This is a genomic window from Alphaproteobacteria bacterium, from assembly GCA_019695395.1.
In the GTDB taxonomy this organism is placed as follows: domain Bacteria; phylum Pseudomonadota; class Alphaproteobacteria; order JAEUKQ01; family JAIBAD01; genus JAIBAD01.
In genome coordinates this window covers 20,001-77,671 of the sequence record JAIBAD010000001.1, presented here as the reverse complement: position 1 = coordinate 77,671, position 57,671 = coordinate 20,001, and the positions used below count along the sequence as shown (strand labels likewise).

The window sequence follows — 57,671 nt, the reverse complement described above, 5'->3', positions numbered from 1 at the left end:
AGCCTTGGCATAATCTTAATCAATCGAAACAACCCTTTAAAGTTTTTACACCATTTTGGAATCGATTAAGAAATAATTTAAATATATCTTATACATATTGGTACCCAAAACATCTACCTTGTCCAGACAAATTTCCAGAAAGCGATAATTTGAAAGAATGGAAGCTTGATCCCTTTTGGTCAAAAAAATTTAAATCTTATTGGCAACCTGGCGAAGATCATGCAGAAAAGCAATTGGATGATTTTATACAAAAAAAGATATTCAACTATTCAAAAAAACGGGATTATCCCTATGATGCATGTACATCAAGAATGTCCCCTTATTTACATTGGGGTGAAATATCACCAGCGAGAATTTGGTCAAAAACTATACAGCAATCGTTTTATAAGGATGCATCAACAGAACAAATAGAAAGTTTTTTAAGGCAACTTGGATGGAGAGAATTTTGTCATAGTTTGTTATTTTATTGGCCAACCTTTCCGGCTCAAGCGTGGCAAGATAAATTTAATAATTTTCCTTGGAATGATAAGGAGGAACATTTTAATGCATGGTGTTGTGGTCGAACAGGTTATCCCTTTATTGATGCAGCCATGCAAGAATTATGGCAAACGGGATGGATGCATAATCGTGCGCGTATGGTTGTTGCTAGTTTCTTGATAAAAGATTTATTAATTCCCTGGCAAAAAGGGGAAGCATGGTTCTGGGATACACTTGTTGATGCGGATCTTGCCCAAAATTCATCTAATTGGCAGTGGGTTGCAGGGTCTGGCGCAGATGCATCCCCATATTTTCGAATTTTTAACCCAATTCTACAAAGTAAGAAATTTGATCCACAAGGCAATTATATACGGCAATGGTTACCCATACTTAAAAATTTATCTGATAATGATATCCATACACCCTGGAAATTATCTAAAGAAAAATTAAAAGATTGTGGTCTAGTATTAGGAAAAAATTATCCTTATCCTATTGTTGATCATGAAGTCGCTAGAAAAAAAGCTTTAAATGCTTATAAAGCCTTAGTTTAAGATAGGTTTTTTCAATTAGTTTAAAAAATACATATAGAAGCAATAAGAATAGGCTTGACATTATGATAGGAATATGATAATAATAGTCCTATTATTGCTAAGGCTATTTATGGACTTTGAAAAAGAGGGAAGAATATCATGTCGATTCCATATGACTATGAAATTGGAAAACAAATCTGTGTTAAGATAGCGATGGGGTATAGGTTAGATAAATTAGAAGAAGATGACTTTCCACCCTTATTCCAAATCATGATCTGGCTATTGGAAGAAGAGGGATTTTACACGCTTTATGAAAAAGCCTTAAGGATCTATAGTGATATAATTACCGGTCGTGTGGCGGAACTTGTCAAGAAAAGTGAGAAGATCTTAGAAGAAGATAAAAGCTTAACATCATCCCAACGTCTATCCTATAACCGGATGGTGATAGGAAGTAGTAAATGGTTGGTTAAATGTTTGAACCTGAAAAAATCTGTGCATCGATCTCAAACCCTATTCAAAACTCAAGAAAGACGTGTTGATAGAATCCAACATATGGTTCAAAACCATAGTGGCTTTTCGGATTCAGCTAATCAGATACCTACCTACATTCCATAATAATTATGGATATATTCTGCATAATTATTATCCATGCCTTCAACAAAAAAATATGTAAAACCTTATAATTTATTAAATGTTAGCTATACAAAAATTTGTGATATATTGATTATGAGTAAAACTATTTATGTAAAAATATATACAATGTTGTAATTGTTATTTATTTTTATGAAAATTATATTTTATTCTTTAGGTTTTTATTTAAATAAATAAAAATTAATACGATTATCATCATAATGTCATGAAATGGTCATTAAACTTTCATAAATAAATGGTATTTAAATGCACATTTAAATTTTGAAGAGTTCACAAAGGGCAAAATAAATGACAATAAAAAATAAATATACAGCTAGAATTATCGAAAATTCTGATGATATAGGTTCAAATGATACAAATAATAAACCTATGGTTGAAATTGCTGATATATTTTTAAGTAGAAGAAATTTAATCAAAACAACATCAATTGTTGGGGCTGCGGCTTTTTTATCTTCTTCTATAGCTCGCTTTGCATTTGCAGATAATTTAGAAACTTTACCTTATATAACTTTTGAAGGTATATCCCATGGTATTGATGAAACACATCATATTGCCAAGGGTTATAACGCAGATATATTACTTCGGTGGGGTGATCCCATCATACATAATGCATCTTCCTTTGATCTTTATAATCAAACTGCCAGTGCACAAAAAAAGCAATTTGGGTATAATTGCGACTTTATAGGGTATTTCCCATTACCAGCCGGATCCCAAAATTCAAACCATGGTTTATTGTGTGTAAATCATGAATATACAAATGCTGAATTGATGTTTTCAGGGTTGAATCAAAAAAATAAAAAAGATCTTCTTACCAAACAGCAAATCGATGTTGAAATGATGGCATTAGGCCATAGTATTGTTGAAATAAAAAAAACCGGAATGTCTTGGGCTGTTGTTTCTGATTCATCTTATAATAGAAGAATAACGCTGGCTGATACCAAAATGCTTATTACAGGGCCAGCAGCAAAAAATGTACATATGCAGACAAGCCAAGATCCAAAAGGGGTAGAAGTAATAGGAACGCTTAATAATTGCGCGGGTGGTGTTACGCCATGGGGGACTGTCTTAATAGCAGAAGAAAATTTTAATAATTTTTTTGGTGGTACTTTTAAAGATCAGACTCAAACCAAATCGTATGAACGATACGGATTAAAAGAAGAAGCAGAATATCCTTATATGAAATTTTATGATCGATTTGATTTAAGCAAACATCCAAATGAAGTAAATCGTTTTGGTTGGATGGTAGAAATTGATCCTTATGATCCAAATTTTGTTCCACGAAAACGTACGGCCTTAGGTCGTTTTAAACATGAAGGAGCAGGGGTTGTCCTTAATAAAGATGGGCATATTGTTGTCTATATGGGGGATGATGAGCGGTTTGAATATATTTATAAATTTGTCAGTAAGAATAAATTCATACCTACTAATCGTCATGGCAATATAGATATACTGGATGATGGTATACTTTATGTAGCAAAATTTTCTGAAAATGGGAAAATGGTTTGGCTGCCCCTGCTTTTTAACCATGGACCATTAACCCCTGAAAATGGTTTTGAAAATCAAGGAGATGTTGTTATTCATGCAAGAAAAGCTGCCGATTTGATGGGGGCTACCCCTATGGATCGACCCGAAGATGTGGAAGCTAATCCTGTGAATGGCCGTGTTTATGCAATTTTAACGAACAATACTAAGCGTACAAATGAAAAGATAGATGCTGTTAATCCTAGGGCTAATAATCAAGCTGGACATATTATTGAAATGATCCCTCCTGGTGGTATAGGTAAGAATGCCGACCATACGGCCTTGGAATATCAGTGGGATATTTTTATATTGGCAGGTGATCCATCAAAAAATGATGCAAAATATGGTGCCACTTCAGATGTAAAAGATTGGTTTTTATGTCCTGATAATTGTACTTTTGATCAAAAAGGTCGGTTGTGGATTGCAACAGATCAAGGAAGCGATCAAGCGCAATTTGGTATTGGTGATGGATTGTATGTTATGGAAACAGAAGGATCAGGTAAAGCAATTCCGCAGCTATTTTATCGTGTACCCAAAGATGCAGAGATGTGTGGTCCTTGTTTCACACCTGATAACAAAACGATGTTTGTTGCTGTGCAACATCCAGGCGAAGGGTCAACCTTTGATAATCCCAGCACCCGTTGGCCAGATTTTAATGATAAAATGGTCCCCAGACCCTCGGTTGTTGTTCTTACTAAACAAGATAAAGGGATTATAGGTAGTTAAAAATTAATAATATACTCGTGATATTAATCTGGCTTCTTTTCTTGCCAATTACCTTGGTTATCTTGATAGAAATAAATAAGCGAGTGACCTAGTTTCTTGTATTCAAGCCAGCGTTGCCGGGCTAATTTAATATTTTCATCATTTTGATTATCAAAGATATCAATATATTGATCGAAATGATAAGTATGATTAGTGATTAAATGACCAATAATAAAAAGTATATTTGCCTTATTAGGATTTTCTTCTTTATCTGTGAGCCAAATTGGTTGGTGTTCTGCATACCCATCAAGATTATTACCGTGCGGTAAAAAACTTCTTTCATCGTGTGTCCATAGCCAATTGGTTAAAGATTCAATTTTTTCATCCTGGTCCATCCAAATAACAGCCCTTTGTTGGCGTTTTAATATACGGTCAAGCATGGTTTTTAAACCATGCTCAACACTTGTCTTATTAAGATGATAAAAACGAATTTCACCCATGGATTTCATATTGATCGTGAATAAAACGATTAAGCAATCTAACCCCAAAACCTGTTGCTCCTTTGGGGACGGTATCCAGATCTTTTGTAGTCCATGCTACACCTGCGATGTCAAGATGTGCCCAAGCTGTGCCTTTTTTAATAAAACGTTGTAAAAATTGTGCAGCGGTAATACTCCCACCTTCACGCCCACTACTATTACGCATATCTGCAATATCACAGTTAATAATTTTGTCATAATAATCAGCTAACGGCATATGCCATAAAGGTTCATTTTCCTTTTTTCCAGCTTTTATAAGATCTGCAGCTAGTTGATCATCGTTACTGAATAATCCACCGTAATGATGGCCAAGAGAAATTATAATTGCACCTGTTAATGTAGCAAGATCAATAATACATTGGGGATTAAATTGCTTTTGGCAATACCATAAAGCATCTGCAAGAACTAATCTACCTTCTGCATCTGTATTGATAACCTCAATGGTTTGGCCTGACATAGATGTCACAACATCGCCAGGTCTTTGTGCAGTACCAGATGGCATATTTTCAACTAAACCAGCAATCCCAACGACGTTTACTTTGGCTTTGCGCTCTGCTAATGCTCTAATTGTACCTAAAACTGTAGCAGCACCTGCCATATCCCATTTCATATCTTCCATATTGGCAGCTGGCTTAATAGAAATTCCCCCACTGTCAAAGGTGACACCTTTTCCTACAAGGGCCACGGGTTGTTTTTGGCTAGGTGCTCCTTTCCATTCAAACACAACTAATTGACTTTCGCGGTTACTACCTTGACCAACTGCAAGTAGGGCATTCATGCCAAGTTTGCTCATTTCTTTTTCACCAAGAACTTGAACTTTAACACCTAATTTTGTTAATTTTCGTGCTTCATCAGCAAAAGTTTTTGGATATATTACATTTGATGGTTCTGTGGCAAGATCGCGTGTAAAGAAAACAGATAAAGCAATTTTTTCTAATGGGCTGAATAGTTTACTAGCCTGAACGGTATTATGGAGCATAACATTAATAGCTTTAACATTGAAAGGTAATCTTTCGCGTGTTGCTTTACGATATTTATCAAAATGATAACTACGTAATAAACTTCCATAAGCAATATGTGCAGCCATAGATTCGGGTTTTACATTTACTTTATTAACAGGATCAACAAGAACATTTGCTGTTTCACTTTTTATATGACTTAAATATTTTAAAATTGTCCCACCAATTTTCTCACACGTTAAAATATTACAATCCAAAACATTTCCCATACCTATGAAAAGAAAATGGTCAAAATTTTTATTATGATTGAAAGTAAAGTGTAAAGTTTCACCTACTTTACCTTTAAAGTCGTTGTTTTTAACAAAATTTTTAAGCGCACCATTTAATTTTTTATCAAGCTCTGTAGATAAAGGGCCCCAAAGATTTCCTTCAAAAATACCTAGGACAGTGAGTTTTTTTTCTGATAAATTTGGTTTTGTAAATGTAATTTTCATTATTTTTTCCTAAAAGACGATAGTCAATGAATTATATTTGCGTTTAGATTAAAATAAATTTTTGCTATAATTACCAGAAAAAAATAGTTTTTTGTAATTATTTTCTTATGAAGGTTAAAATATGTTCAAAAAGTATTTTTATAAGATAAATTTATGTTTAGGTATTTTATTTATCTTCGGCATATCTTTTTCAGTTAATGCCCAAACTGATCTTGGTATTATTGCTGTTGTTAATGATGGCGCTATTACTGCCTTTGATTTAGAACAACGTGCTCGTGTTGTTATGCTGTCATCTAAGCTGCAAGATATGCCGGAAGTAAGAAAAAAAATTATGCCACAAATTTTGCGTGGATTAATAGATGAACAGCTAAAATTTCAAGAAGCAAAAAAGAATGGTATTAATGTGAGCGAAGAAGAAGTGCAAAGAACATTCGCTATAAACGCACAAAATAACAAAATTTCTTTAGATGAATTTAAACAAAAACTGCAGACAAGTGGTATAGATTTAAATGCATTTAGTAACCAAATTCGAAACGAAATTGCATGGAATAAATTACGTGCTAGTAAACTAAGATCTAAAATTAACATTAGCCCTGATGAAGTAGAAGAAAGATTGCAAATTCTTAAATCAAATATTGGTAAACCTGAATATAAGATTTCTGAAATCTTTCTGCCAACTGATAATCCAGATCAGATTAATGAAGTAAAGCAAACAGCTGATCGGCTATTAGAACAAATCCATGAAGGCGCAGATTTTTCAAATATCGCACGTGATTTTTCCTATTCAGCCAGTTCAGCACGCGGTGGGGATTTGGGGTGGGTTCATGCAACCCAATTAGATTCACAATTAGAACTTGCATTAAGAGATTTAAAACCAGGTCAATTAACAGAACCAATTCGTATTACAGGAGGTTATACAATCTTATTGTTACAAGATCGCCGAATGGTTAGTGATTTTGGATCTAGTAAAACTATGATATCTATTAAACAATTTCCTTTACCCATAACTTCAATGTCCTCTGCGGCAGAAATAGAAGGTATGAAAAAAAGATTGAAAACTCTTATTTCTGAAGCACAGAATTGTGATCAATTTGGCAGACTTGCTGAAGAAAATAGTCCGAATGCACGTGTGGATCTTGCTAAAACATTTATTGATGAATTGCCTGAAGAACTTAGAAATATTGTGAAAGATTTACCGGTTCAGGTGGCAAGTGCACCTGTTCAATTACCAGGTGCAATAGTTTCTTTTATGGTATGCGAAAAAGAGGAAGCTGACCCCCAAACTATTGCACGTAATAAAATTGCCCAACAATTAGAACTAGAACAGCTGGATTCTTTGGAAAAAGCATATTTAAGGGATTTGCGCCGGGTGGCTTTTATACAATTGCGGCAAGGATAATTTTGATTTTACCAAGTTTGCGTCAGCTGATAGACCAATATGATTTAATGCCCAAATCATCTTTGGGTCAACATTTTTTATTTGATCCTAACCTAATGGACCGTATTGTTAAGTCAGCTGGCAATTTAAATAACTCTACAATTATTGAAATTGGCCCAGGTCCGGGTGGGCTTACGCGTGCCCTTTTGGAAAGCCCGGCACATTCAATTATTGCTATTGAACAAGATCTAAGATTTAAACCTGTCTTAGAGTTACTTAAACAAAAATACCCCAATAAGTTTGATTTTATTTTAGATGATGCATTAAAAATTAATCTTCAAACATTAGGCCAAGAACCAAGATTAATAATAGCTAATTTACCTTATAATATTGCAACTATATTATTAATAAATTGGCTTGACTATATCCGATCATTTTCTCAATTAATTTTAATGTTTCAAAAAGAAGTCGCAGATAGGTTGGTTGCAAAACCGGGAAGTAAAGCTTATGGCAGACTTAGCATTTTAGTACAATGGTTAGCTGATGTTGATGATATATTTGATATTGCACCAGGATCCTTTTTCCCACCACCTAAAGTTTATTCAACAGTTGTTCGATTAACGCCATTATCCGAACCAAGATTTAAAGCTAACCCATATACCTTACAAAACTTAACTAAAACGGTTTTTGGCCAACGTCGTAAAATGATCCGTCATAGTTTACGTGGATTAACAAATGATGCACAATCGATTTTGCATCAAGCAAATATTGCAGAAACTTTACGTCCAGAAGATTTAACATTAGAACAATTTTGTACTTTAGCCAATTTACTTGATAAAGAGAAAAATTAAGACGCTGTAGGGTAAATCAAAAAAGATTGATCTTCTAATAACTTCTCATTAACTAAAACTTTATTATTGATAACAGTTAATTTATTTTTTGCTAACCATTGTAGGGCAATGGGATAAATTTTATGTTCTAATTCAAGAACACGTGTGGCTAATGTTTCCGATGTATCTTTGGATAATACAGGTGTTATGGCTTGAATAATAATAGGTCCTGTATCAATATTTGCATCAACAAAATGTACCGTACATCCTGTAAATTTTACCCCTGATTCTAGAACGCGTTGGTGTGTATTCAATCCTGGAAAAGCTGGAAGAAGGGAAGGATGAATATTAATAATTTTTTTATCCCATTTTTCAATAAACTGTTTACTTAAAATTTTCATGAAACCAGCAAGACATATGAAATTAATTTTATAATTTTGTAATGTTTCCAATAGACTGCTTTCAAAAGAGAAACGATCAGGAAAAAGATGATGATCAATAATTTTAGTTGGTATATTTTTTTGTTCTGCCTTAAATAATCCGGGTGCTTTGGGATTATTACTAATTACTAGGCTTATTTTTGTTTTTGAAGAAAGAGTGTCACAGGATTTTATTAAGGCTTCTAAATTACTTCCGCGACCTGAAATGAAAACAGCTGTATTTAAATAGCCCATGATTCTTTAAAATCATTAAAAACAACTGGGGCATTTGACGAATTGCGTTGGCCAATTTTACCAATTATGAAAGTTTCTTGGTGATGCTTTGCAAAAATTTCTTTTAAAATAGGGTAATCAGTTTGATTAGCAAGACAAATCATACCTATTCCACAATTAAAAACTTGAACCATTTCCATAGGATCAATATTACCTATTTTTTTAAGCCATTTAAAAACAGAAGGAATAGTCCAGCTTTGCGTATCAATATAGGCGGTTAAATTTGAAGGTAAAATTCTAGGAATATTATCAAGCAATCCGCCACCTGTAATATGTGCTAACCCTTTTATTAAATTTGTTTTAAATGCTTCAAGACAGCTTTTAACATAGATATGGGTCGGTGTCAGTAAAACATCACCTAAACTTCGAGAAGGAAAAAAAGGTGCTGGATTGTGATAACTAATATCATGGTGATGCACTAAATGCCTTACAAGTGAAAAGCCATTAGAATGAACACCCGAAGAAGGTAGTGCAATAATAATATCACCTTCACAAATAGTATTTTTGGGTAAAAGTTTTGACCTTTCTACCACGCCGACAGCAAATCCGGCTAAATCATAATCAGATTGATGATAGATACCTGGCATTTCTGCTGTTTCTCCCCCTATAAGGCTACAGCCTGATTCTTGGCAAGCCTGGGTAATGCCTTTGATCACTTCAGTTGCTAAAGGTAAGGAAAGTTTGCTTGTGGCAAAATAATCTAAAAAAAATAAAGGTTCGGCACCTTGAACAATAAGATCATTAACACACATAGCTACTAAATCTTGTCCAATAGTGTGGTGTTGGTTAAGTTCTATGGCAATTTTTAACTTAGTGCCCACCCCATCTGTTGTAGCTACTAGGACAGGATCTTGATAATTTAAAGCTCCCATATCAAACAGTCCGCCAAAACCACCAAGATTACCCATAGTTCCCAATCTTTTGGTTTGTGCAACTAAGGGTTTTATCATGTCGACAAAATTATTGCCTTGATCAATGTTAACACCAGAAGATTGATAAGAATGTATTGGAATTAATTTTCTCCTTCGTCTAAATTGATTTAACTAGCTACAATATAGTATTGTATGAGGTTGACAATAATGATTTTTATTTTTCTTGGTATTTTGCTTTTATTTTTGGGATTTCTTTATAAAAATAAATATAAAGTAATTCCTTATTTTTTCTTTTTGTTTTTTAGTCTATCTTTTTATGCACTAGCCCAACAAAATAATTTTTATATTATTGATAATGTTGATGTTGATGTAACAGCAAAAAGCGCAGCTGAAGCACGGGACCTTGCTTTAATCCAAGGGCAACGTATCGGGTTTCAAAGATTGTTGCAACAATTAGTCTCACCCCAAGATGTAGCAAGATTTTCACAGATATCAGATGCAGATATTACGAAATTAGTTGAAGATTTTGAAATACAATCAGAAAAAGCTTCTGCGGTAAGATATATTGGTAAACTTACTTTTCATTTCCAAACAGAAGCAATTCAAAGTCTTTTACAAGAAAATAATATAGCTTTTAATAAAACTGTAGATCGTCCTCCCTTAGTTCTACCCATTTTAACGATGGATACAGGAAGTCTTTTGTTTGAAGACAATAATCTTTGGTTTAATGCATGGCAACTTGGTCAAGCACGTAATCAACTTTTACCTGTGATTGTCCCTTCTAAAGATACACAAGATATGGCTTTGTTAGATGGAGCAGAGGCTTTATTGGGTAATCAATCTGCGCTTGCTCGTATTATGGAGCGATATAGAACTAATGATGTAATAGTGATTGAATTACGTCCAACAATAAATACGAAAAATGAAACCGTAGCAGAAATTATGTTTCAACGTTATTCTCCAACCGGTAAACAAGATCAATTTTCACAAACCATACCTTTGCCAAATAACGCAGATTTTAACAAAGTTGAAACTTTTCAACCTCTTGTAGATCAAGTAGTTAATAATTTTCAAACTATTTGGAACCGTCCTCAAATTGCTTCTTTGCCTGTAGGACCAGAAAGTAGTTTGCTTGTACGTATTATGCCTGTTGATTTAAAAGAATGGTCTTTTATTTATGAAAAATTAAAAAATTTACCTGGTATTAAATCCGTACAACCTTTATCTTTAAGAAAGTCTAATTTTTTAGTTAGTATAATTTTTGTTGGTGATGAAAGCCAATTAATTAATAATTTACAGACACAATCATTACGTTTGTCTATGGATACTAATGGTAATAAATTAATAACTCTATCACCCTGAATGTCAAAAAATTATATATGTTAGCAATTAAATTATTTTATTAATTCAAATAAATATATGACAAAACAAGGTTATTTTTGGCTGCTTTTATTAATAGCTTGCATTATAGTTCTTTATTTTTTAAGTGGCATGTTATTGCCTTTTGTTTTAGGGATCGCTGTTGCTTATTTTTTAAATCCACTTTGCAACTATCTTGAAAAAATTGGATTGGCACGCGGGATTAGTGCTGCTTTAACCCTTATAGGTTTTATATTAATATTTCTTTTGGCAGGTTTATTACTTTTTCCAATGGTTTCGCATCAAACACTTGAATTATTGGAACGTGGTCCATCCTATATTAATAGTTTGATTATTAAATTACAGCCTATTTTAGATTTAATTCAGCAAAAAATTAGATTACAAGAATCTTTACAACTTAGAGAAATATTAGCAGGGCAAATGAGTTCTATGTTAAATTTCTTTGGGAATACTTTGGCTGGAATTCTTAGCCGTGGTGCAGCGTTTGTAAATGTAATTTCATTGCTTTTAATTACACCTGTTGTGGCTTTTTATATACTTAAAGACTGGAATTTATTGACTAAATATGTTGATCATTTATTGCCTCGCTTATTTGCGAAAACAATAAGAAGACAAATTAAAGATATAGATAAAACATTAGCGGGATTTGTGCGTGGCCAAGCTATAGTCTGCTTATTATTGGGATTTTATTATAGCATTTCGTTATCCTTATTAGGATTAGATTTTGGATTAAGTTTGGGTGCTTTAATAGGTTTTTTATCATTTATTCCTTATGTGGGAAGTATCACTGGGTTTATTATTTCTGTTAGTTTAACATTAGCCCAATTTGCAGAATGGACGCCATTTTTCATTGTGATTGGTATTTTTATTATAGGGCAAATTTTGGAAGGTTATGTATTGACCCCTAAATTAGTAGGATCAAGAATTGGGTTGCATCCTGTTTGGATTATTTTTGCTCTATTAGCGGGTGGAACGCTTTTTGGATTTCTTGGTATTTTGATTAGTATACCTATTGCTGCTTCTCTAGGGGTATTATTAAGATTTGTTCTTGATAAATACTTTCATAGTCAGTTTTATTTAGGTAAAGATTTATCTAAAAAATAACACCTTTAATAATTTATATGTCTATCAAACAATTTTCTTTAAAATTCCAACACAAAAATTCTTATTTAGAAGAAGATTTTTTTGTGAGTGATTCTAATCGTATAGCGAAAAATTTAATTGATTTATGGCCAATTTGGCCCCAGCCAATTGTAGCTATTTATGGCCCTGAAGGCAGTGGTAAAACACATCTGGCCCAAATATGGGGCCAAAAATCGCAGTCTTATTTTTTTACGTACAGTAAAACTAATTTAGAGCAATGGCTTCAACTTTCAAAATCGTTTAAAACATTTGTTTTTGATGATCAAGAAGAAGTAAGAAAAAATGATAAACAAAACTTTGAAAAGTTTTTTTTTCATTTACTTAATTTAATTAAAAAAAAAAAAAAAAATTTATTAATATGCAGTCAAATGCCCCCGTCACGTTGGTCAGTGGATTTACCAGATTTACAATCTAGACTAGAAACAATACAAGCAGTTCCTATTTATCCACCAGATGATTTCTTAATTACAGCGTTACTCGTTAAAAAATTTTCAGATTACCAATTGACTATTAACAAACGTATTATTGATTACATACTTACCCACACAGAAAGATCATTTGTTGCTATCCATCATATAGTACAACAAATTGATGAGTATAATTTAGCATCAAAAAAACCTTTAAATCTTTCTTTAGTACGCCAAATAATTAAAAATTTAAATTCTCATAAAAAAGATTTGTAGTTTATTGAAGTTTATGGGGATCAATAATATTAATCAAAAGCCCTAAATTAAATATTATATTTTCCCATTTTGTAATATGAAATTTTAATATTCCTAATCCTGCTGTTGGCATTGTGTGAAAAGTTGAAAGAATAGACCAATTTTGGTCTTCTTTTTTGGTCAATGAAAAAAGAAATTGAGTTAAAGTAGGATTATGCCCAATAAGCAAAAGATTATCATAATTATTTTCTGTTTTTTTTATTTCTTCTAGATATTCTTGTTGCGAAGCATGGTAGAAAGAATCATGATAAACTGTTTCATAGTTTTGTGGAGAAAATTTGGATTCAATAATATGACATGTTTCTTTCGTACGTTTGGCTGATGAACATAAAATTTTTATAGGTAAGGGAACATTTTCTTCTATAAATTTAGCTGTTTTTTCCACCTCTTCTTTTCCTTGGAATGTAAGAGTACGATCAAAATCTTTTAGATCAGTAAAAGGTATTTTGACTATAGCTTGTCCATGTCTTAAAAGATAAAGAGTTTTCATAAAGATAAGTTTGTTTTATAAAAGTGAATTCTGTCAATATAATATTAATATAATCAATATACTTAGAATAATATAAATTAGTCCTATGGTTTTTTCTTATAAAAAATTACATCATTGTTTTGAAAATAGCTGTGATGTTAATCCCGATCAAATTGCCCTTGAATATGAAACACAAAAATTCAGTTACAAGATATTAGATAACAAAGCCAATCAGTTGGCCCATTATTTAATTGAAAAAGGAATTAAACCTGGATCACGTGTTGGTATTTTTTTAGAAAGATCTTTTTATACCTATCAATCTATTCTTGCGATTTTAAAGGCTGGTGCGGTTTTTGTCCCGCTGGACCCTTCTTTTCCCCCAGAACGTGTTACCTATATTGTTCAAGATGCTAAATTAGATGCCATAATTACACTAGAAAAGTTAATTGAAAATTTTTCTGAAAAGAAAATTAATTTTTTTCTTTTAAATAAGTTAGATGATATTTTAAAAAACTATTCTGTTGATCGCCCTATAATTAATTATATTCAAAATGCAGATTATGATTTAAGTCATATTTTTTATACCTCCGGTTCTACAGGTCAACCTAAAGGTGTGATGATTGATCATAAAAATATACTTAATTTTGTTATTGAAGCCAGTAAGATCTATCAATTAAAAAAAACGGATAGAGTATACCAAGGATTAATTATTGCTTTTGATTTTTCAATGGAAGAGATTTGGCCCACTTGGTATTCTGGCGCAACTTTAATAGCAGGTCCTATTGATAATACAAGACTTGGACCTGAATTAGGAAATTTTTTGCGTAAAAATGATGTTACTGTTCTTCATATTGTGCCAACCCTGTTATCAACGATTGACCAAGATGTCTCATCTTTAAGATTAATTAGTGTGGGTGGCGAGCAATGCCCGCCTGATTTAATTGGCCAATGGTACCATCCAAATAGAAGAATCCTTAATACATATGGACCAACAGAAGCAACTTGTAGTGCCACATGGGCCGAACTTCATCCCGGGCAAGCTGTGACAATTGGTAAGCCGTTTGTAGGTTATCAGATTTATATATTAAATGATAATATGGAAAATATTTCTCCTGGTGAGGTTGGTGAAATTTGCATCGGTGGTGTTGGTGTTGCAATTGGTTATTTAAATCAAGAAGCGTTAACGCAAGAAAAATTTATACCTAATCCTTTTTCCGGCTCGCATAATTCTTTTGATCGCCTTTATAAAACTGGTGATTTGGGGCGTTATAATCAGGAGGGTAATATAGAATATCTTGGCCGTAAAGATAGTCAGGTAAAAATTAGGGGATACCGTATAGAATTAGCTGAAATTGAAAATGTGGTTAAAGAATTATCCTATATTCAAAATGTTGTGGTTAGCACTAAAGAATTGATCACAGGTATTAAAGAGTTAATAGTTTTTTTTAAACTACAAGAAAATCAAAAACACACTAATATTATAAAAGATATGCAAAATTATCTTAGTAAAAAATTGCCATCTTATATGGTGCCAAAATATTTTTATAATATAGATCAATGGCCATTATTGCCTAATGGTAAAATTGATCGCATAAAACTTTTAAACTTGGATATTTCTAATTTAGGAACAACTGACAAAGATAATTATATTGCACCTGAAGGTATTTTTGAAGAAAAAATAGAACACATTTGGGCAGATATATTTAAGCAAAATAAAATTTCTGTTGAAGATGATTTTTTTCTTGATTTGGGAGGGCATTCCCTTTTTGCAGCTATGACTATTTCAAAATTACGTCGTGAACCTTTAATGCAAAATCTTAGTATTACGGATCTTTATGCAAATCCGACAATAAGAAAGCTGGCTGCAAGAGCAAAAATTATCAACAATAGCCAAATGACTTTAATGCAACCCAAACAGATGAAATCTGTTTTGCGTGTTTCTAATACAAAATATTTTTTATGTGGGTTGGCTCAAATTTTATCAATTTTTTGTCTGCTGGGATTTGGATCAATTTCTTTTATTATTTTTTGGAATTTTTTAATTCAAAATCCTTCATATAATTTAAAATACTATTTGTTTGTTGGTGTTCCTGGATTTTTTTTAATATATTTTCTTCAATCAATTATATTTTCGATTATAGCTAAATGGCTTATTATTGGACGTTTTAGAAGTGGATCTTATCCTTTATGGGGGAAATATTATTTTCGTTGTTGGCTTGTCCAAAGAATACAAGCGGCTGTTCCTTTAGCTTTATTATCGGGTACACCATTCATAAATATTTATTATCGGTTGATGGGTGCAAAAATTGGAAAAAATTGTTATATCGCTACATCTTTTTTTGGGTTTTTTGATTTAATCGATATTGGTGATAATGTTGATATAGGATATGGTACACATATTAAATGTTCAAATTTTGATAGGGGATATTTACATATTGGATCTATTAAAATTTCTGATCAGTGCTTTGTTGGAAATAATTCTATTATTTTGCCTAATTCTACTTTGGAAAAAAATTCTTCTTTGGATGATCAATCTCTATTAGGTGGCAATGGTGTGATTGTTCCAGAGGGGGAAGGCTGGAAGGGATCACCTGCAAGTTTAGATAAGAAATTTACTAATTTTATCACTCAAGCAAAAATTGATAACCCCAAAAAAAATACATCTTTAAACAAAAAAATATTATTATCTTTGACATTTATTCTAGCAATATTTTTTATTTTTCTTGTTCCTATCTTAGCTTCATTGCCAAGTTTATATATTACATATTTGCTTATTAATTCTTCGCATTGGTTATGGTACATTTTTGGTAGTTTTGGGGCAGGGCTTTCTTTTGTTCTCTCTTTATGGATTATTGTTATTTTATTTAAAAAAATATTAATGCCCAAAGTTAAAGCTGGCATTTATTCCACGGAAAGTTTCTTTTTTATAAGAAAATGGATTGCGGATCAAATGATGGATTTAACTTTAACATTGACTTACTCGCTTTATGCAACTTTATATCTTATACCCTTCATGAGATTATTAGGAGCTAAAATTGGTAAAGGTGTTGAGTTATCAACGGCATCACATATTACACCAAACCTTTTAGAAATTAGTGAAGGCAGTTTTGTCGCTGATCAAGCGTGTATAGGACCTGCCAGAGTGTGTGCGGGTAAAGTTTATTTAGGTCTTACAAAATTGGGATATCGTGCTTTTATAGGAAATGGTAGTTATGTTCCCGGCCATTATACGGTACAAAATGAATGTTTAATTGGTGTTTTATCTGTCCCACCAATTGATGAGGCTAAACCTGCTACATCATGGTTGGGGTCACCTGCTATTTATTTACCGCGTCGTCAAGAAAGTCAGTTTTTTGTCGAACAAAAAACATATAAACCAACATTCTTTTTATATCTTCAAAGATTAATTTATGAATTCTTCCGAATTATAATACCACCAACTTTGTATTATGTTTCAGGATTTATTTCTCTTTATATAGTTATTAATTTAGTCATCAATCATCATAGTGAATGGTTAATTTTATTAAGTCCTGCAATTGTTATTGGATCAGGTATCGCTATGACGATTTTTGTTGTTTTAGCAAAACTACTGTTGATTGGTATATATAAACCACGGGTGGAGCCTTTATGGTCATCTTTTGTGCGTAGAACAGAATTGATCACAGGTCTATATGAATCATGTGTTGTGCCAACTTTATTAGGAATTTTTATAGAAACACCATTGGCACCAATGATTTTAAGATTGTTTGGTGTAAAGATTGGTAAAAGAACATGTATGGCAACAAGCTATATCACAGAATTTGATTTGGTAAGAATAGGTAATGATGTAGCTATTGATATAATGGTTGCATTGCAAACACATCTTTTTGAAGACCGGGTAATGAAAATGTCTTATGTAACCATACATCATGATGCATCAATTGATACACGTGCTGTTGTACTTTATGATTCTGTTATGGAAGCTGAATCGCATCTTGATGCGCTAAGTTTATTGATGAAAAATGAAACATTACCTAAAACAACATCATGGCAAGGAATTCCAGCTAAACGTTATAGATAATTGGCATGATGATACAATCAATTTTTCGATATGGCCATATTGAACTTTATATTTTTTCAATTTGTAATAAATATCTTATAGAAAAATCAAATCTGGATTTATTACAACAAGAAGAATATGTAGTTTTTAATAGAACCACAAATGATGTAAATAAAAAAAACTTTCTTGTTCGACATTGTGTTTTACGAAATCTTTTGTCATCTTTATTATTTTGTTTACCAAAAGATATAGTTTTTCATTATACTATGTATGGTAAACCTTATATAAAATCTTGTACAAATTATTCATCATTATATTTTAATATGTCTTATAGTCGGTCTTGGTGTGTAATTGCAGTATCAAAATTTCAAGAAATAGGGGTGGATATTGAATATATTGATCCACAAATAAATCTTGATTTTTCACCAGAATGGAAAATTTTTTGTAAAAATCCTAAAGTTTTTTATTATCAATGGACCAGACAAGAAGCATATTTAAAAAAAATAGGATTGGGATTAAATAGTAGAAAAGCTTTTACCCAAGAAATACAAAACAATAAAAATATCTATACTTTTTTATATAAAAATTTATTTATATCTTTTGCAGTTAATTAACATTATTATATAGGCGAATATGAAAAATATTAAAACAAAAGAACAATTAAGAAAAAATATCAATTTATCCTATCGGGCTGATGAAACTAAAATCGTGCAGAAACTTTTATCTGCATCTGAATTTTTAAATGAATTAGAACCAAAAATTCATAAAAGAGCCTATGGTTTAGTAAAAAAAGCAAGAGCCACCCAAAAACAAGCAGGTACATTAGATGCTTTTATGTACGAATATAGTTTATCTAATCAAGAGGGTATAGTTTTGATGTGCTTGGCTGAATCTTTATTACGTGTCCCTGATAAATTAACAGCGAATAAATTAATTAAAGATAAAATTTTAAGTGCCGATTGGGAAAAACATATAGGACAATCTGAATCAATATTTGTTAATGCTTCAACCTGGGCGTTGATGTTGACAGGTCAGGTGATAGGATTAGAAAGTTCCGATAAACAGAATAAAAATTTTACAGAAATGTTTAATCAATTAATTGCACGAAGTGGACGTCCTTTTATCCGCAAAGCTATTTTGCAAGCTATGAAAATCTTGGGCGGACAATTTATTATTGGTGAAACAATTGAAGAAGCTTTAACTGAATCAAAAGCTTATCATAAAAAGGGCTATTCATTCAGTTATGATATGTTAGGTGAAGCAGCGCGTACAAAAGAAGATGTAGAAAAATATGAAAAAGCTTATCAAAAAGCTATAATAGAAGTTGGGGCAAAAGCTCAATCCAAAAATGTAAAAAATAATCCTGGCATTTCTATTAAACTATCTGCCTTACATCCTCGATACGAATTTTCTCAACATCAAAAAGTATTGGATGAATTATTACCTCGATTAATTAATTTAGCAAAATTGGCTAAATCTTATCATATTGGATTTACGATTGATGCAGAAGAATCCGAAAGACTTAATCTTTCTTTGGATCTAATTGAAAAGTTGATTGAGGAACCAGAACTTAAAGAATGGGACGGTCTGGGTATTGTGGTTCAAGCTTATCATAAATGTGCTATTGATGTTTTAGAATGGCTTTACCATCTTGGGACACTTTCTAAACGAAAACTTATGATACGGCTTGTAAAAGGTGCGTATTGGGATACACAGATTAAATATGCGCAAGAAAGAGGTTTATCTAATTATACAGTTTTTACACGTAAACCTTCTACAGATTTATCTTACTTAGTATGTGCAAAAAAAATTATTAGTTGCTCTGATATTTTTTATCCACAATTTGCGACACATAATGCACATACAGTTGCAACAATTTTAGAATTAGCAAATAATATAGAATTTGAATTCCAACGTTTATATGGTATGGGTGATGCTTTATATAGCCAAATTGCTGGTACAAATAATATCCCTGTACGAATTTATGCCCCAGTAGGTGGGTATGAAGATCTTTTAGCTTATTTGGTACGTAGATTATTAGAAAATGGTGCCAATACATCATTTGTCAATCGTTTAACAGATGATAAATTGTCAATTGACACTCTTATTACCTCTCCCCAAACATTGGTTAAATCTTTATCAACAATTCCTCATCCTGATATTCCATTACCTGAGAATATTTATGGGAATATTAGAAAAAATTCTAAAGGCATTGATTTGGCTAATCCTTTAGAATTTGGTCCCCTACATAATAAAATAAATGCGTATATAAATGAAAAGTATGAAATTAATTCTTTTGTCATTAAAGATAAAAATAAACATCAAATTCAAACTGTCATTAATCCTGCAAATTTTTCTGACCAGCTGGGACATGTTGTGTGGCCGGATCAAAAACACATTGATCAGGTATTTGATCTGGCTTTAAAAAATATAGAAGAATGGCATTTTTTAGATATAAATAAGCGTATCGAAATTATTGAAAAAGCATCATTTTTATTAGAAGAAAAACAAGAATTATTTATTAGCCTTATTATTAGAGAAGCGGGTAGAACAATAAATGATGCGATAGCTGAAGTACGGGAAGCTGTAGATTTTTGTCGCTATTATGCTTTATGTGCAAAAAATGATTTGATACAACCATTTATATTAAAAGGAAGTACAGGAGAAAGTAACCAACTTACCTATCGAAATCGGGGTATTTTTGTATGTATTTCACCTTGGAATTTTCCTTTGGCAATTTTTATGGGACAGGTTGTAGCTGCGCTCATTACAGGTAATGCTGTATTAGCTAAACCATCAGAACAGACATCTTTAATAGCCTGGTTTGCTGTTAATCTTTTATTTGAGGCAGGTGTACCCCGTAATATTTTATATTATTTACCTGGAAGTGGTAAAGAAATAGGCAATAAGTTAGTTCAAGACCCAAAGGTGGCTGGGGTTGCTTTTACTGGGTCTGTGGAAACTGCTTGGTCAATTAATCGAAATTTAGCGGCTAGATCCTCACCAATTGCTCGTTTCATTGCAGAAACTGGTGGTCAAAACGTTATGATTGTAGATTCAACGGCATTACCCGAGCAAGTTGTTCGTGATTTAATTATATCTTCTTTTCAAAGTGCAGGACAACGTTGTTCTGCATGTCGCGTGGCGTTTGTACAAGAAGATATTGCTGATCGTATTGAAACAATGCTTATAGGTGCCATGCAAGAATTAGTTGTTGGTAATCCAGCTTTATTAAAAACGGATGTTGGTCCGGTTATTGATCAAAAGGCTTTAGAAAAATTAAATCAACATATAATATTTTTAAAAAATAAAGGGAAATTTTTATCTTCTACACCTTTATCTGTTGATAAAGATAATGGATATTTTTTTGCACCGCATTTGTTTCAGATTGAAAAATTAGATATCCTAATAGGAGAAGTTTTTGGACCAATTCTTCATCTTATTCGCTGGCAAGCTAATAAATTAGACCATGTTATTCAAGCTGTTAATGCCGCCCAATTTGGCTTAACATTAGGTATACATAGTCGGATTGAAGAAACAATTCATTACATCTGTAAGCGCGTAAAAGCGGGTAATATTTATGTTAATCGGAATATGATAGGGGCTGTCGTTGGTGTTCAACCATTTGGTGGTGTTGGATTATCTGGTACTGGACCCAAGGCAGGTGGGCCAAATTATTTGCACGCTTTTACAACAGAATGTTCTGTAACAGTTGATTTAACAGCAACAGGGGGGAATGCTGATTTACTCTCTCTTCATGATAAAACTTAATTTAAATTACCATGCCAAGCGTTTACTAACATTTGTTTAAGCTCTTTGGTTTTAATAGGAATAGGATTTCCGCCTGCTGTTGGATCAGTCTCTGCCATTTGTGCTAATTCATCAAGTTTACTTTCTTCGATACCCAATTCTTTTAAAGTATGAGGTATATTAATATCTTTTCTAAGTTTTAAAATCCAATCCATTATGCTTTGGAATGATGGTGTGGGGAACAATAACCAACCACTTAGACGTATCATTTTTTCCTCAATTGCAGGTTTGTTAAATTGTAAGACATAAGGCATAACAACAGCATTCGTTAATCCATGATGGGTATTATAAATAGCCCCAATTGGATGGCTTAAAGCATGAATAGCACCTAATCCTTTTTGAAATGCAGTTGCACCCATACTGGCAGCGGCCATCATACAGGCTCTTGCTTTAAGATTATGACCTTCTTTTACAGCTAACATCAAATTTTCTTTAACAAGCCTGATGCCTTCTACAGCAATACCGTCTGCCATTGGATGAAAGCCTGGCGCACAATAAGCTTCCAAGCAATGTGCTAGTGCATCCATACCAGTTGCAGCCGTAACAAAATCAGGTAATTTTATAGTTAATTCAGGATCGCATATAACAGCAACCGGCATCATTTTAGGATGAAAAATTATTTTTTTTGTATGAATTTTTTCGTCAGTTATTACAGAAGCGCGTCCTACCTCCGAACCTGTACCCGCTGTCGTGGGAATAGCAATGACTGGTGCTATTTTTTGATCATTTGCTCTTTGCCAGAAATCACCAATATCCTCAAAGTCCCATAAAGGCCTACTTTGCCCTACCATAAAAGCTATAGCTTTACCGCTATCAAGTGCACTTCCGCCGCCCAAAGCAATAACACCATCATGATGATGGTTTTGATAATATGTAACACCGTCAGAAATATTTTTTTCTACAGGATTACTTTGAATATTATCAAAAATATTAACTTTTAACTGATTGTTTTTTAATTCATTTAAGACCGTCTGAACTATAGGGGTATTGCTTAAATTTTTATCGGTAACAATTAAAGGGGAGCGTATATTTGATTTTTTACACAAATCTGAAAGGATTTTAATTTTTCCATTACCAAAATGAATTGTCGTTGGATAATTCCATTTACTAGATAAAATTTCTTGTGTCATATATTTAACCTTTACATAAAATTATATTATTTCAAAATAGCGATTAAGTTCCCAATCTGTAATACTTTTATTAAATTCACGTACTTCCCATTCCCTACTAATGGCAAAATGATCAACAAATTGATCGCCAAATAAATTTCTAGCGGCTGTGGATTTTTTAAATTTTTGTGTGGCATCCCACAAAGTTGGGGGAAGTTGATAATGGGAGGGATGATCTTGGGTATAGCTATTTCCTTCTATTTTTGGAACAAGATCCATTTTATGTTCAATGCCATAAAGACCAGAACCCAAAGCTGCTGCTACCGCAAGATAGGGATTAGCATCCGCGGCTGCAATACGATATTCAACCCTTTGTGATTTGGGGGATCCTTTAATAACCCTTAATGCACATGTCCTATTTTCAATGCCCCATGTGGCATGGGTAGGTGCCCAGAATCCTGGAATTAATCGGCGATAGCTATTAAGAGTAGGCGCAATCATAGCCAAAACTTCAGGCATCAATTTTTGTTGCCCAGCAACAAAATGTTTCATCGTATCACTTAAAGTATCTGGTTTATTTTTATCATAAAAAGCAGCCTGTTCATCTTTAATTAATGATAAATGAATATGGCCTGATTGACCTGGCCAATTAGCCGACCATTTTGCCATAAAACAAGCCATCATTTGATTTTTTTGGGCAAGAACTTTCATAAAGGTCTTGAAAAGGGCTGCTTTATCAACGATATGTGTACCTTCATCAACATAAAGAGCAGCTTCTAATACACCTGGTCCGGTTTCTGTATGCAAACCTTCAATAGGAATATTCATTTGTTCAAAAAAGTTTAAAATCTCGTGGTAAAGATCAGACCAAACAGAACTACGTAATCCTGAATACCCAAAATAACCTGGTGTAATAGGGACAAGATTTTGGTAATTTTTTTCACGTACAGATTCAGGTGTTTCATTAAATAAAAAAAACTCATATTCTAATGCACCATATACTTTAAACCCTAGCTGATTTGCTTTATGAAGAACGCGTTTAAAAATTCCGCGAGGGCAAACCTCATCAAAAGGGGGTAAGAATTCACAAAGAAAAAGAAGTGTATTATCTTCTAAAGGTATAGAACGGCAACTTTCAGGTATTATACGTACAGGTGCATCTGGATATGCTGTATGCCACCCAGTTATTTTTGCATTATCATAAATCTGATCATTACAATCCCACCCAACAACAACATCACAAAATCCTAAACCATTCTCTAAAGCGGATAAAAATTTTTTTTGGGATATATATTTACCTCTTAAAATACCATCAATATCAAAGAGACCAATTTTGATATGGCTTAAATTGCGCTCTTTCACAATTTTAATTGCATCTTCAATATTGTGTACATCACTAGGTAACATCATTGTCTTCCCTTTTGTAATAAGAAAAAATTACGCATCTTTAGTCATCTAAATAAATTGTGTTTAGATGACTAAAGATTCAAATAAGATAGAATTTAAGGATTAACTAAAACTTTAGCTTGTTGTTCTAAAGCAAATTCTTCTTCAGGTGACTTTACTAAATGTTTTCTGCCAACAGCTGCAAAATAAAGGATACCAGCTATATACCAGATCAAAACGCCTATAACCCCATCGCGGTAAAGCGGATCTTGAAATTGAAAGAAAATAGTGACTGCGGCAATAATAATTGTTAATACCGCACCAGTTACCCCAAACGGGCTGACATAAGGTCTTTTAATATGGGGCATCTTTTTTCTTAATAAAATAAAGGAAACGCCTTGCATAATGTATGAAATCATAGCACCAAATACAGCCATATTTAGAAGAATGCCGCCGATAAATGTATTGCGATGTTCCTCTCCAACCGTAAGCCAAATAACAATCATAACAAGAAAACCCACTGCAGCACCTGTAATAAGGGCAAGGTGGGGAGTTTTTCTTTTCCCGTGCGTAATTGAAAGAGAACGGGGAAAATATCCAGCGCGTGATAAAGAATAAATTTGTCTACCAAAAGCAAAGATAATTGTATGGAAACTGGCAATTAATCCAATAACAGCACACAAGGCTAATATGCTTGCGGCACTTGTTTGTGTTCCATAAATTGCACGAAATCCATCAAGTAATGGTTCGCCTGAAGTTCCTAGATAAAAGGCCCCAGAGCTTTGTCCATCAGCTGATGTTACCCCAATGCTGCTATTTAAAAACAAGGTCATAAAAGCTGAAAAGATTAAAGTGGCTATACCTAATAATAAACCTTTGGGCATATCTTTTTGTGGATCATGAGATTCTTCAGCTGCTAAAGGTAATTGTTCAATAGCCAAAAATAACCAAACAGCTAAAGGTAGTGAAGCAAAAATACCTTTAACCCCAAATGGTAAGAAGGAACCACCGCCTTCAGCCAATTGAATGGCTTGACCTTCTGGATTAACACCAATATTTAATGCCCATTTTGTAAAATCAAAATGGGGAATAGCACTAATCCAAAATACTGCTAAAACTGTTAAAGCTAAAAGAGTGACAATAACTGAAATACGAAAAGATAGTTCAACGCCAATCACATTAAGAGTAACAAAAACAATATATCCAGCAAGCCACCATAAAGGTTGAAAACTAGGATCTGTCCCAAAAATAGTTCCTAAATAGCTTCCAATAAAAAAAACAATAACAGCTGGTGTTAAGACATATTCAATGTTTTCCGCAAGTCCAGTTATAAAACCACCCCAAGGACCCATAGAGGCACGGGCAAAAGAATAAGCCCCACCGGTATGAGGTAAAGCCGGGGACATTTCAGCAAGGCTATAAGATAATCCTAAATACATAATGGCAATAATAATGGCTGCGATGAAAAAACCGCCAAAACCACCTGCAGCTAGACCTAAATTCCACCCTGAAAAATGTCCAGATATAACAGCACCCACACCTAGGGCCCAAAGTGACCATACCCTTGCATGCCGGCGTAATTCACGCTTATTAAAGTAATCATTATCAACTTTTTGGTAATGTATACTGCTTTTGTGATCAGTCATATGAACTCCCCCTATATAATTATATTTTTATACATATACTAATCTGATTAGGAGAAGAGGTAAAGCCAATTTAAGGGGTATAGACACTAGCTATTGTAGGACGAATCTAAATATCTTAATAAATAAGCTACACATCCGGAAATTCTTGTGATAAAAACTATGGAATATATTTAAAAATAAAACTTATAAAATTTATTTAGTTAATATTAAAAACATTATAACGATGAAAAATAGTTATTTTATGTGCGGAGCCTTTATGAGAGTATTTAAATTATTATCTTTTGTGGCATTAATTTTTGTTTATGCAAATATAGCATATCCCTTATATAGTTATGCCCAAACTTCAACACAAAAAAATGTAAAAGTAACAAAATCTAAAACTGGAACAAAAACTATACCAGTTAACAAAATACAACCAAGTCTAACAGGTCAAAAAAAAGCAACACTATCAAATCCTGTCCAATCAAAAAAATTATCGGTTGTTCCCCTTCCTGCTATAAAACCAACGCTATCATTAGAAAAACCGGTGCCTAATCCTTTACCGTCTCAAGAACCTGTGCAGCAAAAACCTTTACCAGCAGTGACTTCTGCTGCGCCTACATTACCAACGGAAGTTAAAACACCAGTGGTTAATCAAAAACCTTTAAATCTTATCTTACAAGCAAAAATTGGTTCTGAAATTAAGGAAATCGTTGGAAAACCTATTTTTTGGGCTGTTAGTAAAGCTAATACAAATTCAGGTGCATCTAATAATAATGTTATTACAAGTACACAATTAAATCCAACTTTGTCCCTGGTACCTGGTCGTTATTTGGTAACAGCAAAATTAGGCGAAAGTCTTGTAACACAAACAGTAGATTTAACTATTGATAATCAAAGAGTTAATGTAGATTTTAAACCTGGTTTGGTAAAATTTAATCTAATTCCAGTAATGGGTGGAACAGTAATTGATAAAGATGTGACCTGGGAAGTTTTGCGTTACGCAGGACCAGGAAGAACTGATCACCAAAAAATAGCAGATAGCAATATTGCCCAACCGGAATTTATTTTAAATGAAGGATACTATATTGTAAGAGCTAATTATGCCCATAACAGCTTAGATACCGTTGTTGGTGTTCAAGCACAACACCGTTATGTTTATACAGTAAATTTATATGCTGGAAAAGTTAAATTGGTGGCTGTCCCTGATAAGGGAGAAAAACTAGATCAAAATAGTTTAATAACATGGGAAATATCAAGTCAATCTTCACTTGGTAAAAAAATACCTTTGGCTGATACAGGAAATAATTCCTTAATTACTTTAAAAGAAGGAAAATATTTAGTTGTTGCACGTTCTGGTTTTCTTGAGGGGCAGACAACTATTGATGTAAAGTCCGGAAGTACACAACAAATTAAAGTTGCTTTGAAAAATAAAACATAATTTAACTATTTAAATTATAGTTTTTTGATCATAGGTAAATGAAGATTTTTTTCCTTGGCACATTGAATAGCAATATCATAACCGGCATCTGCGTGGCGCATAACCCCGGTGGCTGGATCATTAGTTAAAACACGGGCAATCCTTTCTTCTGCTTCTTTGCTACCATCTGCAACAATAACCATGCCTGCATGTTGTGAAAAGCCCATGCCAACACCCCCGCCATGATGTAAGCTGACCCATGTCGCACCAGAAGCGCAATTTAATAAAGCATTCAATAATGGCCAGTCTGATATTGCATCTGATCCATCTTTCATACTTTCTGTTTCACGATTAGGGCTTGCAACAGAACCTGAATCAAGATGATCTCTTCCAATAACAATGGGTGCTTTAAGTATACCTTGGCGAACCATTGCATTAAAAGCTAATCCCAATTTTGCTCTGTCTCCCAATCCAACCCAACAGATTCTTGCGGGTAATCCTTGGAATTGAATCTTCCTTTTTGCTGTATCAAGCCAATGATGTAAATGTTGATCATGAGGAATAATTTTTTTTACGCATTCATCTGTTTTATATATATCCTCTGGGTCACCGGACAATGCAACCCAGCGAAAAGGTCCAATGCCACGACAAAATAAAGGCCTAATATAAGCAGGAACAAAACCAGGAAAAATAAAAGCATTTTTTACACCTTGGTCTAGGGCAACTTGTCTAATATTATTACCATAATCAAAGACAGGAATACCTTGTTGTTGAAATGCAATCATAGCTTCAACATGTTTGGCAATTGATTCACGTGCGGCATGGTTAATAGCTGAAGGATTTGTTAATCTTGCTTGGCGTGCTTGATCTAGCGTCCAGCCAATAGGTAAATACCCATTAATTGGATCGTGAGCACTTGTTTGATCGGTGACCACATCAGGTTTTATATTACGTTTTAGAATTTCGGGTAATATTTCAGCAGCATTACCTAATAAGCCGATAGATAAAGGTTTTTTTTCTGAACATGATTTTTGGATCATATCCAATGCTTGATCAAGATTGGTGGCTTGGTAATCTAAATATTTAGTTTCAAGACGTCTTTCAATTTTAGTTGGATCGCATTCTATCACTAAAATAGATGCGCCAGCCATTGTTGCAGCGAGCGGTTGTGCCCCACCCATACCCCCAAGTCCTGCGGTTAAGATCCAACGGCCAGCTAATTGGCCTTGATAATGTTTTTTGCCAAGCGCAACAAATGTTTCATATGTACCTTGCACGATACCTTGGCTACCAATATAAATCCATGAACCAGCTGTCATTTGTCCATACATAATTAATCCAGCTTTATCTAATTCATTAAATTTTTCCCAATTTGCCCAATGGGGTACAATATTGGAATTTGCAATAAGTACTCTCGGGGCATTGGTATGGGTTTGAAAAACACCTACAGGTTTGCCTGATTGAATCAATAATGTTTCATCTGGGGATAAAGAATGTAAAGTATGAACAATTTGATCAAAACATTCCCAATTTCTTGCTGCTTTTCCAATACCACCATAAACCACTAAATTATCTGGATCTTCTGCTACCTCTGGATCAAGATTATTCATGAGCATTCTTAAAGCAGCTTCTATTAACCAATTTTTAGTTTGAAGTTCTATCCCACGTGTGGCGCGAATATGGCGTTTATTAAGCTGATAGGTATTTTTCATAATATTTTTATCCTCTATCGACAAAATATATTAAAGATTGGTAAGTTATTAGTAATATTAGATAAGCATTAAGTCTACTTGAGATTTATGATGGAAATTTATAATTATCAATCTGGTTCGAGCCCTTTATTAATTAGCATTCCTCATGCCGGGTACTATATACCTGATGCAATTAAAGTACGTATGACGCCAGCTGGGCGTTCTTCTTTAGATACAGATTGGTATGTTGATAAATTGTATAATTTTGTAAAAGAACAAAATATTTCTCTTTTGCATGCTAATTATTCCCGCTACGTTATTGATCTTAATCGTCCGCCAGACCAAACTGTACTTTATCCTGGATTGCATAATACTGAACTATGTCCGCTAACTCGTTTTGATGGAATGCCTATTTATCTTTTAGGTCAAGAACCAAGTAAACATGAAATAGAATTAAGACTTAAACATTATTGGTTTCCTTATCATAATAAAATTAAACAAGTGATTGATGATATAATTAATCAATATGGCTTTGCTATTATTTTAGATGCCCATTCCATAAAATCATCTGTTCCATCTCTTTTTAAAGGAATATTACCTGATATTAATTTTGGAACTAATGATAATAAAACTTTACCTATAGAAATTATAAATCTGCTCAGTGATGTTATTATACAAAATGGTCAATATAGTCATGTTATAAATGGCCGATTTAAAGGTGGGTATATTACAAGAAATTATGTTAATCTAAAACGGAATATTTTTACCTTACAGATAGAATTATCACAAATCTTATATATGAATGAAACACCACCTTTTATTTATGACGATAAAAAGGCATTAAATTTACAAGCAGTTTTAAATAAAATTATAGATGTATTATTACAACAAGCAGATATTTTTAAAAAGTCTTATAAATAAATCGTGCATTTTTCACAGTTCCCACACAAGGATTTGTACCTATTTCATAACATAGTTGATTGGGTGTTTCGATATTCCATAAGGCAAAATCAGCATGTTTTCCCGGTTCTATACTTCCATACTTTTTGTTCAATCCTAGTGCTTGGGCTGCATATAAGGTAACACCTGCAAAAGCCTCTTCAGGTGTTAATCCAAATAATATGCATGCCATATTCATCATTAATAATAATGATGTTGTTGGTGCTGTACCAGGATTTGAATCAGTTGCTATGGCCATAGGTATTTTAAATTGGCGTATAAGATTAAGAGGGGGTTTTTGCTTTTCATTTAAATAATAAAAAGCTGCAGGTAAAAGTACAGCAACAGTTTTAGATATAGCCATAGCCTTAAGACCTTTTTCTGTGCTATATTCTAAATGATCTGCTGAAAGTGCAAAATGTTTAGCTGCAAGTAAAGCTCCTTGACTATCTGAAAGTTGATCAGCATGTAATTTTATAGCAAATCCTAACTTTTTTGCCGCTGTGAATAGTTTATCTATTTGTTGAAAAGAGAAAGCAATCTTTTCACAAAAACCATCTACTATATTTGTTAATTTCTTTTTAATTAACATGGGTAAGACTTCTTCAATAATAAAATCAATATATAAATCGGCTTTGCCTGCATATTCTGGTGGTACAGTATGCGCACCTAAAAAAGTGGGGACTAAATTGCAAGATGAAATTTCGTTGAGGGACTGAATAATTTTTAATATTTTTATTTCAGTTTCGTAATCCAATCCGTAACCTGATTTTATTTCGATAATGGTAACACCTTGTTGAATTAAGCTATTTATTCTTTGATGAGAAAGCCTTAATAAATCTTTATCAGCTGCCTGTCTTGTCTGGTAAACAGTCGACATAATACCACCACCCATGTCGGCAATTTTTTTATAATCATATCCTTGTAATCTTAAATTAAACTCTTCAGATCTGTCGCCTGCATAGACAAGATGGGTGTGGCAATCAATAAAAGCAGGGGTTATAAGAAAATCATTCAAACTATGTGTTGTTTCAATTTTATCTTGATAAAATAAAGGCAAAGTATCTATAGAGCCTACCCACTCAATGGTGTTTTGATATGTAACTATAGCACCCTGATTAATAAGACCGAATGGTGATTTTAACTTAGGATTTGCTGTGGCTATTTTTTTGCATAGCCATAATTGATAATTTTCTTTTATCATGACATGGTATTATAAGAATATATTTCTTCTTTGTTAGATAAAAATCTAAATTATTTAAAATTATAATGTGGAAAATAATAACATGAAAACACTTTTTGCTTCTATGGCATTATTATCAACAGGTTGGGCAAAAGATGTTGTCATAGAAATTAATTCAAAAGGTATAATTACTAAACTGACATCTAATAGTTCGTATAAGTCTAACTATGAACAATGCAATGGTCCTGTTTTACCAGGTATGCCTAATGTTCATTCACATGTTTTTCAAAGAATGTTAGCTGGCTTAGCAGAACAGAAGATTGAGAGCAAAAAAGATACTTTTTGGTCTTGGCGAGAAAAAATGTATTATCTTGTTAATCATTTAACGCCGGATCAGATTCATGTGATAGCATCTCAAACTTATGTTGAAATGTTAAAATCTGGTTATACCTCAGTGGGGGAGTTTCATTATCTCCATAACAATAGGGATGGTGCACCTTACCAAGATATAGCTGAAATTTCTAATTATTTAATTGAAGCCGCAACTTATACAGGCATAGGTATGACTTTGTTACCAGTTTTATATAGTTGGGGTGGTTTTGGTCAAACACCTTTATCACAAGCTCAAAAAAGATTTTCTCTTTCCTTAGATCAATATTTGAATTTAATAGAAAAACTATATAACCAATATAGAGATAGTTCTAAAATTAATGTTGGATTTGCTCCTCACAGTTTACGTGCTGTATCTCCTGATTTACTTGATGAAATAGTCAAGTTTCAACAAAAAAAATATGAAAATCTTCCTTTTCATATTCATGTAGCTGAGCAAATACAAGAAGTGGAACAAGCTTTATATTATTTAAAAAACCGTCCAATTGCGTGGTTATTAGAGCGTTATCCTGTGGGAAATTCTTGGTGTTTTGTACATGCGACCCATAGTTCAGATAATGAGATCAACAGTTTAATAAGATCTAAAATAATTGTTGGATTGTGTCCCACAACAGAGGCAAATTTAGGGGATGGTTTATTTTCTGCACATAAATATATAAACCAAGGTGGCACTATGGCGATTGGTTCTGATAGTCAGATTTCTATTAATCCTATAGAAGAATTAAGATGGTTAGAATATGGGCAGAGATTAATAAATCAGCAAAGAATTTTATTGATAGGATCTGATACTTCACTTGCCTTAAATCTCTGGAAAAAATCAGTAGAAGGTGGGGCTCGGGCTTTGGCTAGGTCTATCGGCGGACTTCAAGTCAATAATCAAGCAGATCTTATTATTTTAAATAATAAAAACCCAAATTTATACAATAAAACATATAATCAATTAATAGATAGTTTTATTTTTTCAACTAACTATAATGCGGTTCAAGATGTTATGGTTTCTGGTAAATGGGTTGTAAAAAATTTTTATCATGATAAAGAAGAAGAAATTTTTGAAAAATTTAAAGGAATTTTATTATTATATAACGGCCTGTAAAAAAATAAAATGTTTCAGCAAAAAAAAATTACATATTTTGATGCTCAAGGTATGAAATGTCCTTTACCTGTACTTAGGGTACGTAAAATAATGCAATCTATGTTTGATGGGGAGCAAATTCATATAACAGTTGATGATCCTAAGGCACCTGATGATTTTAAGCATTTTTGTCATCAAACTGGGTATAAATTGATACAAATTGATACAGAAGAAAAAGTATCAATTATTATACTTCAAAAATAATATTATTTTGCAAGCTTTTGTAATTCAGTATAAAATCTTGCAGCACCAGGGTGAAGTGGAACAGGAATTCCAACTAAAGCTGTTTCAATTTTTATTTTTTTTCCAATAGGATTATTTTCATCAATCTTTTTATTGGTAATTTTATACCATAAACTTTTAGTAATTTGATAAACAAGATCTTCTGGCATATCTGAAGAAGTAAGCCATAATGTGGCAATACTTAACGTTACCGTATTAGATATGCCCCGATAAGTTCCACCCGGAATAATATCAATAGAAAAGAAAGGATATTGAGATCGGAATTTTTCTGCTTGTTCACCATCAATTGATAATAATTTAAGTGAAGAGGCTTGCACATAATCATTAACTATAGGAAGTGGCGTACCTCCTAAAATAAAAATAGCATCAATTTCTTTAGATTGTAATTTGTCTAATCCAGCTTTGGCGTTACTATAATCTAAAGTAATTAAAGGTTCAGTTAAATTATAGGCTTCCAAAATTAATTTGCTTGTTAAATAACTATCCGAGTTTTGTTCACCTATAGAAATTTTTTTCCCTTTCAGTTGCATAATAGAACTGATATTTGAATCAGCCCGAACAAAAATATGAACCGTTTCTTGAAAAATACTGGCAATAGCGCGTAATTTCGAAATTACACCTTTATCTTGAAAAAGCTTTTCACCTTGAAAAGCCCATAATGCTATATCGGATTGACTTAATCCAGATTCAAACTGTTTAGTTGTTAATCCTTCAATATTAGAAATTGATCCTTTGCTTGTTTGAGCAACAGCAATTAAACCAGGAACGCTACATGCTAAATTTTGCGTGCATTCTCTAGAGCCAGGAGGATTACTGATTGCTAACGCAATAATGCCACCTAGTGGGAAGAAAGATGTTCCGCTAGCACCAGTTCCAATTCTAAAAAATTTTATATCTTGTCCTGTAATTTGTGACCATGCCATATAAATTGGTACGGCAGATAAAATAAAACATATTGCTATACGCACACAAAGAGTGCTTAATTTGTTATTATGACAACTGGAAAATTTTGATATCTTTTTTAGGATAAGTGAGCCTATTATATTTTTAAACATATTTTACTAACTGAAACTTTCTGATTATTAAATATATAGTATTAAATAATATAATATTATTAAACGTTTAATATTATTTCTTTCAAGTAAAAATTACTTTTTAGATGTAGCTTTTTTCTTCGGCGTAGTTTTTTTCTTACTAGTAGTAGCAATGTTATTCTTTTTTGACATAGAACTATTAATAACATCAAGTGCTTTGTCTATATCAATATTATCAAAATTTATCCCTTCTGGCAATTTAATGTTATTTTTTCCGTATTTCAAGTAAGGACCAAAGCGCCCTTCATGATAAGTAATTGCTTTTTGATCATCAGGATGTGTTCCAACAGTTTTGCCTTGTTTAGTGGTTTTAGATTTGGCAGGTTTTTCATTAAATAAAATAACTGCCCGATTAAGTCCTATAGTTAGAACATCATCATTTTTGAGCGAGATATATGAATCACCTCTTTTTAAATAAGGCCCAAACCGTCCAATGCCCGCAGTAATCATTTCATTGGTTTGTGGATCTATACCAATATCACGGGGTAATGAAAGTAAAATCAATGCTTGATCTAAAGTTAAGTCGCTTGGTGCAAGAGTTTTAGGTAGAGCTATTCTTTTTGGCTTTTTTTTATCTTCAGTTACTTCACTTAACTGCACATAAAAACCATAGGGACCTTTTCTTAAACTAATAGGTTCTTGAGTATTTGGATCATGGCCTAAAATTTTAGGCTGGGTGTCTAGGTTGGTTTCTGAATTATCTGTTGTTGTCCCAAAATGTAAGGATCTTGTGTATGTACAATTTGGATAATTTGAACAACCAATGAAAGAACCATTTTTACTTAATTTAATGCTTAATATTCCATCACTACAGGCAGGGCAAGCACGAGGATTGGTATTTGGATCAGTCTGTGGAAATAAATAGGGCCCAAGACTATCATTCATAACGTCAATAATATCACTTCTTTTACCCAGCATTTTATCAAGATTATTAATAGCTTCTTCAACCGATAACAGAACTTCTTTATGTTCATCTTTATTAAGGGTGCTAAAGGAGGACCAAAAATTCTTTAAAACATTTTTCCAAGATATTCTTTCATTGGTTATATCATCAAGTTGTTGTTCTAATGATGCTGTAAAGTCATACGCAAAATAATGTTCAAAAAAGTTAATTAAAAAAGTTGTAACCAAACGACCATTATCCTCAGGAATGAATCTTTTCTTTTCTAATTTCACATAAGAACGATTTTGAAGAACTTGTAAAATCGACGCATAAGTAGAGGGTCTGCCTATACCTAGCTCTTCTAATTTTTTTACTAAACTTGCTTCTGTAAAACGTGGTGGTGGTAAGGTAAAATGTTGCTTGGGTTGTATATCTTTTTGATACACTTCTTGCCCTTCAAGCATAGCTGGTAAAATTGAACTTTCATTATCATCATCATTTGGATCATCAAAATCTTCTTGATATAAAGAAAGAAACCCATCGAAAGTTAAAATTGATCCATTAGCCCTTAATTGAAAGGTATGATTATGATCCTGTATATCAACAGCAACTTGATCCATGACAGCAGAAGCCATCTGACTTGCGACAGTTCGTTTCCATATAAGTTCATAAAGCCGTGCTTCATCATCCTGAAGAATTTTACCAATTTCTTTTGGATGCCGAAAAATATCTGTTGGCCTTATTGATTCATGGGCTTCTTGGGCATTTTTGATAGATGATTTATAGTGACGCTGTTGTGCAGGCAAATAATTTTTTTCACAGTGTTGTTCAATATATTTACGTGACGCAAGTAAAGCTTCTTGTGATAAATTGACGCTATCAGTTCGCATATAAGTAATTAAACCAACTGTCTCTCCTTTAAGATCAACGCCTTCATAAAGTTTTTGAGCTAACCGCATAGTTTGCATAGCACTTAGCCCAAGTTTACGAGAAGATTCTTGTTGAAGCGTTGATGTTGTAAAGGGTGGGAGAGGGTGTCGTTGGACAGTTTTCTTATCAATAGTTTTAATGATTAATTTTTTGGAATTTTTTATTATTTCTGCAGCATGATGAGCTTGTGTAGAATTTGAAAGATCAAATTTTTCAAGTTTTTTTCCATTAAGATGGGTTAATCTCGCATTAAATTTTTTTGCCTGAACTGTTTCTAAACTTACATTGACAGACCAATATTCTTGAGGACGAAATAATTCGATCTCAGTTTCTCGTTCACATATTAATCTTAAAGCAACAGATTGAACACGTCCCGCGGATTTGCTGCCAGGTAATTTTCGCCATAATAAAGGGGATAAAGTAAACCCAACTAGATAATCGAGAGCTCTTCGTGCTAAGTAAGCATCAATTAAATTTTGATCTAATTCTCTTGGCTCGGCCATAGCTTTAAGAACAGCAGGTTGTGTAATTTCATAAAAAACAACACGTTGGATTTTGATTTTATTAAGATTTACGTTTTTTCTTTTTTCTAATTCTTGCCTGATATGCCATGAAATGGCCTCACCTTCACGATCAGGGTCTGTTGCTAAAATAAGATTATGTGCTGAACGAATAGCTTCTATAATTTGTTTTAATTGTTTTTCACCCCGTTCATCTATTTCCCAATCCATATTAAATTCTTCATGAGGACGTACAGAGTTATTTCCTACAGATAAATCGCGAACATGGCCGAAACTTGGGATAACTATATGATCCTTGCCCAAATATTTATTTATGGTTTTTGCTTTAGCAGGTGATTCGACAATAACAATATTCATAATGTTTCTTTTGTATATTGATAGATCAATTTGTTATCTTTTAAATTAAATACTTTAGAAATGCGATTTCCAGGATGTCTTTCAATTTTTCCAGCTAGTTCCATTTCTGAGAGTACCATGTTTAAAACATCAATTGAAAGTTGTGACTGATGGTGAAGATCATCAATTGATATAGGTGTTGTACTTAATAAGGTTTCTATATGTTTATTATGACTATCATTTAAATGACGGCCGGTATTCAAATTAAAGTCTTTGTTATCTATTTTATCTTCTTTTTTAGGAATTGTTGGTAAGAAGTTTGATTGATTGTTATAAAGGGAAAAGGCGATTGATTGCAAGTATGTCAAAATATCTTGAGCATTTTCAACAAGTTGGGCGCCATTTTTAATAAGATTGTTTGTTCCATGACAACGAGGATCTAAAGGGGATCCTGGGATTGCCATAATTTCTCGTCCTTGTTCTAGTCCAAAACGTGCTGTTGTTAAGGAGCCTGATTGAAAAGTAGCTTCAACAATTAAGATACCAAGAGATAACCCAGATATTAAACGGTTACGTCTTGGAAAATGTCTTGCTTGAGGTTGCAATCCCAAAGGTGTTTCACTAATTAATAAACCTTGTTGACCAATTGATTTTTGTAATTGCTGATTTTCAAGTGGATAAAAACTATTTAACCCTCCTGCGACAACTGCAATTGTGCCATAGGCAAGACTACCTTCATGGGCAGCAGTGTCAATTCCTCGGGCAAGTCCTGAAATGATAGTATATCCACCTTGACTAAGTTCTGATGCAATATTTTCTGCAATTTTTCTGCCATTGGAAGATGCATTACGAGATCCTACAATAGAAATTGTAGGTTTTTGGTATAAACTAATATTTCCTAATACTGAAATTAAAGGTGGGGCATCTAAAATAGTAGAAAGTAAATAAGGATAATCTGGCTCTATTTGGGCAATGAATCTGCCTCCAATTTTATTTAATTGTTCTATTTCTTTTTCTATAATTCCAGAAGAAGGTATGACAAAGTTTTTATATTTTGGCTCATTAGAATGAGCGGAAATATAATCAAGTGCACTTGTTGGTGATTTAAATTTTTGTATTAATTGATTAAAAGTAATTGGTCCAATTTGGCTGGTTCTTGATAATTTAAGCCAATTTAAACGTTCTTGATCCGTTAAAATACGTTTTTCATCCATGAAGAGACATTGTCTTAAGACAAAATTATGGTCAAGAAAATATATAAAGATTTTGTTACAGTTATAAATAATTTTGTCTATTTGCTATATGATATTCTTATTTTTGTCTTGCTAGAGTTGTTTTGACAAGATTATTAAGCTAAGTTAAAAGAGTAAGAATATGCTTATATAATATTTATCATGTCAAATATTTCTGATCATAATTTCTATTTAACTTCAAATAACTTAGAAGCTTTTTGGATGCCTTTTACGGCTAATAGGCATTTTAAAGCTAAACCTAGGCTTTTTGCTTCTGCTAAAGGTATGTATTATACCACAGTTGATAACCAATTAGTTTTGGATGCTGTTGCGGGTTTATGGTGTGTAAATGCTGGCCATAACCGCACACAAATTGTTGAAGCTGTTCAAAAACAAATTGCTGTTATGGATTATGCACCTAATTTCAATATGGGCCATCCCACCGTTTTTGAATTGGCATCACGATTAGCCAATATAGCTCCTGAAAATCTTGATCATGTATTTTTTACGAATTCAGGATCAGAAGCTGTTGATACAGCTTTGAAAATAGCTTTAGCTTATCATCGTGTTTGTGGGGAAAGCACACGTCAAAGATTAATTGGACGCGAACGTGGCTATCATGGTGTAGGATTTGGTGGCATATCAGTTGGGGGTATGGTTAATAACCGTAAATCTTTTGGAACATTAATTCCGGGTGTTGATCATATAAGGCATACACATGATTTAACAAAAAACGCTTTTACAAAAGGCCAACCAAAATTCGGCATAGAATTAGCCGATGATTTAGAGCGTCTTGTTGCTCTTCATGATGCATCAACAATTGCAGCAATTATTGTAGAGCCAGTTGCAGGATCAACAGGCGTTCTTGTCCCACCTATAGGATATTTAAAAAGATTAAGAGAAATTTGTGATAAATATGAGATCTTGCTCATTTTTGATGAGGTTATAACGGCATTTGGGCGTCTTGGAAAAGGTTTTGCCGCTGATTATTTTGATGTGATACCTGATATGATTACTATTGCCAAGGGTTTGACAAACGGATCTATTCCTATGGGTGCTGTGCTCGTTCATAAAAAAATATATGACGCTTTTATGAAAGGCCCTGAAAATACAATAGAATTTTTTCATGGATATACATATTCAGGACATCCAGTTGCTGTCGCCGCAGGTTTAGCTACTTTAGATATTTATAAAGATGAGAATCTTTTTGAACGAGCAAATAAATTATCTGACTATTGGCAAGAAGCTGTCCATAGTTTGGTTGGAAGACCTTATGTTATCGATATACGTAATATTGGATTGATGGCAGCCATTGAATTGCAACCTAAAAACAATTATCCTACACAAAGAGCTTTTGAGGTTTTCACACGTTGTTATGAACGTGGGGTGTTTATACGGGTGACAGGTGATACACTTGCTTTATCGCCACCTTTAATTATTGAAAAAGATCAAATTGATAAAATAATCAATACAATTAGCGATGTTTTATTGACTTTATCAGAATAATTTTAGTTATTAACAGTTAATCAAGGGGAAAAAAATGCTTATAGGTGTGCCAAAAGAAATTAAAACTCATGAATATCGTGTAGGTATGGTACCAGCTAGTGTGCGGGAACTTATTTATCATAAACACAAGGTTATTGTAGAAACAGGGGCAGGTGCAGGTATAGGGTTTAGTGATAAAGATTATCAAGCAGTTGGTGCGACAATTGTAAAATCAGCTAAAGAGGTTTTTGCTAAAGCTGATATGATTGTAAAAGTTAAAGAACCTCAACCTCAAGAATGTAAGATGTTGCGGCCTGGGCAAGTATTATTTACCTATTTACATTTAGCGCCAGATCCACAGCAAACTAAATTATTGCTTAGTTCTAAATGTGTCGCAATCGCTTATGAAACAGTTACAAATAATAAAGGGGGGTTACCTTTATTAGCCCCTATGAGTGAGGTTGCTGGTCGTATGTCTGTGCAAGTGGGTGCACATTGTTTGGAAAAAGCTTCAGGTGGATCTGGAATATTACTTGGTGGTGTACCTGGTGTATCAGCTGCTAAAGTGGTTATTATTGGGGGTGGCGTTTCTGGGACCCATGCTGCACGTATGGCTATGGGTATGGAAGCGCATGTAACAATTATTGAACGTTCTTTAGATCGACTTAAAGAATTAGATGAACAGTTTGGATCCAAGCTTAATACAGTATATTCAACAATGGATTCTATTGAAGCTTATGTCACAAATGCAGATTTGGTTATTGGTGCTGTATTACTCCCGGGTGCTGCTGCTCCAAAACTTGTTACCCGTAAAATGATAAAAAAGATGCGGCCTGGATCAGTTTTGGTAGATATTGCAATTGATCAAGGGGGATGTTTTGAAACAAGTAAACCTACGACTCATACAAATCCAACATATTTGGTAGATAATGTTGTACATTATTGTGTTGCAAATATGCCTGGTGCAGTTCCTCGGACATCAACTTTTGCCTTAAATAATGTAACCTTATCTTATATTTTGGCTTTAGCTAATAAAGGTTATAAACGTGCTTTAAAAGAAGATATTCATCTTTGCCAAGGTCTTAACGTGCATGAAGGCAAACTTACATATCGTGCAGTAGCCGAAGCTTTAAAACTGCCCTATATGCCAGCTGAAAAAGTTTTATAAAATCATAAAGTGTGCAGATACCAATTATGCTCATGATTAGAAACGAGACTACGAAAGCGGTTGCGTTCTATATGACGGCATGTGCTATAAAATTTACAAAAATCGGATCCTAAGTAAGTGGCAAGAATTTTTGATTGTTCAAAATAACTAAGAGCTTCTTGCCATGTATTAGGTAATGATTGATAGTGATTGTTATAACTATTGCCTTGAATTGGTTTACTTGGATTAATTTTGTTTTCAATACCGTGATAAGCTGCTGCTAAAATGATAGCTATAACAAGATAAATATTAGCATCTGCTCCTGCTACTCTATATTCAATTCTTTTGGCTTCATTATTACCTCCTGGGATTCTTATGGCAGTTGTACGATTATTATAACCCCATGTTGGTTTTGTTGGTGCATAACTATGGTTTTGGAAACGCCTATATGAATTTGCATTGGGTGCCAAAATGGCCATAGATTCTGACATTAATTCTAATAACCCTCCAATTGAATTTTGTAAAAAATGACTTCCTTCTTCTTGGTCATTATTAAAGATATTTTTACCTTCTTTATCTTGCAGACTAAAATGAATATGCATGCCATTTCCTGCTAAATGGGCAAAAGGTTTAGCCATAAAAGTTGCTTCAAACCCATGTTTTCTAGCAACCCCTTTAACCAATCTTTTTAATAAAACACCATGATCGGCTGCAATTATTGCATTGTCAACATGACGAAGATTAATTTCAAATTGACCTGGTGAGGCTTCAGAAACAGCAGATTCAGCTGGAATATCTTGTATAGTGGAATAATGCTCAATATCATCAAAAAATGATTTATAATCATCAAGCCGTGCTAAACTGTAAACTTGCGCCGATGTATCATACTTACTAGTTAAAGGTGTAAAGAAAGATTGCCCTTCATTAGTGCAATTTTGATTAACAAGGTAAAATTCTAACTCAACTGCAATTACAGGGGTTAAATTCTTTGATTGGTAAAGTTGTAGGACCTTTTTTAACACTTGTCTTGGATCAGCAAAAAAAGGATTTTGTCGTTTGTCATACATAGTTAACAAAACCTGTCCCCTAGGTTTTTGGTACCATGGGCAAGGTTTTAAGGTATTTATTTCAGGAAAGCATAATTGATCGGGATCACCTTGGCCCCATTGTAAATCTGTTTCTTCTATATCTTTTCCTGTTATATCTAGCGCAAAAATTGAACCAGGCATTAATACGCCTTCTACAAAGGATTTGATAAGATTATCTTTACTTACCCGTTTTCCACGTATGACGCCGTTACTATCTGATAATAAAAGATCAAATCCATTAATAGTTGCATGGGTTATAAGAAAAGATTCTACTTTTTTAATTAGGTTTTGTTCCATTTTTTCCCTGTATTAATTAAAAATTTTTATTTGGTTAAACTATAAATAACATCTTATATTGCCTTTTTGAAAGCAATACTTGACAAAACAGATAATTTTCATAAAAAATTATTGACCCAATATTTGAAATAAATATAGATGGGAATAATGAAGGGCTTAAATAGAATTTTTTGTTGGTATAATTTCTTTTTTAAATCGTTAGAGAATAATTTGTTAATTGGTGTGCAATGATTGTCATAACATTGCCAGGGGGAATATCCTGCCAATTTGATAAGCCAATTACAGGAAAAGAAGTTGCTATAGCACAAAAACAAATTAAAACAGCTTTGGCTCTTAAAATTAATGGTGTGATCAAAGATCTTGATACATTACTTGATAAAAATTCTTCAATAGAATTTGTTACGGCAGAATATCCCGAAGCATTAGAGCTTTTGCGCCATGATTGTGCCCATGTTTTGGCAGAGGCGGTACAAGAATTATTTCCTGGTACCCAAATAACTTTTGGACCTGCAACAGAGACAGGATTCTATTATGATTTTGTAAGAGATGTTCCTTTTACACCTGACGACTTCCCTGTAATTGAAAAAAAAATGCGTGAGATTGTTGATCGTAATGAAAAAATTACACGAGAAGTGGTTAGCCGAAAAGAAGCTATAGATTTTTTTACCAAAAAAGGTGAAAGCTTTAAAGCTGAACATATAGCATCTATCCCAGAAGATGAAGAGATTACTCTTTATACACAAGGTAATTTTACAGATTTATGTACCGGACCTCACTTACCCACAACAAGTAAATTGGGCAAAGCTTTCAAACTTATGAAAGTTGCTGGAGCTTATTGGCGGGGAGATCCAAAAAATCCAAAATTGCAAAGAATATATGGTACATGTTGGGCAACTCAAGCACAATTAGATCAATATTTAACTATGTTAGCCGAAGCTGAAAAACGTGATCATCGTCGCCTTGGCCGTGAAATGGGCCTTTTTCATCAGCAAGAAGAAGCAACAGGTAGCATTTTTTGGCATCCTAAGGGATGGGTTTTATATCGTCTTTTAGAAAATTATATTCGTAATAAAATTATTAATAATGGGTATGTAGAAGTTAAAACCCCCTTAGTTATTGATCGAAGTTTATGGGAAGCATCAGGTCATTGGGATAATTTTAAAGATAATATGTTTTTTATGCATTCTGAAGAGAGAGCTTTGGCATTAAAACCAATGAATTGTCCAGCGCATATACAAATTTTCAGACAAGGTATTACAAGTTATCGTGATCTTCCCTTAAGGTTGTCGGAATTTGGAACATGCCATCGAAATGAACCTTCTGGTTCATTACATGGTATTATGAGAACGCGGGCCTTTACCCAGGATGATGCCCACATTTTTTGTACAGAAGATCAGGTTACAGAAGAAACCAAAAAATTCTGTCATTTACTTTTACAGGTTTATAAAGAGCTTGGGTTTGATAAGATTGTTGTCAAATTTGCTGATCGTCCTGTTAATCGTATAGGTAGCGATGAAGATTGGGATAAAGCAGAAAATTCTCTTAAAAAAGCTGTCGATGATTTGGGTATGGATTATCAGATTAGTAAAGGGGAAGGGGCATTTTATGGCCCTAAGTTAGAATTTCATTTACAAGATACCCTTGGTCGAAGTTGGCAATGTGGTACGTTGCAATTAGATCCTTTGATGCCACAACGCCTACAAGCTGTATATATAGGTTCCGATGGCCAAAAACATCATCCTATCATGTTACATCGTGCTATTTTAGGTTCTTTAGAAAGATTTATTGGTATTTTACTTGAACATTATGCAGGAAAATTACCTTTATGGCTTGCACCTGTTCAAGTTATTGTGACAACAATCACGGATGAAGCAAAAGATTATGCCTATGAAGTATTAGAACTTTTAAAAAACCAAGGTATTCGATGTGATCTTGATATAAGAAATGAAAAAATATCTTACAAAATAAGAGAACATAGCCTTACTAAAACGCCTATTCTATTTATTTTAGGTAAACGTGAGAAAGAAGAAAGAATGGTTGCTTTACGCCAATTGGGTGAAGAAAAAGGACAAGAAGTATTAACACTTGATGAAACGTTAAGTTGGTTAAAAATAATAACAAAAATGCCTAATTCATTAGTATAGATAAAATTAATTTTATTTAAGGAGTATGAACTATCAATAAAGTATTAAATGAAAATAATGTATCCCGTGACGTTTTGCGTGATACACCACGGGTGAATAACCAAATTACTGTACCTACAGTTCGAGTTGTTGATGAATCGGGTGATATGGTTGGTGTATTGCCTTTAAAAGAAGCATTAAAACTTGCCGTACAAGCGGGATTAGACCTTGTAGAAGTTTCCCCAAATGCAAGTCCACCTGTATGTAAAATATTAGATTTTGGTAAGTACAAATATGAATTGCAAAAGAAGCGTCATGAAGCACGTCGTAAGCAAAAGGTAATTGAAATTAAAGAAATTAAATTAAGACCAGGTATTAGTGAACATGATTATGATGTAAAATTTCGATCAATTATAAAATTTATTAAAGAAGGCGATAAAGTGAAAGTTACAATGCAGTTTCGTGGGCGGGAAATGATGCATCATGAATTGGGAATGAAAGTATTAAAAAGAATTGAACAAGAATTAGGCGAGCAAGTTAAGATTGAACAAGAAGCAAAGATGGAAGGTAAACAATTAGTTATGATTGTCGCACCTGTGAAATAATTTTTTAAAGATAGGGTTCTATTTTTTGTTTGGTAATAATGGGGATAGATAGTAATTAATGGAAAGTCGTAAGCATCTTCTTGGAATACAAGGATTATCAATTGACCAAATTACGACTCTTTTAGATTTAAGTGAATCTTATACGCTTACTTCACACCAAACAAAAAGATGGCGTGATATATTACGCAGCCGTACAGTTATTAATCTTTTTTTTGAAAACTCAACTCGAACACGAACATCTTTTGAGCTTGCAGGAAAAAGATTAGGTGCAGACGTTATTAATATGCAGCTTAATAATAGTTCAATTAAAAAAGGCGAAACTCTGATTGATACGGCACTTACGCTTAATGCCATGACACCTGACGTTTTGATTGTAAGACATCCGGATTCTGGTGCTGTCAATCTTTTATCACAAAAAGTAAATTGTGTTGTTATTAATGCTGGGGATGGCAGTCATGAACATCCAACCCAAGCTTTATTAGATGGGCTAACTATTCGAAGACGTTGTGGTAAACTCCAAGGTTTAATAATTGCTATTTGTGGAGACATTTTACATAGCAGGGTTGCCAGATCAAATATTTATCTTTTAACTACTTTGGGTGCAAGCGTTCGGGTTATTGCCCCTCCAACATTATTGCCAACACATATAGAGAATCTTGGCGTAGAAGTATTTACCGATATGCGGCAGGGGTTAAAAGATTGTGATATTGTTATGATGTTACGCCTACAAACTGAACGTATGCAAGGTAGCTTTGTACCTTCATTCCGAGAATATTTTCATTTTTTTGGATTAGATTATAAAAAACTTGCTTTAGCAAAAGAAAATACACTTATTATGCATCCTGGTCCTATGAATAGAGGCGTGGAAATAGATAGTGCAGTTGCTGATGATATTCATCGCAGCCTTATTCAAGAACAAGTGGAAATGGGGGTTGCTGTAAGGATGGCATGTCTTGATATGTATACAAGAAATTTAAGATTAAATAGTATAGATCATGGATAATTTTCTTAACACATTGAAAGATGGCCAACCTATAGCTTTATTAAATGCTAGGATTTTAGACCCCGAAAGTGGAATGGATACGCAAGGAGGAATTTTAATCAAAGATGATTTAATCATTGATATAGGTTATCATATTCATGATGAAGCATTAAATAAAGATTTTTTCAAATTAAATTGTAATAATTATTGTGTGGCACCAGGATTTATTGATTTACGTGTGCAATTATGTGAACCAGGCTACACACATAAAGAAACTATTGCAACAGCAGGAAAGGCTGCAGCTGCTGGTGGAATAACAAGTTTGGTGTGTTTACCTAATACCAATCCGGTTATTGATGATGTCTCTGTTTTAGAATTTATTACAAAGCGCGCCCAACAAACAACATCACCTAAAGTCTATTGTTATGGGGCTATTACCAAAGGATTGTTAGGTAAAGATTTAAGTGAGATGGGTCTTTTGGCAGAAAGTGGGGCAATTGCTTTTACGGATGGATTAATGGCGGTTGATGACCCAACTGTTATGCGTCGCGCACTTAGTTATTCAAGTGCATTTGATTTATTAATTGTTCAGCATCCGGAAGATTATCGTTTGGCATTTTCGGGTTGTGTTAATGAAGGTGAATTAGCAACAAGATTGGGGTTGCCAGCAATTCCATCCTGTGCAGAGGTTATGCAGATTGAGCGTGATTTACAATTAGTAACTTTAACTAATTCAAGATATCATGTGGCGCATATTTCAACAGCAGCAGCTGTTGAAGCTATTAAAAAAGCAAAAGAACAAGGCTTAAGGGTTACATGTGATACAGCCCCCCCTTATTTTAGTTTGAATGAATATGAAATAGGGGATTATAGGACTTTCACGAAGCTTTCCCCGCCATTGCGCCAGGAAAAAGATAGAAAGGCTATTGTGCAAGGATTGATTGATGGAATTATTGATTGTATTGCAAGCGATCATACCCCCCAAGATCAGGAATCAAAACGCTTACCTTTTAATCAAGCTGCTTTTGGAATTGTTGGGCTAGAAACTCTGTTTACGTTAAGTTTAGAACTTTACCATAAGGGAGAGATACCCTTATTAAATTTATTAGCAAAAATCACTTCTAATCCGGCTAATCTTTTAAAATTACCCCAAGGAAGAATTGCAAAAAATGCACCTGCTGATTTAGTTTTATTTGATTTGGAAAAGCCAAACAAAATTTCCGTAGATAAATTTTTAAGTAAATCTAAAAATTCACCTTTTGATGGTCGTTTGGTTCAAGGTCATATTCTATATACTTTTGCGAATGGAAGATTAATATATAATTGGGAAAAAAGTGATGTCGGATTTATTAGTTGATGTTAATCTCACTTGGCTTCTTTGTTTAATTTTAGGATATTTATTAGGTTCAATACCTTTTGGATTAATTTTAGTTAAAATAGCTGGATTGGGTGATATTCGCCAAATGGGGTCGGGCAATATTGGTGCAACAAATGTTTTGCGAACAGGAAATAAAAGCCTGGCAATAGCAACACTTTTGTTAGATGGGTTGAAAGGTACATTAGCGGTTATTCTAGCTTCTTATTGGGGAAAAGATATGGCATTAATTGCAAGTTTTGGCAGTTTTATTGGTCATTTATTTCCAATTTGGCTTAAATTTAAAGGTGGTAAGGGGGTTGCCACAGCTCTTGGTATTTTTTTGGGACTTAATGGGTTGTGGGGTGTATCAATCATGGGTGTATGGATAAGTGTTGCTTTTTTGGGGCGCATGTCTTCTTTGGCATCTCTTATATCAATAGCTTTTGCACCTTTATATGGGTGGTTTTTTTTAGGTTACCAATATGCTCTTTTTGCTTTAATAATCATGGGTTTAGTTTGGATACGCCATTATCAAAATATTTATCGGATCATCAAAGGGATAGAGCCCAAAATTGGTCAAAAATCTAATTAAAAAAATTTAGGAATTTTTTTCTTAGAGTTTGGTCAATGATATTGACATCTAGTTTATAACCTAAATCAACAAAAGATGTGACCCCATAAAAAGGATTATTTATTCCACAAGGAACAATAGCAGAAAAATTTTCAAGATTAGGATTAATATTTAAAGCAATTCCGTGAAAACTGACCCATTTTCTTATACGTATACCTAAGGCTGCAATTTTATCTTCATATCCCATACCTTTATCAGGTCTTTTGACCCAAATACCTATTCTTTCCGGGTGACATAATCCTTGGATACCAAATTCTTTTAACGTTTCTATTATCCATTTTTCTAATTGGGAAACAAACCATCTAATATCAGGATTTCGTTCAGATAAATTTAGCATAACGTAAATTATTCGCTGGCCTGGCCCGTGATAGGTGTATTGACCACCACGCCCTGTTTTGAAAACAGGGAATTTTGAAGGTTCTAATAAGTCTTTTTGTTGAGCGCTTGTTCCTGCGGTATATAAATCTGGATGTTCTAAGATCCAAATCATTTCAGGTTTTATGCCCTTTCTAATATCATCTACCCTTTTCTCCATAAAAGAAAGAGCCTTTTCATAGGGAATAGGCTTATTTTCTATTTTCCATTCAACAAAATTTTTAGACATAAAATAAAAATCGTTCTGTACTTGCTAATTTATTTGTGATTTGCTAACTCCATAGAGTATTTAAAACTATTCTATTAAAAAAAGCAAAGCCAGATGCGGTCGTGGCGGAATTGGTAGACGCGCAGCGTTGAGGTCGCTGTGGGAGAAATCTCTTGGAAGTTCGAGTCTTCTCGGCCGCACCATAAAAAGATTCTTGTCTTAAAGAGTAAGGGTCACATATGGTATTCTATAAGTTCATCAATTAACGTAATAAATTCTATGTCAGATAAACTTAATGATAGTGCCCTAGATTACCACAAATATCCAACGCCTGGTAAATTGGCCGTTGTCGCAACTAAACCTTTAGCAAATCAACGTGATCTTGCATTAGCTTATTCACCTGGTGTTGCAGCAGCCTGTGAAGCAATTGCAAAAAATCAAGCAGAGATCGCAAATTTAACTGCACGCGGTAATTTAGTTGCAGTTATAACAAATGGTACAGCGGTTTTAGGGCTAGGTGATATTGGTCCCTTAGCAGCAAAACCTGTTATGGAAGGCAAGGCAGTTCTTTTTAAAACATTTGCCGGTATAGATGTTTTTGATGTAGAAATTTCTGAAAAAAACCCTGAAAAATTAGTTGATATTATTGCAAGTTTAGAGCCTACATTTGGGGGCATCAATCTTGAAGATATTAAAGCGCCCGAATGTTTTGAAGTTGAACGACGGTTGCGTGAACGTATGAAAATACCAGTTTTTCATGATGATCAACATGGGACAGCAATTATTGTGGCGGCTGCCATTATTAATGGACTAAAAATTGTTGGTAAAAAGCTTGAGAATGTTAAATTGGTAACTTCGGGGGCAGGGGCTGCTGCTCTTGCTTGTCTAGATTTATTGGTAGATCTTGGTATGCCTATTCCCCATATTACGGTTACAGATATAGCAGGTGTTGTGTGGCGTGGTAGGACAGAATTAATGGATGAACGTAAAAAACGTTATGCACAAGAAACTAAAGCTCGTGTTTTGAGCGATGTAATGAAAGATGCCGATATTTTTTTAGGATTATCTGCACCTGATGTGGTGACAGGTGAAATAATATCATTGATGGCGCCAAATCCTTTAATTTTTGCTTTAGCGAACCCAAAACCTGAAATTATGCCTGAGATAGTAAAATCGGTTAGACCTGATGCTATCATAGCAACAGGTCGTTCTGACTATCCAAACCAGGTTAATAATGTCCTTTGTTTTCCATTTATATTCCGTGGTGCTTTAGATGTTGGGGCAACTACAATTAATGAAGCTATGAAAATTGCATGTGTGAAAGCATTAGCTAATCTTGCCCACGCAGAAAGTTCAGATATTGTAGCGAGTGCCTATGGAGGTGAAAGTCTTTGTTTTGGACCTGACTATATTATTCCACGACCATTTGATCCACGATTAATTCTCGAAATTGCGCCTGCTGTTGCCCAGGCTGCTATGGATAGTGGGGTGGCTACAAGACCAATTAATGATTTTAATGTATATCGACAAACACTGAATCAATTTGTTTTTCGTTCAGGTTTAGTGATGAAACCTTTATTTGAGAGAGCACGATATAAACCTTTAAGATTAGTTTATGCAGAGGGTGAAGAAGAAAGAGTTTTACGTGCGATACAAACAGTTGTTGATGAAAAATTGGCAGAACCTATTTTAATTGGTCGTCCAAGGGTTGTTGCAAAAAGATTAGAAAAACTGGGATTAAGATTAAAAATTGGTAAGGATTTTAAATTGATAGATCCTGAAGATGATCCGCAATTTCCTCTTTATTGGCAACTTTATCATCATTTAATGGAACGTAAAGGGGTAACACCTGATTTGGCTAAAACTTTAGTGCGTACCAATAATACTATTATTGCAAGTTTGATGGTTAAAAAAGGGGATGCGGATAGTTTGATTTGTGGTACGGTGGGACGTTTTAATGACCATCTAGAGCACCTCAATCATATTATTGGATTACGCCAAGATGTAACTTCTTTATCTTGTTTGAGCGTTCTCATTTTACAACGTGGGGTTATTTTTATGGCCGATACGCAAGTTATATCAGACCCCACAGCTGAGCAAATTGCTGAATCAACATTGTTAGCTGTTGAAGAATTACGTAAATTTGGTATTGTTCCAAAAGTTGCGTTATTATCACATTCAAATTTTGGTAGTTCAGATACACCTTCAGCTTTGAAAATGCGCAAGGCTTATCATCTGGTAAAACAAAAATCTCCAGATTTAGAAATTGAAGGAGAAATTGGGGGGGGGACTGCTATATCTGAACAAATAAGACGGCAACAATTACCTAATGCAAAGCTTCAAGGTCAAGCGAATTTATTAATTATGCCTACACTTGACGCTGCAAATATTTCATTGGGTTTATTAAGAGAATTAGGTCAAGGTTTATCAATTGGTCCTATTCTTTTAGGATTAAAATCATCGGCGCATATCTTGTCTCCATCAACAACACCCCGAGGTATTGTGAATATGAGTGCGGTTGCTGTTGTAGGAGCAAGTCAAAATTGATACAATGAATGATAGGGGGAAATATGTCCAATACATTATTTGATTTTGATCTTGGTGAAACTGCAGATTCACTTCGAGAAACAGTACGTCAATTTGCCCAAAATGAAATAGCCCATAGGGCAGCAGAAATTGATCGAGATAATAATTTTCCTTCAGATTTGTGGAAAAAAATGGGTAATTTAGGGTTACTTGGAATTACAGCTGAAGAAACTTACGGCGGATCAGCTATGGGGTATCTCGAACACGTTATTGCTGTAGAGGAAATTAGTAGGTCTTCTGCTAGTGTTGGGTTAAGTTATGGCGCCCATTCAAATTTATGTGTCAATCAATTGCGCAGAAATGGAAACAAATCTCAAAAAGATAAATTTTTACCAAAATTGATTTCAGGTGATTATATTGGGGCTTTGGCTATGAGTGAAGTGGGGTCCGGCTCCGATGTTGTTAGTATGCGTACAAAGGCAGAAAAGAAGAAAGACCATTATATATTAAATGGAACAAAAATGTGGATTACTAATGGGCCTGATGCCCATGTGTTAATTGTATATGCAAAAACGGATCCTAATGCTGGCCCACGTGGAATATCAGCATTTTTAATAGAAAGAGATATGCCGGGATTTCGTACTGCACAAAAACTTGATAAATTAGGAATGCGTGGATCCAATACATGCGAATTAGTATTTGAAGATTGTCAGGTTCCGGTTGAAAATCTTTTAGGTAGAGAGGGCGAAGGTGTTAATATTTTAATGAGCGGACTTGACTATGAACGTGTTGTTTTATCAGGTGGGCCTTTGGGTATTATGCAAGCTTGTATGGATATTGTACTTCCTTATATTCATGAACGTAAACAATTTGGGCAAGCTATTGGGGAATTTCAACTTATGCAAGGTAAAATTGCTGATATGTATACAACAATGAATGCAGCTAAATCTTATGTCTATTCTGTTGCTAAGGCTTGTGATAAAAATAAAACCACAAGAATAGACGCTGCAGGTGCTATTCTTTATGCAGCAGAAAAAGCGACATGGATGGCTTTAGAAGCTATTCAAGCTTTGGGGGGAAATGGTTATATTAATGAATATCCGACGGGTAGATTATTACGTGATGCCAAACTTTATGAAATTGGTGCAGGTACGTCAGAAATCAGACGTATGCTTATTGGTCGTGAATTATTTAAACAAACAGCATAAGGTTATTTAATGACAAGACAATTAATATCTTCTAGCTCAACATTAGAAAATAACACAGGATATTCAAGGGCGGTTATTGAAGATGGATGGATTTTTATTTCATCTACAGCAGGGTTTGATTATAAAACGATGTTTATTTCTGATAATATTCATGATCAAACACATAAAGTGTTTGAAAATATTATTTCAACTTTAAAAGAAGCTCGTGCAAGCTTGGAAGACATTGTGCAAATGCGATATTATTTAGTTGAATCTGCAGATTGGCTTATTATTAGACCAATATTACATCAATATTTTAATGTAATTCGGCCTGCAACAACGGCAATTATTTGTGGGTTGGTTGATCCCAGAGTAAAGATTGAAGTTGAAATTATAGCTAAACAAAAAAAGGATAATAGTTCATGCCCACAATCTTAATTACAGGTACCAGTCGTGGATTAGGTCTTGAATTTACCCGCCAATATCTAAAAGATGATTGGCATGTTATTGCATGTTGCAGATCTTTGGCTACTTCTTCTAATCTTAAATCTTTAAAAGGTAATATAGAAATTTGTGAATTAGATGTTACAGATGAAAAACAAATAGAAAATTTGGCTAAAAAATTATCCACACAAAAGCTAGATATTTTGCTAAATAATGCTGGGGTCGGTACATTTGAAGATACATTAGGTAAAACATCCACGACATCTTGGGTATCGACATTTGTCACAAATGTTATTGGCCCTATTCATATGGTTGAATATTTTCGTGGATCTCTTCTTAAAGGAGATAAAAAACTTGTTGTAAATATTACAAGCAGAATGGGTAGTATTGAAGATAACCAAAGTGGGCAATATTACGCCTATCGAACTAGTAAGGCAGCTCTTAATATGGCTACAAAAAATCTTGCTGTTGATTTGAAATCTGACAATATTAAAGCTGTTGCTATTCATCCTGGTTGGGTTAAAACGGATATGGGTGGCCAAAATGCCCCTTTAACCGTCAATGAAAGTGTTACTGCCATACGTCGGACCATAGATACAATAAAGCCTCAAGACACAGGGTCGTTTTTAAATTATGATGGTTCTAAATTACCATGGTGAAGAATGAGTATTTTAAAAACAACTTTAAATAAGCAAGATGTAAAGTATCAACGCAATAAAGAGGCTATGAATCTTGTGGTTCATGACCTTAAAAAGCATGTAAAAACTGTGTCCAAAGGTGGGGATGATCTGGCGCGCCAAAAACATCAACAAAGAAAAAAATTGCTTGTGCGTGATCGTATTAATTTGCTTTTGGATCAAGGATCAGCTTTTTTAGAATTATCACAACTTGCGGCTTTTGGGATGTATGACGGAAATGTGTCTTCTGCCGGTCTGGTGACGGGTATTGGTCAAGTTTCTGGTCAACAATGTATGATTGTTGCAAATGATGCTACTGTCAAAGGTGGTACCTATTTCCCTATGACCGTTAAAAAACATTTACGTGCCCAGGAAATTGCTGAACAAAATAATTTACCGTGTATTTATCTTGTTGACTCAGGTGGGGCCTATTTGCCTTTGCAAGATGAAGTTTTTCCTGATCGTGACCATTTTGGACGAATATTTTTTAATCAAGCTAGAATGTCATCAAAAAATATTGCGCAAATTGCTGTTGTTATGGGGTCATGTACAGCTGGTGGTGCTTATATACCGGCTATGGCGGATGAATCAATTATTGTTAAAAATCAAGGCACTATATTTTTGGGTGGCCCTCCTTTAGTTAAGGCAGCAACTGGTGAAATTGTTACATCAGAAGATCTTGGTGGTGCGGATGTGCACACCCGTATCTCGGGCGTAGCTGACTATTATGCATTGAATGATGAACATGCTTTGTCTTTAACGCGTGATTGTGTTCGCAATCTTAATAAACTTAATCCTAGCGTATCATTGGCAGGTCCAGAACCTTTATATGATATTGAAGATTTGTATGGTATTATTCCTTCAGATACTAGGGAACCTTATGATGTACGTGAAATTATCGCGCGTCTCGTAGATGGAAGTGTTTTTGATGAATTTAAACAGCTTTATGGCCAAACATTAGTTTGTGGTTTTGCAAAAATTCATGGATATCCTATAGGAATAATTGCAAATAATGGGATTCTTTTTTCAGAATCGTCTTTGAAAGGAACGCATTTTATTGAATTGTGCTCTGCACGACAAATACCCTTGCTTTTTTTGCAAAATATAACTGGTTTTATGGTAGGCAAAAAATATGAAAATGGTGGTATTGCGAAAGATGGGGCCAAGCTTGTTATGGCAGTTGCATGTGCGCCTGTACCTAAATTAACAGTGATTATTGGAGGAAGTTTTGGTGCTGGTAATTATGGTATGTGTGGAAGAGCATATAGTCCAAATTTTTTATGGATGTGGCCTAATGCACGTATTTCAGTTATGGGGGGTGAACAAGCTTCCAATGTTTTAGCACAAATTAAGCGTGACAATTTAGAAGCAAAAGGTCAAAAATGGGACCCACAAGAAGAAGAACAATTCAAACAGCCTATTCGTGCCCAATATGAAAAGCAAGGGCATCCATATTATGCAACGGCACGTTTATGGGATGATGGTATTATTGATCCCTTGGATACACGTATGATTTTAGGTTTGTCTTTATCTGTTGTATCGCATATGCCAAAAAATCCAAATAAATTTGGTATCTTTAGAATGTAGGCAAAACAAATATGTTAGATTTAATTGTTAAAGATCAAATTGCTTTTGTAACATTAGCACGTCCAGAAAAACATAATGCTTTTGACGACCAATTGATTTTAAAGTTTTCTGACATTTTAGAGAAATTACAAAAAGATGTAGATATAAGGATATTAGTATTAACATCAGAGGGGCCAAATTTTTCATCTGGTGCAGATTTAAACTGGATGCAGAAAATGGCACATTATAATAAAGATGATAATTTTAAAGATGCCCAGGCTTTGGCGCGTCTCATGCATTTATTATACCATTTTCCAAAACCAACCCTTGTTAAAGTACAAGGTATGACACTTGGGGGTGGTGTAGGTTTAATTGCAGCATGTGATATTGCAATAGCTGATGAACAGGCAAGCTTTGCGTTAAGTGAAGTTAAACTTGGATTAATACCTGCGGTTATTTCACCTTATGTGATATCTGTAATGGGTGCGAGAGCTGCTAGACGTTATTTTTTAACGGGTGAATTTTTTTCTGCCCAAGAAGCGTTACGTTGGGGACTTCTTCATCAACTTGCATCTTTAGATGAATTAGATTCTATCCTTAATGATTTAATAATCAAATTAAAAAAAGCAGGACCATATGCTCAAATTCAAGCAAAGAAATTGATTTTGGATTTACAACAACACTATGATACCCCTTCTCTTCATATGGATATGGCAGAGCGAATTGCATCTATTCGCATTTCATCAGAAGGTCAAGAAGGATTAAATGCTTTTTTAAATAAACGATCTCCTTCTTGGATTAAAGAGATAAAATGATGTTTAATAAAATACTTATTGCTAATCGTGGTGAAATAGCTTGTCGTATTATCAAAACAGCTAAAAAACACCATATTAAAACGGTTGCAATTTATTCTGATGCTGATAGTCAAGCGCAACATGTTTGTCTTGCAGATGAAGCGTATCATGTTGGAGATTCTATTCCTAAAGAAAGTTATTTAAATATTAATAAAATTATTTCTATTGCAAAAAAATCAGGGGCAGCAGCTATTCATCCGGGTTATGGGTTTTTATCAGAAAATCCTGATTTTGCAGAAGCATGTATTAACGCAGGTTTGGTTTTTATTGGTCCTTCTGTGTCAGCTATAAAAATTATGGGGTCCAAAAGTGAAGCCAAAGCTATTATGGAAAAAAATGATGTTCCTTTGTTGCCAGGATATCATGGTGCGGAACAATCTGATCAAAAATTATTAACAGAAGCAAAGAAAATAGGATTTCCTGTTTTAATTAAAGCCTCCGCAGGCGGTGGTGGTAAAGGCATGCGTTTAGTTACAAAAGAAGTAGAATTTATAGAATTACTTCAAGCTGCACGTAGGGAAGCAATGGCAGCTTTTGGTGACGATCAAGTTTTAATTGAAAAATATCTTGAGCAGCCTCGCCATATAGAAGTGCAAGTTTTTGGTGATCAACAGGGACGAATCGTTCATCTTTTCGAACGTGATTGTTCAATTCAAAGACGTCATCAAAAAGTTATTGAAGAAGCACCTTCCACTTTTTTATCAGAAGACCAACGGAAATCTATAACCAGCATTGCTGTTAAGGCAGCCCAGGCAATTAAGTATGTTGGAGCAGGCACCGTAGAGTTTATTGTTGACCAACAAGGTCATTTTTATTTTATGGAAATGAATACAAGATTACAGGTTGAACATCCTGTAACCGAAATGATTACAGGTCAAGATTTGGTATGGTGGCAATTTTGTGTTGCTTATGGACATTCACTTCCTATGACACAAAATCAATTATCAATTCAAGGTCATGCGATAGAGGTACGTCTTTATGCTGAAGATCCAAAACGAAATTTTTTGCCTACATCTGGATTAGTTAAACATTTATTATTTCCTGAATCTAATGATTATATACGTGTTGATAGTGGTATTATTGAAGGGGATAGAATATCAATTTATTATGACCCAATGTTGGCTAAATTAATTGTATGGGGAGAAAATCGGGATCAAGCCTTACATCGTCTTAACCATGCATTAAATAGATGCCAATGTTTAGGCATTGCAACGAATATTGATTTTTTAAAAAAAATAATCAATTTAAAAGATTTTGTTCAAGATAATATATCAACCAATCTTATAGAGGTTAATAAAAATTTACTTTTATTAGAAGATAATTTGCCAAGCAATATTATTTTGTGTTTAGCATCATTGGCTTGGATGTTGTATTATCAAAAAAGCAAATCATATAAAAATAAATCCACTCTTTGGTCTAAATTTAATTATTGGCGGCTTAATTTGCCAGCTCAAACTTATCTGCAATGGTATGTTGCAGAACGCGAATACAGAGTAAATCTTGATTATCATACACATGAAATAAAATGCGATATTGATAATCAAATATTATTTTTAAAACAATGGTCATATGATAAAAGGCAAATACGTGTAGAAATTAACGGCCACCAATATTGTTATTCTTTTGTTGTCCTTGATGATGAGATAACGCTCTATTATCACGAACATACGTATCATTTAATTTATAAAGATCTTCTAAAGATAGTAACCGATGACACGATGCATACAGGACAGCTGACGGCACCAGTTCCCGGGAAGGTTGTCCATTTAATGGTCAAGGTTGGTGACCAAGTTAAAAAAGGTGACCCACTTATTGCAATTGAGGCTATGAAAATGGAACATACCATTCGAGCTTCTGTTGGAGGTAAAATTAGCCAAGTTTTTTTTGCTAAAGGAGATATGGTAGAAGAAGGAAAAACACTTATTGGATTGGATCCAGAAGAATAATGTATCCAAAAGAAGTAAACATTGTAGAAGTTGGCCCACGAGATGGACTTCAGAATGAAGTTGAAATCGTCTCGGTAGAAGACCGGGTGTGGCTTATTAATCAATTAGCTCAAAGTGGACTTAAAAAGATAGAGGTTGGAAGTTTTGTATCACCTAAATGGGTGCCACAAATGGCAGATACCGATAAAGTTCTTCGACAAATTAAACGGTATAAAGATATTACGTATATAACTTTGGTTCCCAATAGTAAAGGTTTTGAACAAGCATTGATTTCAAATGTAAATGAAATTGCTATTTTTGCAGCGGCTTCTGAAACTTTTTCGCAAAAAAATATCAATAGCTCGATAACTGAAAGTTTTGAGCGTTTTATACCAGTATGCGAACAAGCCGTACGTAATAAAATACCGGTACGTGGATATTTATCTTGTGTTTTAGGGTGTCCTTATGAAGGATATATTGCGCCTGAAAAGGTTGGAGAATTAGCCCGTAAACTTTTAGATTTAGGATGTTATGAAATATCGCTTGGGGATACGATAGGTGTAGGAACCCCATTTCAAGCTGTTACTTTAATTGATATTGTTGGTAATCATGTACCACGTGAATGTTTGGCTGTACATTTTCATGATACCTATGGTCAAGCTTTGGCAAATATTTATGCTGTTTTAGAGCGAGGTATTAAGACTATTGATTCTTCTATCGCTGGATTAGGTGGATGTCCTTATGCCAAAGGTGCTAGTGGAAATGTTGCGACAGAAGATCTGGTATATATGCTTAATGGACTTGAAATAAAAACATCTGTAAATTTAGATTTACTAATACAAATAGGT

Annotated in this window: 45 protein-coding genes and 1 tRNA gene (2 of these 46 cut by a window edge); 31 read left to right on the top strand and 15 right to left on the bottom strand. The window is 33.8% G+C overall.

All coding sequences use genetic code 11. The features are described 5' to 3' along the window. The 3 genes from K1X44_00340 to K1X44_00330 form a co-directional block, all read left to right on the top strand. On the top strand, window positions 1–1,028 hold the 3' portion of the coding sequence (locus K1X44_00340) for a DNA photolyase family protein (protein ID MBX7145735.1). Its footprint begins 412 nt before the window's first position; 1,028 of the gene's 1,440 nt are visible here — the last part of the coding sequence; its start codon lies beyond the left edge, outside the window; the stop codon is at window positions 1,026–1,028. A 138-nt stretch (window positions 1,029–1,166) separates the two neighbouring features. Continuing rightward, window positions 1,167–1,622 carry a hypothetical protein gene (locus K1X44_00335; GenBank protein ID MBX7145734.1) on the top strand — a complete coding sequence of 152 codons (456 nt, stop codon included), beginning with the start codon at window positions 1,167–1,169 and terminating at the stop codon, window positions 1,620–1,622. 324 nt (window positions 1,623–1,946) lie between these two features. Further along, on the top strand, window positions 1,947–3,905 hold the full coding sequence (locus tag K1X44_00330) for a PhoX family phosphatase (GenBank protein ID MBX7145733.1): 1,959 nt from the start codon (window positions 1,947–1,949) through the stop codon (window positions 3,903–3,905). 23 nt (window positions 3,906–3,928) lie between these two features. On the opposite strand, the gene K1X44_00325 is transcribed toward K1X44_00330, so the two are convergent. Beyond that, window positions 3,929–4,384, bottom strand: coding sequence for a DNA polymerase III subunit chi (locus tag K1X44_00325; GenBank protein MBX7145732.1), 456 nt, complete (start codon window positions 4,382–4,384; stop codon window positions 3,929–3,931). Next, window positions 4,377–5,876: a leucyl aminopeptidase gene (locus K1X44_00320; protein MBX7145731.1), complete on the bottom strand. Its 1,500-nt coding sequence runs from the start codon at window positions 5,874–5,876 to the stop codon at window positions 4,377–4,379. The genes K1X44_00325 and K1X44_00320 overlap by 8 nt, the downstream gene beginning before the upstream one ends. A gap of 121 nt (window positions 5,877–5,997) precedes the next feature. On the opposite strand from K1X44_00320, the gene K1X44_00315 reads away from it, so the two are divergent. Together K1X44_00315 and rsmA are read left to right on the top strand one after the other, a co-directional pair. Next, on the top strand, window positions 5,998–7,275 hold the full coding sequence (locus K1X44_00315; protein MBX7145730.1) for a peptidylprolyl isomerase: 1,278 nt from the start codon (window positions 5,998–6,000) through the stop codon (window positions 7,273–7,275). Between the two features lie 47 nt (window positions 7,276–7,322). Beyond that, window positions 7,323–8,105, top strand: a complete 783-nt coding sequence (gene rsmA, locus K1X44_00310; GenBank protein ID MBX7145729.1) for a 16S rRNA (adenine(1518)-N(6)/adenine(1519)-N(6))-dimethyltransferase RsmA — start codon at window positions 7,323–7,325, stop codon at window positions 8,103–8,105. Here the strand turns inward: rsmA and purN are convergent. Then, window positions 8,102–8,758, bottom strand: a complete 657-nt coding sequence (gene purN / locus K1X44_00305) for a phosphoribosylglycinamide formyltransferase (GenBank protein MBX7145728.1) — start codon at window positions 8,756–8,758, stop codon at window positions 8,102–8,104. The two genes, rsmA and purN, sit on opposite strands and share 4 nt — an antisense overlap. Beyond that, the gene (gene purM, locus K1X44_00300) at window positions 8,746–9,810 is read right to left on the bottom strand and encodes a phosphoribosylformylglycinamidine cyclo-ligase (GenBank protein ID MBX7145727.1); all 1,065 of its coding nucleotides are present in this window, start codon (window positions 9,808–9,810) and stop codon (window positions 8,746–8,748) included. Before purM ends, purN begins: the two co-directional genes overlap by 13 nt. 66 nt (window positions 9,811–9,876) lie before the next feature. Here purM and K1X44_00295 point away from each other — a divergent pair, with 66 nt between their 5' ends. Genes K1X44_00295 through K1X44_00285 form a run of 3 tightly spaced genes read left to right on the top strand, consistent with a single transcriptional unit; the run spans window position 9,877 to window position 12,875 of the window. Beyond that, complete coding sequence (locus K1X44_00295) at window positions 9,877–11,031, top strand: DUF2066 domain-containing protein (GenBank protein MBX7145726.1); 1,155 nt, start codon at window positions 9,877–9,879, stop codon at window positions 11,029–11,031. 57 nt (window positions 11,032–11,088) lie between these two features. Then, entirely contained in the window at window positions 11,089–12,153 is a 1,065-nt protein-coding gene (locus tag K1X44_00290) for an AI-2E family transporter (GenBank protein MBX7145725.1), read from the top strand. Between the two features lie 17 nt (window positions 12,154–12,170). Continuing rightward, a complete protein-coding gene (locus K1X44_00285) occupies window positions 12,171–12,875 on the top strand; it encodes a hypothetical protein (GenBank protein ID MBX7145724.1) in 705 nt (234 codons plus the stop codon). Between the two features lies 1 nt (window position 12,876). Here the strand turns inward: K1X44_00285 and K1X44_00280 are convergent, their stop codons facing one another. Beyond that, window positions 12,877–13,404, bottom strand: coding sequence for a histidine phosphatase family protein (locus K1X44_00280; protein MBX7145723.1), 528 nt, complete (start codon window positions 13,402–13,404; stop codon window positions 12,877–12,879). 85 nt (window positions 13,405–13,489) lie between these two features. On the opposite strand from K1X44_00280, the gene K1X44_00275 reads away from it, so the two are divergent. The 3 genes from K1X44_00275 to putA are packed head-to-tail and all read left to right on the top strand — an operon-like array spanning window position 13,490 to window position 21,193. Beyond that, entirely contained in the window at window positions 13,490–17,443 is a 3,954-nt protein-coding gene (locus K1X44_00275) for an amino acid adenylation domain-containing protein (GenBank protein ID MBX7145722.1), read from the top strand. A gap of 5 nt (window positions 17,444–17,448) precedes the next feature. After that, complete coding sequence (locus K1X44_00270; protein MBX7145721.1) at window positions 17,449–18,036, top strand: hypothetical protein; 588 nt, start codon at window positions 17,449–17,451, stop codon at window positions 18,034–18,036. A gap of 19 nt (window positions 18,037–18,055) precedes the next feature. Next, window positions 18,056–21,193 carry a bifunctional proline dehydrogenase/L-glutamate gamma-semialdehyde dehydrogenase PutA gene (gene putA, locus K1X44_00265; protein ID MBX7145720.1) on the top strand — a complete coding sequence of 1,046 codons (3,138 nt, stop codon included), beginning with the start codon at window positions 18,056–18,058 and terminating at the stop codon, window positions 21,191–21,193. Here the strand turns inward: putA and K1X44_00260 are convergent. The 3 genes from K1X44_00260 to K1X44_00250 form a co-directional block, all read right to left on the bottom strand. Continuing rightward, window positions 21,190–22,362: an iron-containing alcohol dehydrogenase gene (locus K1X44_00260; GenBank protein MBX7145719.1), complete on the bottom strand. Its 1,173-nt coding sequence runs from the start codon at window positions 22,360–22,362 to the stop codon at window positions 21,190–21,192. The two genes, putA and K1X44_00260, sit on opposite strands and share 4 nt — an antisense overlap. 21 nt (window positions 22,363–22,383) lie before the next feature. After that, complete coding sequence (locus tag K1X44_00255) at window positions 22,384–23,751, bottom strand: glutamine synthetase (GenBank protein MBX7145718.1); 1,368 nt, start codon at window positions 23,749–23,751, stop codon at window positions 22,384–22,386. Window positions 23,752–23,843: 92 nt separating this feature from the next. Then, entirely contained in the window at window positions 23,844–25,373 is a 1,530-nt protein-coding gene (locus K1X44_00250) for an amino acid permease (GenBank protein MBX7145717.1), read from the bottom strand. A gap of 256 nt (window positions 25,374–25,629) precedes the next feature. Between K1X44_00250 and K1X44_00245 the strand changes: the two genes are divergently transcribed. Then, on the top strand, window positions 25,630–26,793 hold the full coding sequence (locus K1X44_00245) for a hypothetical protein (GenBank protein ID MBX7145716.1): 1,164 nt from the start codon (window positions 25,630–25,632) through the stop codon (window positions 26,791–26,793). Between the two features lie 14 nt (window positions 26,794–26,807). Here K1X44_00245 and K1X44_00240 read toward each other — a convergent pair whose 3' ends face one another. Next, window positions 26,808–28,484 (bottom strand): urocanate hydratase, encoded by a 1,677-nt coding sequence (locus K1X44_00240; GenBank protein ID MBX7145715.1) that lies wholly within the window; start codon window positions 28,482–28,484, stop codon window positions 26,808–26,810. Window positions 28,485–28,571: 87 nt separating this feature from the next. Between K1X44_00240 and hutG the strand changes: the two genes are divergently transcribed. After that, window positions 28,572–29,384: an N-formylglutamate deformylase gene (gene hutG / locus K1X44_00235; protein MBX7145714.1), complete on the top strand. Its 813-nt coding sequence runs from the start codon at window positions 28,572–28,574 to the stop codon at window positions 29,382–29,384. Here the strand turns inward: hutG and hutI are convergent. Beyond that, on the bottom strand, window positions 29,365–30,606 hold the full coding sequence (hutI, locus tag K1X44_00230; GenBank protein ID MBX7145713.1) for an imidazolonepropionase: 1,242 nt from the start codon (window positions 30,604–30,606) through the stop codon (window positions 29,365–29,367). The two genes, hutG and hutI, sit on opposite strands and share 20 nt — an antisense overlap. Window positions 30,607–30,688: 82 nt before the next feature. On the opposite strand from hutI, the gene K1X44_00225 reads away from it, so the two are divergent. Together K1X44_00225 and K1X44_00220 are read left to right on the top strand one after the other, a co-directional pair. Beyond that, window positions 30,689–32,068 carry a formimidoylglutamate deiminase gene (locus K1X44_00225; GenBank protein ID MBX7145712.1) on the top strand — a complete coding sequence of 460 codons (1,380 nt, stop codon included), beginning with the start codon at window positions 30,689–30,691 and terminating at the stop codon, window positions 32,066–32,068. Between the two features lie 9 nt (window positions 32,069–32,077). Continuing rightward, window positions 32,078–32,311: a sulfurtransferase TusA family protein gene (locus K1X44_00220; protein MBX7145711.1), complete on the top strand. Its 234-nt coding sequence runs from the start codon at window positions 32,078–32,080 to the stop codon at window positions 32,309–32,311. Between the two features lie 2 nt (window positions 32,312–32,313). On the opposite strand, the gene K1X44_00215 is transcribed toward K1X44_00220, so the two are convergent. The 3 genes from K1X44_00215 to dprA all read right to left on the bottom strand — a co-directional run bounded on the left by K1X44_00215 (window position 32,314) and on the right by dprA (window position 37,328). Further along, window positions 32,314–33,318, bottom strand: a complete 1,005-nt coding sequence (locus K1X44_00215) for a TAXI family TRAP transporter solute-binding subunit (protein MBX7145710.1) — start codon at window positions 33,316–33,318, stop codon at window positions 32,314–32,316. Between the two features lie 180 nt (window positions 33,319–33,498). Continuing rightward, window positions 33,499–36,135, bottom strand: coding sequence for a type I DNA topoisomerase (gene topA / locus K1X44_00210; protein ID MBX7145709.1), 2,637 nt, complete (start codon window positions 36,133–36,135; stop codon window positions 33,499–33,501). Further along, window positions 36,132–37,328 carry a DNA-processing protein DprA gene (gene dprA, locus K1X44_00205; GenBank protein ID MBX7145708.1) on the bottom strand — a complete coding sequence of 399 codons (1,197 nt, stop codon included), beginning with the start codon at window positions 37,326–37,328 and terminating at the stop codon, window positions 36,132–36,134. Before dprA ends, topA begins: the two co-directional genes overlap by 4 nt. A 180-nt stretch (window positions 37,329–37,508) precedes the next feature. Between dprA and K1X44_00200 the strand changes: the two genes are divergently transcribed. Together K1X44_00200 and ald are read left to right on the top strand one after the other, a co-directional pair. After that, window positions 37,509–38,852, top strand: a complete 1,344-nt coding sequence (locus K1X44_00200) for an aspartate aminotransferase family protein (GenBank protein ID MBX7145707.1) — start codon at window positions 37,509–37,511, stop codon at window positions 38,850–38,852. Between the two features lie 34 nt (window positions 38,853–38,886). Next, a complete protein-coding gene (gene ald, locus K1X44_00195; protein MBX7145706.1) occupies window positions 38,887–39,999 on the top strand; it encodes an alanine dehydrogenase in 1,113 nt (370 codons plus the stop codon). A gap of 2 nt (window positions 40,000–40,001) precedes the next feature. On the opposite strand, the gene K1X44_00190 is transcribed toward ald, so the two are convergent. Further along, window positions 40,002–41,363, bottom strand: a complete 1,362-nt coding sequence (locus tag K1X44_00190; GenBank protein ID MBX7145705.1) for a glutamine synthetase family protein — start codon at window positions 41,361–41,363, stop codon at window positions 40,002–40,004. A gap of 227 nt (window positions 41,364–41,590) precedes the next feature. Here K1X44_00190 and thrS point away from each other — a divergent pair, with 227 nt between their 5' ends. The 5 genes from thrS to plsY all read left to right on the top strand — a co-directional run bounded on the left by thrS (window position 41,591) and on the right by plsY (window position 47,022). Next, on the top strand, window positions 41,591–43,507 hold the full coding sequence (thrS, locus tag K1X44_00185) for a threonine--tRNA ligase (protein ID MBX7145704.1): 1,917 nt from the start codon (window positions 41,591–41,593) through the stop codon (window positions 43,505–43,507). Between the two features lie 74 nt (window positions 43,508–43,581). Then, window positions 43,582–44,091 (top strand): translation initiation factor IF-3, encoded by a 510-nt coding sequence (infC, locus tag K1X44_00180; GenBank protein ID MBX7145703.1) that lies wholly within the window; start codon window positions 43,582–43,584, stop codon window positions 44,089–44,091. A gap of 58 nt (window positions 44,092–44,149) precedes the next feature. After that, complete coding sequence (locus K1X44_00175) at window positions 44,150–45,094, top strand: aspartate carbamoyltransferase catalytic subunit (GenBank protein ID MBX7145702.1); 945 nt, start codon at window positions 44,150–44,152, stop codon at window positions 45,092–45,094. Continuing rightward, a complete protein-coding gene (gene pyrC, locus K1X44_00170) occupies window positions 45,087–46,430 on the top strand; it encodes a dihydroorotase (protein ID MBX7145701.1) in 1,344 nt (447 codons plus the stop codon). Before K1X44_00175 ends, pyrC begins: the two co-directional genes overlap by 8 nt. After that, window positions 46,411–47,022, top strand: coding sequence for a glycerol-3-phosphate 1-O-acyltransferase PlsY (plsY, locus tag K1X44_00165; GenBank protein ID MBX7145700.1), 612 nt, complete (start codon window positions 46,411–46,413; stop codon window positions 47,020–47,022). The genes pyrC and plsY overlap by 20 nt, the downstream gene beginning before the upstream one ends. Here plsY and lipB read toward each other — a convergent pair. Then, entirely contained in the window at window positions 47,015–47,665 is a 651-nt protein-coding gene (gene lipB / locus K1X44_00160; GenBank protein ID MBX7145699.1) for a lipoyl(octanoyl) transferase LipB, read from the bottom strand. The two genes, plsY and lipB, sit on opposite strands and share 8 nt — an antisense overlap. A 95-nt stretch (window positions 47,666–47,760) precedes the next feature. Here lipB and K1X44_00155 point away from each other — a divergent pair. The 9 genes from K1X44_00155 to K1X44_00115 form a co-directional block, all read left to right on the top strand. After that, window positions 47,761–47,847, top strand: a tRNA-Leu gene (locus K1X44_00155). Between the two features lie 76 nt (window positions 47,848–47,923). Next, window positions 47,924–50,191, top strand: a complete 2,268-nt coding sequence (locus tag K1X44_00150) for an NADP-dependent malic enzyme (protein MBX7145698.1) — start codon at window positions 47,924–47,926, stop codon at window positions 50,189–50,191. A gap of 23 nt (window positions 50,192–50,214) precedes the next feature. Next, window positions 50,215–51,378 (top strand): isovaleryl-CoA dehydrogenase, encoded by a 1,164-nt coding sequence (locus K1X44_00145; GenBank protein MBX7145697.1) that lies wholly within the window; start codon window positions 50,215–50,217, stop codon window positions 51,376–51,378. Between the two features lie 9 nt (window positions 51,379–51,387). Then, window positions 51,388–51,795, top strand: coding sequence for a RidA family protein (locus K1X44_00140; protein ID MBX7145696.1), 408 nt, complete (start codon window positions 51,388–51,390; stop codon window positions 51,793–51,795). Then, the gene (locus tag K1X44_00135; protein ID MBX7145695.1) at window positions 51,780–52,460 is read left to right on the top strand and encodes an SDR family oxidoreductase; all 681 of its coding nucleotides are present in this window, start codon (window positions 51,780–51,782) and stop codon (window positions 52,458–52,460) included. The genes K1X44_00140 and K1X44_00135 overlap by 16 nt, the downstream gene beginning before the upstream one ends. 3 nt (window positions 52,461–52,463) lie before the next feature. Next, window positions 52,464–54,065: a methylcrotonoyl-CoA carboxylase gene (locus tag K1X44_00130; GenBank protein ID MBX7145694.1), complete on the top strand. Its 1,602-nt coding sequence runs from the start codon at window positions 52,464–52,466 to the stop codon at window positions 54,063–54,065. 11 nt (window positions 54,066–54,076) lie between these two features. Further along, the gene (locus K1X44_00125) at window positions 54,077–54,859 is read left to right on the top strand and encodes an enoyl-CoA hydratase/isomerase family protein (GenBank protein ID MBX7145693.1); all 783 of its coding nucleotides are present in this window, start codon (window positions 54,077–54,079) and stop codon (window positions 54,857–54,859) included. Next, a complete protein-coding gene (locus K1X44_00120) occupies window positions 54,859–56,844 on the top strand; it encodes an acetyl/propionyl/methylcrotonyl-CoA carboxylase subunit alpha (protein ID MBX7145692.1) in 1,986 nt (661 codons plus the stop codon). The genes K1X44_00125 and K1X44_00120 overlap by 1 nt, the downstream gene beginning before the upstream one ends. Next, window positions 56,841–57,671: the 5' portion of a hydroxymethylglutaryl-CoA lyase gene (locus K1X44_00115; protein ID MBX7145691.1), read on the top strand. 72 nt of this gene lie beyond the right edge of the window; 831 of the gene's 903 nt are visible here — the first part of the coding sequence; the start codon lies at window positions 56,841–56,843; its stop codon lies beyond the right edge, outside the window. The genes K1X44_00120 and K1X44_00115 overlap by 4 nt, the downstream gene beginning before the upstream one ends.

Coding starts and splice junctions, on each gene's coding strand:
- K1X44_00335 (MBX7145734.1), top strand. CDS start 1,167: ATGTCGATTCCATATGACTATGAAATTGGAAAACAAATCTGTGTTAAG.
- K1X44_00330 (MBX7145733.1), top strand. CDS start 1,947: ATGACAATAAAAAATAAATATACAGCTAGAATTATCGAAAATTCTGAT.
- K1X44_00325 (MBX7145732.1), bottom strand. CDS start 4,384: ATGGGTGAAATTCGTTTTTATCATCTTAATAAGACAAGTGTTGAGCAT.
- K1X44_00320 (MBX7145731.1), bottom strand. CDS start 5,876: ATGAAAATTACATTTACAAAACCAAATTTATCAGAAAAAAAACTCACT.
- K1X44_00315 (MBX7145730.1), top strand. CDS start 5,998: ATGTTCAAAAAGTATTTTTATAAGATAAATTTATGTTTAGGTATTTTA.
- rsmA (MBX7145729.1), top strand. CDS start 7,323: ATGCCCAAATCATCTTTGGGTCAACATTTTTTATTTGATCCTAACCTA.
- purN (MBX7145728.1), bottom strand. CDS start 8,758: ATGGGCTATTTAAATACAGCTGTTTTCATTTCAGGTCGCGGAAGTAAT.
- K1X44_00295 (MBX7145726.1), top strand. CDS start 9,877: ATGATTTTTATTTTTCTTGGTATTTTGCTTTTATTTTTGGGATTTCTT.
- K1X44_00290 (MBX7145725.1), top strand. CDS start 11,089: ATGACAAAACAAGGTTATTTTTGGCTGCTTTTATTAATAGCTTGCATT.
- K1X44_00285 (MBX7145724.1), top strand. CDS start 12,171: ATGTCTATCAAACAATTTTCTTTAAAATTCCAACACAAAAATTCTTAT.
- K1X44_00280 (MBX7145723.1), bottom strand. CDS start 13,404: ATGAAAACTCTTTATCTTTTAAGACATGGACAAGCTATAGTCAAAATA.
- K1X44_00275 (MBX7145722.1), top strand. CDS start 13,490: ATGGTTTTTTCTTATAAAAAATTACATCATTGTTTTGAAAATAGCTGT.
- K1X44_00270 (MBX7145721.1), top strand. CDS start 17,449: ATGATGATACAATCAATTTTTCGATATGGCCATATTGAACTTTATATT.
- putA (MBX7145720.1), top strand. CDS start 18,056: ATGAAAAATATTAAAACAAAAGAACAATTAAGAAAAAATATCAATTTA.
- K1X44_00260 (MBX7145719.1), bottom strand. CDS start 22,362: ATGACACAAGAAATTTTATCTAGTAAATGGAATTATCCAACGACAATT.
- K1X44_00255 (MBX7145718.1), bottom strand. CDS start 23,751: ATGATGTTACCTAGTGATGTACACAATATTGAAGATGCAATTAAAATT.
- K1X44_00250 (MBX7145717.1), bottom strand. CDS start 25,373: ATGACTGATCACAAAAGCAGTATACATTACCAAAAAGTTGATAATGAT.
- K1X44_00245 (MBX7145716.1), top strand. CDS start 25,630: ATGAGAGTATTTAAATTATTATCTTTTGTGGCATTAATTTTTGTTTAT.
- K1X44_00240 (MBX7145715.1), bottom strand. CDS start 28,484: ATGAAAAATACCTATCAGCTTAATAAACGCCATATTCGCGCCACACGT.
- hutG (MBX7145714.1), top strand. CDS start 28,572: ATGATGGAAATTTATAATTATCAATCTGGTTCGAGCCCTTTATTAATT.
- hutI (MBX7145713.1), bottom strand. CDS start 30,606: ATGATAAAAGAAAATTATCAATTATGGCTATGCAAAAAAATAGCCACA.
- K1X44_00225 (MBX7145712.1), top strand. CDS start 30,689: ATGAAAACACTTTTTGCTTCTATGGCATTATTATCAACAGGTTGGGCA.
- K1X44_00220 (MBX7145711.1), top strand. CDS start 32,078: ATGTTTCAGCAAAAAAAAATTACATATTTTGATGCTCAAGGTATGAAA.
- topA (MBX7145709.1), bottom strand. CDS start 36,135: ATGAATATTGTTATTGTCGAATCACCTGCTAAAGCAAAAACCATAAAT.
- dprA (MBX7145708.1), bottom strand. CDS start 37,328: ATGGATGAAAAACGTATTTTAACGGATCAAGAACGTTTAAATTGGCTT.
- K1X44_00200 (MBX7145707.1), top strand. CDS start 37,509: ATGTCAAATATTTCTGATCATAATTTCTATTTAACTTCAAATAACTTA.
- ald (MBX7145706.1), top strand. CDS start 38,887: ATGCTTATAGGTGTGCCAAAAGAAATTAAAACTCATGAATATCGTGTA.
- K1X44_00190 (MBX7145705.1), bottom strand. CDS start 41,363: ATGGAACAAAACCTAATTAAAAAAGTAGAATCTTTTCTTATAACCCAT.
- thrS (MBX7145704.1), top strand. CDS start 41,591: ATGATTGTCATAACATTGCCAGGGGGAATATCCTGCCAATTTGATAAG.
- K1X44_00175 (MBX7145702.1), top strand. CDS start 44,150: ATGGAAAGTCGTAAGCATCTTCTTGGAATACAAGGATTATCAATTGAC.
- pyrC (MBX7145701.1), top strand. CDS start 45,087: ATGGATAATTTTCTTAACACATTGAAAGATGGCCAACCTATAGCTTTA.
- plsY (MBX7145700.1), top strand. CDS start 46,411: ATGTCGGATTTATTAGTTGATGTTAATCTCACTTGGCTTCTTTGTTTA.
- lipB (MBX7145699.1), bottom strand. CDS start 47,665: ATGTCTAAAAATTTTGTTGAATGGAAAATAGAAAATAAGCCTATTCCC.
- K1X44_00150 (MBX7145698.1), top strand. CDS start 47,924: ATGTCAGATAAACTTAATGATAGTGCCCTAGATTACCACAAATATCCA.
- K1X44_00145 (MBX7145697.1), top strand. CDS start 50,215: ATGTCCAATACATTATTTGATTTTGATCTTGGTGAAACTGCAGATTCA.
- K1X44_00140 (MBX7145696.1), top strand. CDS start 51,388: ATGACAAGACAATTAATATCTTCTAGCTCAACATTAGAAAATAACACA.
- K1X44_00135 (MBX7145695.1), top strand. CDS start 51,780: ATGCCCACAATCTTAATTACAGGTACCAGTCGTGGATTAGGTCTTGAA.
- K1X44_00130 (MBX7145694.1), top strand. CDS start 52,464: ATGAGTATTTTAAAAACAACTTTAAATAAGCAAGATGTAAAGTATCAA.
- K1X44_00125 (MBX7145693.1), top strand. CDS start 54,077: ATGTTAGATTTAATTGTTAAAGATCAAATTGCTTTTGTAACATTAGCA.
- K1X44_00120 (MBX7145692.1), top strand. CDS start 54,859: ATGTTTAATAAAATACTTATTGCTAATCGTGGTGAAATAGCTTGTCGT.